Raw genomic sequence first — 54,555 nt, 5'->3', positions numbered from 1 at the left:
GCAGTGGGGCTGGGCGTCGCCGCCCCGGCCCAGGCGGCGCCCGCCGCCGAGGCGCAGCACGCGGGCCCGCAGGAGCGGGAGTTCCGGGCCGAGCGGGGACGCCGCTCCCGCCGCCCGAACATCCTGTTCATCCTCGGCGACGACCTCGGCTGGGCCGACCTGTCCTCCTACGGCTCCCCGCACATCAAGACCCCGAACCTGGACCGGCTCGCCCGCCAGGGCGTCCGCTTCACCGACGCCTACTCGGGTTCCGCGACCTGCTCCCCGACCCGCTTCAGCCTGTACACCGGCCGCTACCCGGGCCGGGCCAAGGGCGGGCTCGCCGAGCCCATCGCCGACACGTCGGTGGGCCTGGAGCCGACGCACCCGACGCTGGCCTCGCTGCTGCGCGGCTCCGGATACGCGACCGCGCTCATAGGCAAGTGGCACTGCGGCTTCCTGCCGGACTACAGCCCGACCAGGTCGGGCTGGGACGAGTTCTTCGGCAACTTCAGCGGGGCCCTGGAGTACTACTCCAAGCTGTCCGGCGACGGCAGGTACGACCTCTACGAGGGCGACGCCGAGTACAAGGACCTGCGCTACTACACGCGGATCCTGACCGAGCGCGCCGGCGAGTACGTCTCCCGCGACCACGGCGGCAAGCCGTGGCTGCTGAACCTCAACTTCACCACCCCGCACTGGCCGTGGATCGCCGACGGGGACACCGAGGCGAGCGCCGAGGTCACCCGCCGGATCAAGGCCGGCGACCGGCGGGCCCTGTGGCACGAGGACGGCGGATCCATCGAGAAGTACCAGCAGATGGTGGAGGACCTCGACCGCTCGATCGGCGAGGTGCTGCAGGCGCTGAAGCGCTCCGGCCAGGAGGAGGACACCCTGGTGTTCTTCTCCAGCGACAACGGGGGCGAGCGCTTCTCCCACAACTGGCCGCTCACGGGCAACAAGTCCTCCCTCCAGGAGGGCGGCATCCGCGTCCCGAACATCGTGCGCTGGCCCGCCCGGCTCGACGGCGGCCAGGTCAGCCACGTGCCGGTCTTCACCCCGGACTGGACGGCCACCCTGCTGGAACTGGCGGGCGCCCGCGCGCACCCGGCGTACCCGCTGGACGGGGTCAGCCTGGCGGGCTACCTGCTGCGCGGCGAGAAGGTCGCCGAGCGGAACCTGTTCTGGCGGGTGCGCGGGGAGCGGGCGCTGCGCCGCGGCGAGTGGAAGTACTACCGCGGCAAGACGGGCCGCGACCAGCTCTTCAACCTGGCCGGAGACATCCGCGAGCAGGCCGACAAGGCGGCGCTGGAGCCGGCCCGGCTGGCCGAACTGCGGGCGGCCTGGGAGAACACGAACGCGGGACTGCTGCCGTACCCGGGCTGATCACGCCCGCGGTGACCCCCGGGCGCGATCCACAGCCTGTGGAAAACCGCGGCCCGGGGAAAGCCGTGGACCGCTGCCCGCAGCAGGCCGTGGACCGCTCACTCGGCGGCGGAGGCCGCCGTCGCGGTGACGGCCCTGCCGTCGCTCCCGGTGAGGGTGAGGGTGTCGCCCTGGATCCTCCAGTCGAGGGGGCCGCCGCCGAACAGCTCGGTGAGGGCCCGCTCGACCTCTCCGGGGCCGCCCTCGCAGGCCATCCGGGTGCTGGTGAGGGGGCCGACGGTGAGCTTGTCGCCCTCGACCGAGGCCGTCGCGTTGAAGCGGTTGCAGCCGAGGTTGCCGCTCACCGTCCCGTCCGCGGCCACCGTGAAGCGGGCCCGGCCCTCGGCGCCGGCGGGGACCGAGGAGGCGGTCTCCCCCTTGATCAGGGAGTCGACGGTCCACTGCGTGGCGACGAGCGGGGCGGCGGGGGCCGGGGGCTTGGAGTTCAGGGCGATCGCGTTCCCGTCCGAGGTCTTCAACGTGATCTTCTCCTGGGCCTGTTCCACGGTGAGCGTGCCCCGGAACACCTTGGCGAAGGCCGTCTCGAACGGCAGGTCGGGGCAGGCCATGTCGGTGTGGGAGCCGGGTGTCACGGTCATGGTGGCCGCCGAGTCGAAGACCACCGCGGCGGTGAAGCCGTTGCAGCCGTAGTTGCCGGTGGCTTCGGCCTCGTAGCCCTTGCCGCGCTCCACGGACAGCCGGGCGGCGGCGGGAGCGCGCAGCACCTTGCCGTCGACGGTCAGGCTCTCGACCGACCAGGGTCCGGAGAACCCGCGGGCGGGGTGCGTCCCCGGCGTGCCGCCGTCGTCACCGCAGGCGGTGGCGGTGGCGGACAGCGCGAGTACGGCGACCAGGGCGGCGGGGAGGAGCGGCAGCGTACGCATGCCGGTGGGACGCGGCCGGCTGCGAAGCGGTTCCCGGATCAGCTCATCAGGGGGAGCAGCGCCGACAGGTCGGCGCGCTCGCCGCTGGCTCGCACCTGGGCCCCGTCCAGGGCTTCGGCCCAGCTCGTACGGCCGGTGGCGAGCCGGATCCAGGTCAGCGGGTCGGTTTCCACCACGTTCGGCGGGGTGCCGCGGGTGTGCCGGGGCCCCTCGACGCACTGCACCACCGCGAACGGCGGGACCCGGAACTCCACCGCCCCGCCAGGAGCCTTGAGCGCGAGGGCGTCGGCGAGCAGCCGGGTGCAGGCCGCGAGGGCCTGGCGGTCCACGGGGATGTCCACTCCGGTCGCGCGGCGCAGGTCGTCGGTGTGGACGACGAGCTCGACGGTGCGGGTGACCAGGAAGTCGGCCAGGGTCATGGCCCCGATCCACAGGTCCAGCACGCGGCTGCCGGGGTTCGCTTCGAGCGCCTCGGCCAGGGCGGCGCCCGCCCGGTCGAAGAGCTCACCGAGCGGGGCGCCCTCCAGGGTCTCCTTGGCCGCCTCGGCGATCTTCCCGGCGAGGGAGGCCGTCGCGAAGGGCCACTCCGGGGCGGTCAGCTCGGCGACGATGGCGGGCGGCCGGCCCAGGCCGGCGGCCAGCGAGTCGGCGATCCACGCGATGTGCGCGGCCAGCTCGGCGATCGACCAGTCCCCGACCCCGCTCGGCCGCGCGAGCTGCTCGGCGTCCAACTCGCTTACGGCGTCCCGTACATGCCCGAACTGCGCGAGGACGGCCGCGCGGGTCTTGGCCTGGTCGTAGGTACGCGGCTTCTTCTTGGCAGGCGGCATGGGCCGACCTTACGCCGTCCGATGCCCCGGGGTCCGGACACCGTCAGGTCGTCGGGGCGTCGGGGAGGGAGGTCGTGCACCCGGCCTTCGCCGCCGCCCGCAGGGCCGCCTCGCGGGCCAGCGCCGCCAGGGCCCCGGGCTCCCCGCGGGACGCGAGGTCCCCCTCGCGCACGGCGGTCACCCGCAGGGAGGTCACCCCGGCGGACTCGGCCGGGTCCGCGCACTTCGCGGTCACCGCGACGCTGCGGGACCCGAGGTCGAACCGGCTCTCGCCCGGCGCGGCGTCCCGGGAGGAGGCCACCTTGAGCGAGAAGTACTCCTCCATCACCTCCTGGCCCTCGAAGGTCACCGCCCGGCGCAGCACGCACACGTGGCCCCCCGTGCCGGTGGAGTCCACCCGGTCCGCGAACCCGCCGAACCGCATCACCGCATCCGGGTCCACCAGCCCCTGGCAGGCCCGGGTGATCTCCGCCCGGCTGTCCTGCCGGATTCCCTGCCGCTCGTGGACGAACCAGCCGCCCACGGCAAGAGCGGCCGTGCACACGACCAGGACGACCACCCCGCCCGTACCGAGCCTTCGGCCCCTGCTCCCGGACATCCGGTCCCCCCTGCCCCTGTGGCCGCCACCCGTGCGGACGTCCTGCCGGAACGGACGAGCCCCCGCCCGGAAAGGTTCCGGACGGGGGCTCGGGGAAAACGGCGGATCAGGCGAGCAGCGCCGGGATCGTGCCCTCGTGGGCGGTACGGAGCTCGGCCAGGGGGAGCGTGAACTCGCCCTGGATCTCGATCTCCTCGCCGTCCACCACACCGATCCGGGTCGCCGGCAGGCCCCGCGCACCGCACATGTCGGTGAAGCGGAGCTCCTCGCTGCGCGGGACGGCCACGATGGCGCGGCCCGCGGACTCGGAGAACAGGAACGTGAAGGCGTCCAGCGCCTCCGGCACGACGATCCGCGCACCGTTGCCGCCGCGCAGGCAGGACTCGGTGAGCGCCTGGATCACGCCGCCGTCGGACAGGTCGTGCGCGGCGTCGATCATGCCGTCGCGCGAGGCCGAGATCAGGATGTCCGCGAGGAGCTTCTCGCGGCCCAGGTCCACCTTGGGCGGCATGCCGCCGAGGTGCTGGTGGACCACCTCGGACCAGGCCGAGCCGCCGAACTCCTCGGCGGTGTCGCCGAGCAGGTACAGCAGCTGGCCGGCTTCCGCGAACGCCATCGGCGTACGGCGGTTGACGTCGTCGATCACACCGAGGACCGCCACGACCGGGGTCGGGTGGATCGCGATGTCGCCCGTCTGGTTGTAGAGGGAGACGTTGCCGCCGGTCACCGGGGTGCCCAGCTCCAGGCAGCCGTCCGCGAGACCGCGGCAGGCCTCGGCGAACTGCCACATGACGTCCGGGTCCTCGGGGGAGCCGAAGTTCAGGCAGTCGGAGATCGCGAGGGGCTTGGCGCCGGTCGCGGCCACGTTGCGGTAGGACTCGGCCAGTGCGAGCTGCGCGCCCGTGTAGGGGTCGAGCTTCGCGTAGCGGCCGTTGCCGTCGGTGGACATCGCGACGCCGAGGTTGGTCTCCTCGTCGATGCGGACCATGCCGGCGTCCTCGGGCTGCGAGAGCACCGTGTTGCCCTGGACGAAGCGGTCGTACTGGTCGGTGATCCAGGACTTCGAGGCCTGGTTCGGCGACGAGACCAGGGCCAGGACCTGCGCGCGGAGCTCCTCGGAGGTCTGCGGGCGGGGCAGCTTGCCGGCGTCGTCGGCCTGCAGCGCGTCCTGCCAGGAGGGGCGCGCGTACGGGCGGTGGTAGGTCGGGCCCTCGTGGGCGACGGTGCCCGGGGGCACGTCAACGATGAGCTCGCCGTGCCAGAAGATCTCGAGGTGGTCGCCCTCGGTCACCTCACCGATGACGGTGGCGATGACGTCCCACTTCTCGCAGATCTCCATGAAGCGGTCCACGTGCTGCGGTTCGACGATCGCGCACATGCGCTCCTGCGACTCGCTCATGAGGATTTCCTCGGGCGAGAGCGTCGCGTCGCGCAGCGGGACGGTGTCGAGGTCGACGCGCATGCCGCCGGTACCGGCGGAGGCCAGCTCGCTCGTGGCGCAGGAGAGCCCGGCGCCGCCGAGGTCCTGGATGCCCGCGACCAGCTTCTCCTTGAAGATCTCCAGGGTGCACTCGATGAGGAGCTTCTCCTGGAAGGGGTCGCCGACCTGGACCGCCGGACGCTTGGTCGGCTTCGTGTCGTCGAAGGTCTCCGAGGCGAGGACGGAGACGCCGCCGATGCCGTCGCCGCCCGTGCGGGCGCCGTAGAGGATGACCTTGTTGCCCGGGCCGGAGGCCTTGGCGAGGTGGATGTCCTCGTGCTTCATGACGCCGATGCATCCGGCGTTCACGAGGGGGTTGCCCTGGTAGCAGGCGTCGAAGACGACCTCGCCGCCGATGTTCGGCAGGCCGAGGCAGTTGCCGTAGCCGCCGATGCCCGCGACGACGCCCGGCAGGACGCGCTTGGTGTCGGGGTGGTCGGCCGCGCCGAAGCGCAGCGGGTCGACGACGGCGACCGGGCGGGCGCCCATGGCGAGGATGTCGCGGACGATGCCGCCGATGCCGGTGGCCGCGCCCTGGTAGGGCTCGATGTACGACGGGTGGTTGTGCGACTCGACCTTGAAGGTGACCGCGTACCCCTGGCCGACGTCGACGACTCCGGCGTTCTCGCCGATGCCGACGAGCATGGCGTCGTTCTGCGGGACCTTCTCACCGAACTGCTTCAGGTGGACCTTGCTGCTCTTGTACGAGCAGTGCTCGGACCACATGACGGAGTACATGGCGAGCTCGGCGCCGGTGGGACGGCGTCCGAGGATCTCGCGGATCCGGGCGTACTCGTCCTCCTTGAGGCCGAGTTCCTTCCAGGGCTGGGAGGCGTCCGGGGTCCCGGTGGCGTTCTTGACGGTGTCGAGGCTCATGCGCTGACCAGCTTCTTCAGGACCGAGGTGAAGAACGGGAGGCCGTCGGTGCGGCCGGTCCCGATCAGCGGCTCGACCGCGTGCTCGGGGTGCGGCATGAGGCCGACGACGTTGCCCGCGGCGTTGGTGATGCCGGCGATGTCGCGCAGCGAGCCGTTGGGGTTGACGTCCACGTACCGGAAGGCCACGCGGCCTTCGGCCTCCAGTTCGTCCAGCACGCGCTCGGCGGCCACGTAGCGGCCGTCCATGTTCTTGAGCGGTACGGAGATCTCCTCGCCGGCGGCGTAGTCGCCGGTCCAGGCCGTCTCCGTGTTCTCCACCCGCAGCTTCTGGTCGCGGCAGATGAAGTGCAGGTGGTTGTTGCGGAGCATCGCCCCCGGCAGCAGGTGGGCCTCGGTGAGGATCTGGAAGCCGTTGCAGATGCCGAGGACGGGCATGCCGCCCTTGGCCTGCTCGATGATGCTCTCCATCACCGGCGAGAAGCGGGAGATGGCTCCGGCGCGCAGGTAGTCCCCGTAGGAGAAGCCGCCCGCGAGGACGACCGCGTCGACCTGGTGGAGGTCCTTGTCGCGGTGCCAGAGCGATACGGGCTCGGCTCCCGCGAGGCGCACGGCGCGCAGCGAGTCACGGTCGTCGAGCGTTCCGGGGAACGTGACGACTCCGATGCGAGTGGTCACCGTCAGGCCTCGACCTTCACGGTGAAGTCTTCGATGACGGTGTTGGCGAGGAAGGTTTCGGCCATCTTGTGGATGCGGTCGAGGGCGGCCTGGTCGACCGGTCCCTCCACCTCCAGTTCGAAGCGCTTCCCCTGGCGGACGTCGGCGATCCCTTCGAAGCCCAGGCGCGGCAGTGCACGCTGCACCGCCTGGCCCTGGGGGTCGAGGATCTCCGGCTTGAGCATGACGTCGACTACGACGCGTGCCACTGGCACTCCCGATGAGGTGGTTGGTGCGAAGGCGGTTCCCTCAGCGTACCCGGCCGAAATTTCTACGCGGGTAGATATCGCCCTTGTACGATCCTCCGGACGATTCTGCTTCACCAACGCTTCGCAAAATCCGCCGGAAAACCACGCGCCCGGCATTGCGGCGGGACACGCGGAGACAATTAACTGGGCTTCGCAATGCAATGAGAATCGGGGTACAAAGGATTCCTCCGCTGCACCGGCATTTTTCGGTGCACGGCGACGCCAGAAAGATGCATTCCTCCGAAACATCCACACAGGCGACATCACCGCTCCGTCCGCGCACGTCAGCGGGGAGCGGCGTCGCGCGAAGGGACCGATATCCGTGGCGCAGCGCGTAGTAGTCACGATCTCCGACGACATCGATGGCGGAGATGCATCGGAAACGGTCGTCTTCGGGCTGGACGGTAAGTCGTACGAGATCGACCTCAATGTGGCCAACGCAAAGAAACTGAGGAAGAGCCTCGCCCCGTTCGTGGCCGCCGGCCGCCGGCAGGCCCGCTCCGGGAAGACCTTCAAGCACACCGCCATCGCCCCCGACCCGGCGGTCGTCCGGGCCTGGGCCCGCTCCAACCAGCTCGACGTCCCGCCCCGCGGACGCATCCCGAAGAAGGTCTACGAGGAGTACAACGCCGCTCACTGAGTGCCGATTTGCCATCCACCCCCACCGGTCCGCTAGTGTGTGGATCACGCCAAGGGGCGAGGCCACAGGTCGGACCCCGAAGTCGTGCGGGTGTAGTTCAGTAGCAGAACATCCCCCTTCCAGGGGGAAGGCGCAGTGTGCGATCCCTGTCACCCGCTCTGCTCGCTTTACCGACCACGGTTGTGGATCAGGTAGAGTGATGCACGCATCGCGCGGCAGTTTTGCCGCGAGAGGCATGCGGACGTAGCTCAGTTGGTAGAGCACCACCTTGCCAAGGTGGATGTCGCGCGTTCGAGTCGCGTCGTCCGCTCAGCGTACGAAGGCCCCGGTCATTGACCGGGGCCTTTGTCGTATGTCCTGTTCCGTCCCGGGTTATCGGGAGATCCATGACAGGTGTCATGGCCTCCCCGGCCCGGCGGCCGCGAGACTGGGGCCATGAAACTCAGCGGCTGGTGGAAGAACCGCAGCAGCGCGGGGAAGGTCGAGCTGTACACGCGCTGGTCGTTCCACTTCTTCGTGGTCATCGAGATCGTGTCGATCGGACTGGCCGTGGGGGGCTCGTCGGCCGGAAAGGGCTCGGCGATCGTCCCGGTCGCGCTCTTCGTGACGGTGGTCGCGCAGTCCCTGCTCGTCGGTCTCCTCTCCTCCCGGTCGCTCGACTGGATCCTGGGCCGGCGCGAGCGGCCGGTGCGGCTCGCGGTCGCCGTCACCGCCCTGACCGCCGCCGCCACCCTGGGAGTGCTCGGCCTGCGCGCGGCCGGCCTCACCGGTGACCCGGCGGTGGCCCCGACCCTCGTCGCCGGCATGACCTGCTTCGCCGGCGGCACGCTCGTCCTGTGCCTGCGCAAGGTCCGGCAGATGCGCTACGTGGCTCCGGCCACGGCCGCCTTCGTCGGCCTGGCGTCCCTCGCCTTCGGCATCTCGGCGGGCGAATCCGCCGGTCTGGCCGTCGGGGTGCTGCTGACCAGCGCCTTCCTCTGCTTCGCCTGCGGGTTCTCCGGCTGGCTGCTCGACACCGTGTGCGAGCTGGACCGGGCCCGCGAGGTGCAGGCGCAGCTGGCGGTGGCCGAGGAGCGGCTGCGGTTCGGCCGTGACCTGCACGACGTGATGGGCCGCAACCTGGCGGTGATCGCCCTCAAGAGCGAGCTGGCCGTCCAGCTCGCGCGGCGCGAACGCCCCGAAGCCGTCGACCAGATGATCGAGGTCCAGCGGATCGCCCGGGAGTCCCAGAAGGAGGTCCGCGACGTGGTCCGCGGCTACCGGGAGGCGAACCTCGCGGTGGAGCTGGAGGGTGCGCGCGGAGTGCTGCACGCGGCCGGGATGGACTGCCTGGTCGAGTACGAACAGGGCCGCGAACTGCCCGCCGAGACCCAGTCGGCGCTCGGCTGGGTGGTGCGCGAGGCGACGACGAACGTGCTGCGGCACGGCGACGCCCGCAGCTGCGTGATCCGGCTGACGGCGGGCCCCTCGGGCGCGCTCACGCTGGTGGTGGAGAACGACGGGGCCCCCAAGGCCCCGGCCGGGCCGCCGGGCTCGGGGCTCGCGGGTCTGCGGGAACGGCTCGCGGTGCTGGACGGCACGCTGGAGGCCGGCCCGGTGGACGGCGGCCGGTTCCGGCTGCGGGCGCAGATTCCCGGCCCGGCGGCCGGGCCGATCCGAGAACTGGAGGCGCGGGCATGAGCCCCGTACGCGTACTGCTGGCCGACGACGAGCACCTGATCCGGGGCGCGCTCGCCGCGCTGCTGGGGCTGGAGGACGATCTGCTGGTCGTCGCCGAGGCCGCCTCGGGGCCGGAGGCGCTCGCGATGGCGCGGGCCCACCGGCCGGACGTGGCGGTGCTGGACCTGCAGATGCCGGGGGCCGACGGTGTGAGCGTGGCCACATCCCTGCGGGCCGAACTCCCCGACTGCAAGACCATGATCGTGACCAGCCACGGCCGGCCCGGCCACCTGAAGCGGGCCCTCGCCGCGGGCGTACGGGCCTTCGCGCCGAAGACGGTCTCGGCGCAGCGGCTGGCCGAGCTGATCCGGACCGTGCACGCCGGAGGGCGCTATGTGGACCCGGAGTTGGCGGCCGACGCGATCAGCGCGGGCGACTCCCCGCTGACCGCCCGCGAGGCCGAGGTGCTGGAACTGGCGGGGGACGGGGCGCCGATCGCGGAGATCGCGGAGCGGGCCTCGCTCTCCCCGGGGACGGTACGGAACTACCTGTCCTCGGCGGCGACCAAGCTGGGCGCCGAGAACCGGCACACGGCCGTGCGTCTCGCACGGTCCCGGGGTTGGGTATAGTAGTTCTCGCGCTACGGCGCACCTGCGGACATAGCTCAGTTGGTAGAGCACCACCTTGCCAAGGTGGATGTCGCGCGTTCGAGTCGCGTTGTCCGCTCAGCAGTGAAGAAGCCCCGGTCCTCGGACCGGGGCTTCTTTCGTTCCCGGGGACCCGGGCGCGGGAGAGGGGCCCCGTTTCCGGGGCCCCTTCACCGTTTCGCCTCAGGCCCAGGTAAGGCCGGTGAGGCGCTCGTAGGCCTCCACGTACCGGGAGCGGGTCTGCTCCACGACCTCCTGCGGGAGGGCGGGCGGCGGGAGTTCGCCCTTGGAGTCCCAGCCGGAGGCCGGGGAGGACAGCCAGTCGCGGACGTACTGCTTGTCGAAGGACGGCTGGCTGTGGCCCGGCTCCCACAGGTCGGCCGGCCAGAAGCGGGAGGAGTCCGGGGTCAGCACCTCGTCGGCGGCGACCAGGTTGCCGTCCTTGTCGAAGCCGAACTCGAACTTGGTGTCCGCCAGGATGATCCCGCGGTCACGGGCGATGTCCCGGGCGCGGCCGTAGACGGCGAGGGTGGTCTGGCGCAGCAGGGCGGCCGTTTCGGCGCCCTGGGTGCGCGCGACCTCCTCGTAGGAGACGTTCTCGTCGTGCTCGCCGACCTCGGCCTTGGCGGCCGGGGTGAAGATCGCCCCGGGCAGTTCGGAGCCGTCGACCAGTCCCTCGGGCAGGCCGAGTCCGCAGACCGTACGGGTCTTCTCGTACTCGGCGAGGCCCGAGCCGGTCAGGTAGCCGCGGGCCACGCACTCGACGGGGACCATGTCGAGGTTCCGGCAGACCAGGGCGCGGCCGGCCCAGTCGGCGGGGGCGCCGGCGGGCAGCTCGGTGCTGATCACGTGATTCGGGACGAGGTCCGCGAGCTGGTCGAACCACCACAGGGAGAGCTGCGTCAGGATCCGGCCCTTGTCCGGGATCTCGGTGGGCAGCACCCAGTCGGCGGCGGAGATGCGGTCGCTGGCGACCATGACGAGGTGGCCGTCCTCGTCGCGGTAGAGGTCGCGGACCTTGCCGGTGTGGAGGTGGACGAGGCCGGGCACCTGGACCGGCTCGGGCTTTTCGACGAATCCGGGCACGGAGTCTCCCTGTGGTTCTGTACGAGCGCGCGGCCCATTCTCCCGCACCTGACCACGACCGCGGACAACGGGTCCGCAGGTCCCGCGGTCAGTCCCTCTTGCAGATGCGGTCGAGGAGGTTGGCGGTGGCCCGCTGGACCCGCTCGTCCACGTGCCCGGGGCGGTCGAGGGCCGGGGACCAGGCGAAGGTTCCCGACGCGAAGACGAGCGCGCCGCTGGGGGCCCGGTAGAGGGAGGTCTCCTGGTGGCGGCGGTGGCCGTCGCCGTCCTCGTACGGGGAGTGCGCGAGCAGGATCCGGCTCTGGTGCTCGGGGAGCTGCGTGCGAGGGAAGTACCGGTCGGCCTCGCCCGCGACCAGGCCGGGCAGTTCGTCGTTCTCGGCGGCCCCGGTGGAGTCCCAGAGCCAGTGCGTGGCATTGCGCACGATGAGGGGCGCCGGCTCGGGAACCCGTCCCGCGTACTGGATGCCGAGCAGTTGCTGCTCCGGACGGTCCACCTCGCGCCAGAGGCTCGGGCGGCCGGGGCCGCGGCGTTTTCGGCAGGTGAGGAGCCGGTCGTCCACCCCTGAGGGCGAGGGGGAGAGCTCGACCTGCCAATACATCGTGTTGGCGGAGAGGAAGACGAGCGAGGTGCCGTGGTCGCGGGCGCGCTCGACCGTGCGGCGCATCGGGCCGGACCAGTACTCGTCGTGGCCGGGGAAGACCAGGCCGCGGTAGCGGGTGGGGTCGACACGGCCGGCGTGCAGGTCGCGGGCGTCGGCGTAGGCGAGGTCGTAGCCGTAGCGCTCGGCCCAGCGGATGAAGTCATAGGCGTGGCCCACATGCAGGGGCAGGCCCGCGCCGGCGTAGGGGCGGTCGAAGGAGACGGTGATGGCGGCGTCGCGCTCGCCGAGCAGCCGGCCCTCCTCGTCCCAGGCGTGGTAGAGGCTCGCGCCCGTTCTGCCGTCCTCCGGGTAGAGGTTGTAGGCCTGCCAGGTGATGTCGGGCAGCAGGAGCAGCAGGTCCGCCGGGTGGTCGTCGCGCACCGTGAAGGGGATGTGCGAGCGGTATCCGTCGGCGGTCGTCAGCACCGCCACGTAGGCGCCGATGCTCCAGTACGAGGGGACCTGCAGCCGCCAGGACAGCCACCAGTGGTGGCAGGAGACGGTGCGGTCTGCGGTCAGGGGCGCTGGCTGGACGATCCCGGAGAGCCGGGGGCTCGTGGTGATCTTGGAGGCGCCGTCGCCGCCGTAGTGCCCGATGCGGTAGACGTCCACGGAGAACTGCTGGGGCGGATCCACGGTGATGTGGAAGTCGATGGCCTCACCGGGAGCGACGGCACCGGTGGAGGTGAAGCCCTTGATCTGCCGGTGCACGTCGTCGGCGGTGCGGGGGCCTCCCGCGCCACGGGCGCGGGGGATCTGCTGCCCCGGCCCGGCGGCGACGGCCGGGTCCACGTACCAGGGCACGACCTGCCCGCTGTCGTCGTAGTAGAGCTCGCTCCCCCGGAACCACGGCAGGGGACCCTGACCGAAGGGATCGGTCACCGCGTGCGCGAGCGCACCTGACTCCCAACGCCGGATCTGCTCCGCACCCATACCGCTGCTCCCCTCCCTCGCTCCCCCGAATGCCGCGACCGATCCCCAGCACATCACATAACGCACGCACTCCGTCACCGTTCGTCGCGAAAAGTTCAACGGGGATCCCGCGTACGGTCGGTCCTGGGGCTCGGGAGGCCTGAGAGGCCGCAGAGCACGGGCCCGGCGCTAGACCAGGCGGACCGGCTTCTCGGGGCGTACGCCGACCTCCGCGAGCCAGTCCCGGAGCGGGCCGGGGTCCCGGTCCTCCACGAGCGACAGCACCGGTCCGGCGAGATCGGCCCGCCGCACCCCGGCGACCAGCAGGACGGGCCCGTCCAGCCAGTCCAGCCCGGGCTCACCCCCGGCGGAGTCGACGGCGGCGCAGCACACCAGCGCCACGACGTGGTCCGCCAGCAGGTCCCGCCCGCTGCGCGGGGCCTCCAGCGGGAACAGCGGCAGGGCGTCGGCCCCGCGGCCCGCGGCGGCTGCCAGGGCGGGAACGGCCTCCCGCGCCAGGTCACCGCTCAGCCGGCCCGCCAGGGCGTCGGCGTCGGCGTCGGCGAGGTAGGTCAGGACCCGCTCCACGGTGGACGCGGTGGGCACCGTCGAAGCCGACAGGGCGTCCAGTGCGGCCAGCAGGCGGGCCGCCTCGGTGCGCCACTTGCGGTCGACGACCTCCTCCGGATAGGCCGCCCAGTCCACCGGCGACCAGTCCGGACCGGCATGGGCCGGTCCGCCGTGGAAGAGCCGCGCCGCCAGCAGCGAGGCGGCCTCGTCCACCGCACCCGGCCGGTCCAGCAGATCGCACGCCGGGCGTTCGCCCAGCCGCGAGGTGAACCCGTCGGCCAGCCGGTCCCGGCGGGAGAGCTCGGTCAGTGCGGAGACGACGCCCGCGTCCAGGTGCGCGGGCCAGCGGCCCATCCGCCACGCGGGCAGCGCGACGCGGGTCAGCAGCCGGTCCCAGCCGGCGTACGCCAGCCCGACCTGCTCCTGGGCGACGATGCGCAGCGCGTAGTCCACACCCTGTGCACGGTCCGAGGCGGCTGCCGCGACCCCGCGCTCCATCTCGGCGGCGTCCACCCTGCACAGCCGCAGCAGCAGCCGGGCGGGGGCGGCGATCCAGCCGAGGAAGCGACGGCCGCCCACGTCCACGGCGGCGTCGAGGCCCCGTACGAATCCGCGCGCGTCGGCTATGTCCGGGTGCGCGGAGGGACCCGTACCGGCGATGACGGGCGCGAGAACGGCACGGAGCTCCGCGACCCTCATCCACCACAGGAACGGCGAGCCGATCACCAGCACCGGGGCGGCGCCGGGCTCGGACTCCGGGCCACCGGATCCGGCGGCCCCACCTGATATGAGCGCGCGGGCACGGCGGTGCGCCGCGTGCGTGCGGTCCTCCAGCCAGCTGTCGCAGTCGGGCGTCAGGGCTATCGCGGAGGGTGCCGGCACGTCCATCCGGTCCGCCAGGTCCCGCACGAGCCGGTAGAGATCGGGGGCGTCGGACTCCGACAGCGGCACGGTCGGGGTCATGGCGGGGCTCGCCCGCAGCACGACGGCGGCGAAGATCCCGCCGACGAGCAGGACGAACGCGGCGACGGCGCATACGGCGAGGGTCACGGCCGGCCAGGGGTCACCGGCGAGCCGGCCCGTCGTACGGGCGCTCACCAGCACCACGGCCAGCGCGGCGGGCAGCAGCCCGACGGCCAGTGCCCTGCTGCGCACACGCAGCACGGCCAAGGCACGGGAACGCGCGGACGGCGTACCCACTTCAGCGATCGAACCGGTTCCGGACACGGCCGGACCTCACCCCCTCTGCCATGCGGCGGCGTTGCTCACTCCCCCACTGTGACACCAGCCACTGACATCGCAATGCCGGTGGGCCATGTGCCGGAATGAGAGCCGGAATGCTTGCGCCGCACCATAGTTGGGCCGGAGGCGGCCGTCAGGCAGACCGGGTGACGATCACCCGATGGAATGGCTTTGGGTAAAGCTGGGTGCGTTCGAACGAGGCTGGATGCACTCGCACGCGAGCATGCGCGCGGGCCCGGCCGCACCGAGTGCGCACCGGGCCCGCTTCCGTGCAATCCGCTGAACGCCGCCGGTCAGCGGGATTCGGCGGCCTTCGCCGCGATGTCCGTGCGGTACTGCGAGCCGTCCAGCCCGATCCGCCCGACCGCCTTATACGCCCTGTCCCGGGCCTCCGCCAGATCGGAACCGGTCGCCGTCACCGACAGCACGCGTCCGCCCGCGCTGACGACCGCGTCGCCCTCGCTGCGGGTCCCGGCGTGCAGGACGTACGCGTGCGGGGCGTCCAGCTCGGCCACCTCGGCCAGGCCCGTGATGGGGTCCCCGGTGCGCGGGGTCTCCGGGTAGTTGTGGGAGGCGATGACCACGGTGACGGCCGCGTCCTCGCGCCAGCTGAGCGGCGGCAGGGTGTCCAGGGTGCCGTTGGCGGCGTTCAGCAGCACGCTCGCGAGCGGGGTGCGCAGCCGGGCCAGGACCACCTGGGTCTCGGGGTCGCCGAAGCGGGCGTTGAACTCGATGACCCGCGTGCCGCGCGAGGTGATCGCGAGGCCCGCGTAGAGCAGCCCGGAGAAGGGGGTGCCGCGGCGGCGCAGCTCGTCCACGGTGGGCTGCAGGACGGAGGCCATGACCTCCTCCACGAGCTTCGGGTCGGCCCAGGGGAGGGGGGAGTACGCGCCCATGCCGCCGGTGTTGGGGCCCGCGTCGCCGTCGAGCGCGCGCTTGAAGTCCTGCGCGGGCTGGAGCGGCAGCACGGTGACGCCGTCGGTGATGGCGAAGAGGGAGACCTCGGGGCCGTCGAGGAACTCCTCGATGACCACCCGGTCGCAGCCCAGCGCGTGGGCGCGGGCGGCGGCCCGGTCGTCGGTGACCACGACGCCCTTGCCGGCGGCGAGGCCGTCGTCCTTGACCACGTACGGGGCGCCGAAGGCGTCGAGGGCCTCGTCCACCTCTTCCGGGGTGGTGCACACGTAGCTGCGGGCCGTCGGGACGCCGGCGGCGGCCATCACGTCCTTGGCGAAGGCCTTGGAGCCTTCCAGCTGCGCGGCCTCGGCGGACGGGCCGAAGACGGGGATGCCGACCGCGCGCACGGAGTCGGCGACCCCGGCGACGAGCGGGGCCTCCGGACCGACGACGACCAGGTCGGCGCGGAGCTCGGTGGCGAGGCGGGCGACGGCATCGCCGTCGAGCGGGTCGACGGGGCGGAGCTCGGCCACCTCGGCGATGCCGGCGTTGCCGGGAGCGCAGTACAGCGCGTTGACGTCGGAATCGAGGGACAGAGAGCGGCACAGGGCATGTTCGCGGGCGCCGCCGCCGATGACGAGGACCTTCACGCCATGAAGACTAGCCCGCGTTCCCGCGAGTCCTTCGTGCGGGCACCCAAGTCGGACCCCCTACTCGTTCGTATATTCCTCTACAACGGTGGCCCCGAGCTCGCGCACGATCAGGTCGTGTCCGCTCAGTGCGGTGTCGACGAGGTCAGGGTCGTCGGCCTCCGCGACATCGTCCTCGGGGGCGACCGGCGGGGGCGCCTGGTGGGTGGGCGGCTGGTGCTGCTGGGACTGCGACGGCTGGTACGACTGCTGCGGCTGCTGGGACTGCGGCGGCTGCTGAGGCTGCTGCTGGTACGACTGCTGGGGCTGCTGGGGCTGCTGCGGGGCCTGCTGGGCCGGTGGCTGGTTGTAGGCGGGTGCGGGCGGAGCCCCGTAGGACGACGCGGAAACGGGGGCCACGGGCTGGGCGCCCCCGCCGACCACGGCCTCGATCTTCCAGGTGACCTGGAACTGCTCGGCGAGCACCGCCTTGAGGACGTCCTCGCTGCCGCTGCTCGCGAAGTTGTCGCGGGCTCCGGCGTTGGGGAAGCCGAGCTGGAGGGTGGTGCCGTCGAAGCCGGCGACCTGGGCGTTCTGGCTGAGCAGGATCCAGGTGAAGCGGCGGCGGTTCTTCACGGCCTCCAGAACGGCCGGCCACATGGCCTGGATCTGCCCGGCGCCGGCGGCCATGCCGGGTGCCGGGGTCGCGGGTGCCGCCGGAGCGGAGGCCTGGGCGGCCGCCGGGGGAGCTGCGGGTGCTGCCGGGGCGCGGGGGGTGGCCGCGCCCGGCCAGGCACCCGCGGCGGGGGCCGCCGGTGCGGGAGCCGGAGTCGCGGGAGCCGGAGTCGCGGGGGCCATGGCGTGGGCCTCCGGCCCGGGTACGTAGCCCATGGCGGGGGCCGGGGCGAAGGCAGCGGCGGCGGAGGCCGCACCGCCGCGCTCCAGCCGGTCGAGCCGCGCCTGCACGGAACGCTCGTCGTCGAAGGCGGCGGGGAGCAGCACGCGGGCGCAGATCAGCTCCAGCTGCAGCCGGGGCGAGGTGGCTCCGCGCATCTCGGTGAGCCCCGTGTTGACCAGATCGGCGGCCCGGGACAGCTCGGCGGCGCCGAAGACGGAGGCCTGGGCCTGCATGCGCTCGACCACGTCGGCGGGGGCGTCGATGAGCCCCTTCTCCCGGGCGTCGGGCACGGCGGCCAGGATCACCAGGTCGCGCAGCCGCTCCAGCAGGTCGGCGACGAAGCGGCGCGGGTCGTTGCCGCCCTCCACCACCCGGTCGACGATCTCGAAGGCGGCGGCCCCGTCCCCGGCGGCGAACGCGTCCACGACGGCGTCGAGGAGGGTCCCGTCGGTGTACCCGAGGAGCGAGGTGGCCATGGCGTACGTCACACCCTGCTCGGCGGCGCCGGCCAGGAGCTGGTCCATGACGGACATGGAGTCACGGACGGAGCCTGCGCCTGCGCGCACGACGAGCGGCAGCACGCCCTCCTCGACGTGGGCGCCCTCGCGGCCGCAGACCTCGCCGAGGTAGTCCCGCAGGGTGCCGGGGGGCACGAGCCGGAAGGGGTAGTGGTGCGTGCGGGACCGGATGGTGCCGATGACCTTCTCGGGCTCGGTCGTGGCGAAGATGAACTTGAGGTGCTCCGGCGGCTCCTCGACCACCTTCAGCAGGGCGTTGAAGCCCGCCGGGGTGACCATGTGCGCCTCGTCGATGATGTAGATCTTGTACCGGCTGGAGGCGGGCCCGAAGAAGGCCTTCTCGCGCAGGTCACGGGCGTCGTCCACGCCACCGTGCGAGGCGGCGTCGATCTCGATGACGTCGATGGACCCCGGCCCGTTGCGCGCGAGGTCCTTGCAGGACTGGCACTCCCCGCACGGGGTGGGCGTGGGGCCCTGCTCACAGTTCAGGCAGCGGGCGAGGATGCGCGCGCTGGTGGTCTTGCCACAGCCTCGCGGCCCGCTGAACAGGTACGCGTGATTGACCCGGTTGTTGCGCAGCGCCTGCATCAGCGGGTCAGTGACATGCTCCTGACCGATGACCTCGGCGAACGACTCGGGGCGGTAGCGGCGGTACAGCGCAAGGGACGACACGTCTACGAGGTTATCCGGGCCCACCGACAACGGCGGCCCGCGGACCCGCCCGGTCCGCCGTGGCCCGCGCGTGGTCCTGCTGAGCACAGTGCGCGCGTGCATTCCGCGCGTGGTCCCGCTCAGCACAGTGCGCGCGTGCATTCCGCGCGTGGTCCCGCTCAGCGGCCCGGCCGGCCCGACCCGTCCCGGAACGCAAAGCGCCCCCCACGCACCCGCCAGAGCCCACTTACCCTTGCTGCCTTCCGGCCCTGGGGGAGTTGGGTGAGATAGCGCCACGTGAGGGGCTGGCCCCACCCTAGCGGATGGAGGGCCCAGGAATCGAGCCGGACCCCGGCCGGAGCTCCACGCACCCCCGACCCGGACCCCGGCCCGGACCCCGGCCCGGGCCCTCCCGACGATCACGTTCGCGAGCACCCCTCAACGTCTTGTATTGTTTGCCGCGGAGGATTCGCCTAGTGGCCTAGGGCGCACGCTTGGAAAGCGTGTTGGGGGCAACCCCTCACGAGTTCGAATCTCGTATCCTCCGCCATTGCTCTCACCGGGCAATACGTTGAAGAGCCCCACCGCTTGCGGTGGGGCTCTTCGCGTTCCCCCGTCCCGGTCGGGTCTGGTTGATCGCCGACCGCGGGTGGGAGGGGAACGGCATGGTCGTCCACACCGCGGTACCGCTGGGTGTCGAGGCTCCCCGGGGCCGCGGGCGGGTTTGGTACGCCTCGTACGGCTCCAACATGCACACGGACCGGCTCGCCGCGTACATCGCCGGCGGAACGCCGCCCGGCGCGACGCGCTCGTATCCCGGCTGCCGCGACCGCCGGGCACCGGAGCGGTCGATCGCCGTCCAGCTCGACGGATGCCTCTACTTCGCCACCGAGTCCCCCGTGTGGACGGGAGGGAGGGGCTTCTACGATCCGTCGGCGCCCGGCCGCCTGCTGGGGCGCGCCCACCTCGTGACCGTGAGCCAGGTGTCGGACATCGGCGCACAGGAGATGTACAGGGAGCCGGGAACGGATCTCGACCTCGCCACGGTGCTCCGCCACGGCCGCGACGAGTCGGGCAGCGGCCGGTACGAGACCTTGATCTGCCCGGGGACGGTCGAAGGCGTCCCCGTGCTGACGTTCACCGCCCCGTGGTCCCTCCAGGACGTCGAGCCGCGCATGCCGTCCGCCGCGTACCTGCGCTACCTGGCGGGCGGACTGCTGGAGTCGGGCCCCTGGGGACCGCGGGAGATCGCCGACTACCTGTGCGCCTGCCCCGGCGCGACCGGTCACTGGACACCGCGACAGGTGCTCGAACTGCTCACGGGGAGGAGCGGGGCGGAGCGAGCCGCCGGCGCACGCCCGCCGGAGCCCGACGGGCGTCCGACCGGGGACCGCGGGGAGGCTGACGGGGGTGCCGGGGGACCTGGCGGGGGTCCGCGGGGGCCTGACGGGAGGCCGCACTAGCGTGGGGCCATGGACGCGGCACAGGAGTTCGAGACCCATCGATCACGGCTGTTCTCGCTGGCGTACCGGATGCTCGGCTCGGCGGCCGAGGCCGAGGACGCCGTCCAGGACGCGTACCTGCGCTGGCACGGGGTCGGCCCCGGCCAGGTGGCCGCGCCGGGCGCGTGGCTGGCCAAGGTGGTCACCAACCTGTGCCTGAACCGGCTCACCTCCGCCCGGGTGCAGCGCGAGGAGTACTTCGGGCCCTGGATCCCGGAGCCCGTGGAGACCGCTGCCGGGGCGCTGGGGCCGATGGAGACGGCGGAGCAGCGGGACTCGGTGTCGTTCGCCGTGCTGACGATGATGGAGCAGCTGTCGCCGCCCGAGCGGGCCGCCGTGGTCCTGCGCGACGCCTTCGACTACAGCCACCGGGACATCGCGGGCGTACTGGGCTGCTCGGAGGCGAACGCGCGCCAGCTCTACCGCCGGGCCAAGCAGCACCTGGCCGACGGCCGGCCGCGGTTCACCACCTCGCGGGAGCAGGACGACGAGCTGCTGGCCCGGTTCCTGGCCGCCGCGTCCCAGGGCGCGATGGCCCAGTTGGAGCAGCTCCTCTCCGACCAGGTGGTCGTCTGGTCCGACGGCGGCGGCAAGGCGAGCGCGTCGAGCCGACCGGTGGCCGGCCGGGACAAGGCGGCCCGCTTCCTGGTCGGTCTCTTCTCCCGGTGGGTCAACGGCGCGCGGATCGGGTTCACCGAGGCGAACGGCGTTCCCGCGGTGGTCAGCTGGGCGGACGGCGAACTGACCGCGTTCGGGGCGCTGGAGCTCGGCGAGGGCGGGATCACCGGCATCCGGCTCGTCCTGAACCCGGACAAACTCGCCTTCCTCGCGACTCAGCTCCGAGACCTGTCGCAGAACGCCTGACCTGTCGGCGCGGTCCGCGCTGCCCGACGACGCCGGCGTGGAGCGGCGCGAACCGGTGCGCCCTGGGCATGCGGCCGGACATACCGGCACATACCGTTTCCCGAGACGGCAGAGACGGCACAGACTGCTGAGACGGCTGAGAAGGTCGGGCGGTCGGGCGGGAAGCGGGTGCGTGCGGGTGGCGTGGGTGGACTGGCTCAGGACGGAGATCTTCCAGCCCCATCCCGAGCTGCTGATCTTCCTGACCATCGCCGTCGGCTTCCTGCTCGGCCGCATCCGGTACAGGTCCATCGCGCTGGGCGCCGTCACCGGATGCCTCGTCGCCGGCCTGGTCATCGGCTCCCAGGTCAAGGTCGAGATCGACGGTCCGATCAAGTCCGTCTTCTTCCTCATGTTCCTCTTCGCCCTCGGCTACGACGTCGGCCCGCAGTTCTTCCGCGCCCTGCGCAAGGACGGCCTCCCCCAGGTCGTCCTCGCCCTCGTCGTCTGCGTCACCGGACTCGCCGCAGCCTGGGCCTGCGCCACCCTCGCCGGTTACGGGCCCGGCCTCTCGGCCGGTCTGCTCGGCGGCGGCCTCACCCAGTCCGCCGTCATCGGCGTCGGCTCCGACGCCATCTCCCACCTGCCCGGCGTCGACGCGGCCGAGGCACGGGACCAGTCGCATCTGATCGCCGTCGCCTACGCGGTCACGTACCCCCTCGGCACGGTCCTGCCCGCGCTGCTCCTCGCCGGGTTCCTGCCCCGCCTCCTGCGCCGGGACCTCGCGGCCGAGAGCGCCGTGCTCGCCGCCGACCTGGAGGCCGCCGAGGACGACCCCGACGCCGGGGAGGGCTACTACAAGCACGTGCTGCGCGCCTACGCCGTCGACGTGGCGGCCTTCGCCGGGCGCACGATCGGGGACTTCGAGGCGGAGCAGAAGGCCGCCGGGCGGCGGCTCTACATCACCCGGCTGCGGCGCGCCGGGGAGATCCTGGAGCACACCGCGGACACCCGCGTCGAGATCGGGGACGTCCTGGCGGTCAGCGCGGTCCGCGGCGACCTCGTCGCGTACGACGCGCGCACGCACATCGGGATGGAGACGGACGACTTCGAGCTGCTCGCCTACCGCACCGAGTCCCTGCACGTGGTCATCACCGGCCGGAACCACAGCGGCCGCACCATCCGCACCCTGCGCCACGAGGAGTTCATGCCGGGCGTCTTCGTCGACGAGCACCGGCGGGCCGGCGCCGACCTGCGGGTACGCCTCGACAACACCGTGGAGCGGGGCGACACCCTGGTCCTCACCGGGCCGCGCAGCCGGGTGGAGGCGGCCGCTGCGGAGCTGGGCAGGCCGGTGCCGACCAGCTTCGCGACGGACATGGTGTGGATCGCGCTCGGGCTCTTCCTCGGCGGCTGCCTCGGCATCCCGGCGCTGCACGCGGCCGGTGCGCCACTGTCGCTGTCCACCTCCACCGGGGCGCTGCTGATGGGGCTGGTCTTCGGCTGGATCCGGAGCAAGTACCCCACCTACGGGAACCTGCCGTCGGCCGCGCAGTGGCTGATGGGCACGCTCGGCCTGTGCGTGTTCGTCACGGTCGTCGGCCTCAACGCCGGCCCGAGCTTCGTCCCGGGGCTGCGCGAGGCCGGCTGGCCGCTGCTGCTCTGGGGCGCCGCCGTGACGAGCGTGCCGCTGCTGGCCGGATTCGCCTACGGGCACTTCGTGCAGCGGCTCCCCCTCCCGATCCTGCTCGGCGCCCTGGCCGGAGCCCAGACCACGACGGCCGCCCTCGGCGCCCTGACGGAGCGCGCCCGCAGCCAGATCCCGGCCCTGGGGACGACGGTCCCGTACGCCCTGGGCAACGTACTGCTGACGATGTGGGGGTCGGCGATCGTGCTGCTGCGGCGGTGAGGGTCTGCGGGGCCGGGGCGAGGCCGCTCTCGGACGGGTGCGCGGCCTAGCCGTGGGGGACCAGGGCCACCGGGCTGTGGGCGTGGTGGGCCACCGCGTGGTCCGTCGGGCCCATGCCGTGGAGGGGACGGTGGTGGCGGCGGCCCACGACCAGGAGGTCGGCTTCGGCGGACTCGTCGAGCAGGAGCTGCGCCGGGTCGCCGGGGCGGGTCACGCACTCGGTCGGCACCTGCGGGTAGCGCGCGCCGGCCGCGGCCACCGCCGCTTCGAGCGGCCCGGGGTCCGCCTGGCCCCCGTGCACCGCGTGCACGGCGCGCAGCGGGAGCGCGTGCCGCGCCGCCCAGGCGTACGCGAAGTCGAGTACCGCGGCGTGGTCGCCCGCCGGGTCCACCCCTACGACGACCCCGTGTCCGTGCGGCGCGCGCTCGGCCGGCTCCCGCACCAGGACGACGGGGACCTCGGCGCGCCCCGCGACGTGCAGTGCGGTGGAGCCGAGCCCCGGGGCCACATGGTGGCGGGCCTCGCCGCTCGCTCCGAGCACGATCAGCCCGGCGTGGACCCGGGCGGCCTCCCGCGGGATCTCGTTGCCCGGCCCTCCCTCGGCGGTGGCCGCCTCGACGGTCAGGTCCTGGTGGGTGGTGCGGAGTTCCTCGGCGAGGGACGCCAGTACGGTCCTGGCCGCCGACTCGCTCGCGCCGAGCACGGGCTGGAACTCCACCGAGATCGGCTGGATGGTCGGCCAGGCCTGGCCCACGTGGAGCAGCCGGAGCGGCGCCCCGGCCGCCAGGGCCTCAGGGGCGGCCCACCGGGCGGCGGCGAGGCTCCGGGCGGACCCGTCGAACCCGACGAGGAGGGGCGCGGGCGGGACGGGCGGGGTGGGCTCGGTGGGCTCGATGGGCTCGGTGGACGGGGTGGGCTGGGCGGACGGGACGGACATCGGCGGCACCCTTCGTTCATATGCCGCGGCCAATTCCTGGTCGCTCCTACGACGCTACGCCAACCTTCCGTTTTGACGGGTTAATGGCCTTTACGGCCTGTGCCGCGAGGCGGACAGGAGTCCGGCGACAGGCCCTGGGCCGCGGGCGTGCCCTCGTACTCGATCGGGCAGGCCGCCGGCCTGCTGTGCGTGAGCCCCGAGACCGTCCGCCGCTGGGCCGACGGGGGGGCGGCTGCTCGCGGTCCGGTCGCCCGACGGGGCACGGATCGTCGACGGGGTCACCCTCGCCGCCTTCGCCAACGCGCTCCGGGACGCGACGGGGATCCGCTTCACGGAGCTGCCGGTGACGCGGGACGTTGTCCGGCAGCGGATCCAGGACGCCCGGACGGCCGGAGGTGCGCGGAGCCTGCCAGGTGGAATCGACCAATGAGTGCGTAGGTGCGGCTCACATCAAGCTCTCAACCTTGCAGATGAGGTTCCGCACGGCGTGTCGCCGGGCATGACGCACCCATGGCCGAACTCATGCTGCACGGAGACCTGGACCACCCGGCGACGCTCAGCGTCGCGGACCTGCGGGGCTGGGCACAGCACCGGGCCGCGGTCGCGTTCGACTGCGCGGCGAACGGGCCGCAACACCACGTGTTCGAGGGCCCTTTGCTCCGGGAGGTCATCTCGGCCGCCGGCCCGGCCTTCGACGCCCGCCGCCGCAAGGACCGTTCGCGGTTCCTGCTCGCCGTGACCGGCGGCGACGGGCACCATTCGATGCTGTCCTGGGCCGAGTTGGACACCGACTTCGGCGCGAGCCCGGTGCTGCTGGCGACCCGCCTGGACGGTGAGGACCTCGACGAGGCGGGTGCGCAGCTGGTGGTTCCCTCGGACCGGTGCGGGGCGCGATACGTCAGCGCCGTCACGCACGTGTGGTTCGGCGCCCTGTCTCCGCCGAGCCTGGGGCTGTAGGGCAGGCCGTCCGGCCCTCAGGCCGTCGCGAGGGAGATCTCGGTCGACTTGATCAGCGCGACGACGGAGGACCCGGCGGCCAGGCCGAGCGCCTCCACGGCGTCCTTGGTGATGGCGGCGGTCAGGCCGCCGCCGTTCACGTCCACCTTGACGGAGGCCATGGCGCCGCCGGTGGCGATGTCCGCGACGGTGCCGGCGATCTGGTTGCGGATGGAGATGCCCTCGACGGCGCCGGTGGCCAAAGCGACCTCGGTGGCCTTGACCAGCGCCTTGACGGAGGAGCCCGCGGCGAGGCCGAGGTCCTTGACGGCGTCGGTGGTGATCGCGGCGGTGATGTCCTGGCCACCTTCCAGGCGGACCTTGACCGTCGTCATGGCCTCGCCCGAGGTGACGGAGGTGACGGTGCCGGCGATCTGGTTGCGGATGCTCAGGCTCATCAGTGGTTCGACCTCTTCCGTAGGCGGTTCGGTTCGTACGGCCCGGGGGGAGACAACCGCACGAGACCGACGCTAGGCGGCCTCGGGCGGGCCTGCCTTCAACCCGTCTCGTCCGCCGGCCGGAACCACCCGGGCGGCTGTCCGATGCGCCGGCAAAAGAATCTTCGGAGTTCCTGTCACATCCGTGCGGCGGCGCGGGTCAGTGCGGTGAGGAAGAAAGAACCGCCCGACCGCCGTCCGGACCGCCGGACGCGCCGCCTACCGAGGAGCCCCTCATGGACATCGCCGCCACCGTCGTCGCCGTACTCGCCGCCGCCATGTCGGGCTTCTCGGGGTACTCGCTCCTGCGCCGCGCCCCGTGGGTCGTGGAGGCCATGGAGCAGTACGGGGTCCCCGAGACCTGGTGGACCCCGCTCGGCGCGGCCAAGGCCGCCGGAGCGCTGGGCCTGCTGGCCGGCCTCGTCGTCCCGGCCGTCGGCATCGCCGCCGGCATCGGCCTGGTCCTCTACTACACCGGCGCCGTGATCACCGTCCTCCGGGCCCGGGCCTACGCCCACGCCCCCTTCCCGGTGATCTACATGGCCCCGGTCGTGGCCGCCTTCGCCCTCGGCTTCGCCGCGTAGGGCGCGGGCGGGCACAGGCGGGCGCGGGCAGGTGTTCCGGGCCGGAAAGCGGGCCGGGCCCCGGGACGGCGCGTCCCGAGGCCCGGCCCGGAGGAGCGGTCCGGCTGCGCTCCGCCCGTCAGCCGAACTTCGGCATCTCGCCGACCGTCGTCGACATGTCGATCACGGCGAAGGCCGCGCCCTGCGGGTCCGTCACCGCCGCGAAGCGGCCGAAGGGGCTGTCCATGGGGCCGAAGTGCAGCTTGCCGCCGTGGGCCTGGGTCTTCGCGACCGCCTCGTCGCAGTCCGGGACCCCGAAGTAGATCTGGATGTAGGGCGGCATGTGCGGCGGGAAGTCCTTGCCCATCTCCATCCGGCCGAGCACCGCGTTCTCCTTGCCGCCCAGGCTGAACACCTTGAAGTCCATGCCGGCCGTCTCGGGGTCGTCCCCGGTCTCCATCTGCTGGGACTCGTACGGGAAGACCTTCGGCAGGAACTCGTCCGCCGTGGCCGGGTCCCGCGTGAAGACCTCCGCCCACGCGTACGCACCGGATTCGCCGATCTTCTCGAAGCCCTTGTGCTCGCCGGGCTGCCAGACGCCGAAGACCGCGCCGCTCGGCTCCTTCGCGATCGCCATCGTCCCGAAGGTGCCGACCCGCATCGGCTCCATCAGCAGTTCGCCGCCGGCCGCCTTGATCTTCTCGGCCGTGGCCGCCGCGTCGGACGAGGCGAGGTACAGACACCACTGCGAGTGCGTGTCCCCGCCCGGCATCGGCGGGACGACGGCCGCTACGGCCTTGCCGTCGGAGTAGGCCTGCGTGTAGTTGCCGTATTCGGTGCTGGCCTCGCCGAAGGTCCATCCCAGTACATCGGCGTAGAACGTCTTGGCGCCCTCCACATCGGTGAACATCGCGTCCACCCAGCAGGGCGCGCCTTCGGGGAACTCAGCCATGATCGATCGACTCCTGTGTCGTGTACGACGTGACCCGTCTGGGTTCTCACGCTAGGCGCGGGCTCTGACAATCGCGCGGGGAGCACCGCCGCGCGGGACCCTGGGTGCATGGACACAGACAAGGACACCGGCGCCGCCACCGGCGGGGTCACCATCCGGCTCGCCCAGCAGCCGGATGCCGACGAGCTGCTGGGCCGCAGCCCGCTCGCCGCGCTGGTCGGGATGCTGCTGGACCAGCAGGTACCCATGGAATGGGCGTTCTCGGGGCCCTACACGATCGCCCGGCGCCTCGGCTCCGACGACCTGGACGCGCACGTGATCGCCGCCTACGACCCGGAGGCCTTCGCCGCGCTGCTCTCCGAGAAGCCGGCCGTGCACCGCTACCCGGGCTCGATGGCGAAGCGGGTGCAGCAGCTGTGCGCGTACCTGGTGGAGCACTACGAAGGGGACGCGGCGGCGGTGTGGGCCGATGTGGGGACCGGCGCCGAGCTGCTGGCGCGTCTACGGGCGCTGCCGGGCTTCGGGGAGCAGAAGGCCCAGATCTTCCTGGCGCTGCTCGGCAAGCGGTTCGGGGTACGGCCGCGCGGCTGGCGCGAGGCGGCCGGCGGGTACGGGCCGGCGAACGTCTACCGGTCGGCGGCCGACATCACCGGCCCGGAGTCGCTGGCCAAGGTAAGGGCGCACAAGCAGGAGGCGAAGGCCGCCGCGAAGGCGGAGAAAGCGGCCACCAGCGCTTCCAGTAAACGGAATTGACGGTTCGGGCGGGTGTCGCGCGCGTTGTCGGACCCTGCCCCTAAGCTCGTGATCATGACTGAGAACCTGACCCGCGCCGCCAGTGCCGAGATCATCTCCGACGGTCCCGGCAGCCTGATCACGCTGCTCACGGACACGGCCGAGCTCACCTGCAACACGGCCACCTTCGAGGTCGGCGCGGCGGGTGCCCCGGTGCACTTCCACACCAAGGCGACCGAGTTCTTCCACGTCACGGACGGCAGGCTCGACGTCCTCCTCGGCGACGAGATACACACCCTGACCAAGGGCGACTTCCTCGCCGTGCCGCCCGGCGTGAAGCACGCCTTCGCCCCGGCCGCGGACAGCACCGCCGAGGTCTTCGTGGGCTTCACCCCGGGCATGGGCCGCTTCGACTACTACCGGCTGCTCGGCCGGGTCCGGGCCGGCGAGGCCACGGTGCAGGACATCATCGACAGCCAGCCGGTCTACGACAACCACTACGCGGAGAGCGACACCTGGGCCGGCCGCCTGAAGCGCAGCGCCGAAGCGTAGATCTCGTCGGCGTCGAGCCGTCGCAGCTCCTCCGCGATGAGTTCGGCGCTGCTGCGGATCTTGAGCGCCACCTTGCGGTCGGGGCTGCCCGGCAGGAGCAGGGTGGCCAGGACCCCGTCCGGACGGTCCACGCGGATCTCCCCGGCCGTGGTCGTCAGCCGGACCCGGGTGATGACCGGACCGTCGGTCGCCACCCGCTCCACGGGCACGCCGAGCCGGTCCTCCAGCCAGCGGGCCAGCAGCTCGGAGCTCGCGTTCCCGGGCTCGCTCTCCACGGCCGCGCCCGTCACCGGGATCGGCTTCTGGTCCAGGGCGGCGGCCAGCAGCGACCGCCACGGGGTGAGCCGGGTCCAGGCCAGATCGGTGTCCCCGGGCTCGTAGGTGCCGGCCCGGAGGTCGAGCGCGGCGACCGGGTCGGGTGCCGCCTCGGCGTCCGTGATCCGGCGCTGCGCGAGGGCGCCGAGCGGGTCCCGGCCCGGCGCGGCCGGGGCCTCCGCGGGCCACCAGGCCACCACGGGCGCGTCCGGCACCAGCAGCGGGAGCACCACGGAGCCCGCGTGCTCGCCCAGCGCCCCGTGCAGCCGGAGCAGCACGATCTCCCCGGACCCGGCGTCGGAGCCGACCCGCAGCTCGGCGTCGAGACGGTTCTGCCGCAGCCGCTGCGGTCCGCGTGCGGTGCGCTTGATCACCGCGATGATCCGGCAGGGGTGCTCGCGCGCGGCCTCGGAGGCCGCGCGGACGGCGTCGTAGGCGTTCTCCTCGTCCGTGGCGACGAGGAGGTTGAGCACGAGCCCCATCGTGGGGCTCCCGACGGCCCGTCGCGCGTCGAGCAGGGCCCGGTTGACCTTGCTGGAAGTCGTATCGGTGAGTTCGGTCCGCATACTCCGAGTCTCGCAGGCCGGACGCAGTCACCGGTACGAAAATCCCTCTCCCGCCCCGGGAGGCTCAGCGGCGCCGCCTGGCCGTGCCGAAGATGGACCGGGAGATCTCGCGGCCCAGCTGCGTACCGATCGACCTGGCCAGGGAGCGGAAGAGCCCGCTGCCCACCACCTGCTCCGCCAGCGAGGGATCCGGCTTCGGCGCTGCCTTCGCGGCTGCCTTCGCCTGCTTCTCCGCCTCCGCCGCGGCCGCCGCCGCCTCGGCTTCCGCCTCCGCCGCCGCCTGCTCGGCGCTGATCTTCTCGTACGCCGATTCCCGGTCGACCGGCTCCGCGTACCGCGAGTGGAGCAGCGAGGACTTCACCGCCCGGTCCAGCGCGGCCGCGTCGATCGGCCCCATCAGCGCCTGCGGGGCCCGCAGCCGGGTCGCCGCCACCGGCGTCGGCGCGCCGTTCTCGCCGAGCACCGTGATCACCGCCTCGCCCGTCCCCAGCCCGGTCAGCAGTTCCTCCAGGTCGTAGGCGGAGTTCGGGAAGGTCCTCACCGTCGCCTTCAGCGCCTTCGCATCGTCCGGGGTGAAGGCGCGCAGCGCGTGCTGCACCCGGTTGCCGAGCTGCGCCAGCACGTCGCCCGGCACGTCCTTCGGGGTCTGGGTCACGAAGAAGACGCCGACGCCCTTGGAGCGGATCAGCCGCACCGTCTGCGTGATGGCTTCGAGGAAGGCTTTGGAGGCCCCGTTGAACAGCAGGTGCGCCTCGTCGAAGAAGAAGACCAGCTTGGGCTTGTCCAGATCGCCGACTTCCGGAAGGTCGGTGTACAGGTCCGCCAGCAGCCACATCAGGAAAGTGGAGAAGAGCTGCGGTTTGTCCTGCACGGCCGGGAGCTCCAGTACGGAGACCAGTCCGCGCCCGTCCGCCGCCGTCCGGAGGAATTCACCGGTATCGAATTCGGGCTCGCCGAAGAATTCCGCGGCCCCCTGCTGTTCGAAGGCGGTGAGCGCCCGCAGAATCACTCCGGCGGTCACCGTGGACAGTCCGCCGATGCCCTTGAGCTCGGGCTTCCCCTTGTCCGAGACGAGGAACGCGACGACCGCCCTCAGGTCCTTGAGGTCGATCAGTTCCAGGCCCTTGGCATCGGCGTAGTGGAAGATCAGCCCCAGCGACTGCTCCTGCGTCTGGTTGAGCTGGAGCACCTTGGACATCAGGACGGGCCCGAAGCTCGTCACGGTGGACCGGAGCGGGATTCCGGGGCCGATCCCGCCCAGCGAGTAGAACTCGCTCGGGCATCCGGTGGCCTCCCAGTCCTGGGCCACGTCCTTGGCCCGTTCCTCGATCTTCTCGTTGCTCGTGCCGGGCGCGGAGATCCCCGAGACATCGCCCTTGATGTCCGCGAGGAAGACCGGAACGCCGTGGGCCGACAGCTGCTCGGCGATGAGCTGCAGCGTCTTGGTCTTGCCGGTTCCGGTGGCGCCCGCCACCAGTCCGTGCCGGTTGAGCATCGACAGCGGGATGCGGATCTGGTGCTCCGGCAGACAGGCCCCGTCCCAGAGCAGGGCACCCAGATCGAGCGCGGGTCCGGTGAAGGCGTACCCCTCGGCGATCTGGCCGGCAGGGGACGCGTGGTCGGTGCTCTGGCTCATATATCACTCCCGAAATAGCACTATCTGCCACCTTTGCACCGTCATCACAAGGCTGCGCCCGCAGGCCCCTGCCCGGTAGGCTTTCCGTGTGATCTTCAAGCGCATCGGAAATAGGCGGCCGTACCCCGACCACGGCAGGGAAACCACCCGGCAGTGGGCGGATGTCGCCCCGCGCCCGGTCCGGCTCGACCAGCTTGTGACCACCAAGGGCCAGCTCGACCTCGAAACGCTGCTCGCCGAGGATTCGACCTTCTACGGGGACCTCTTCGCCCACGTCGTGAAGTGGCAGGGCGACCTGTACCTGGAGGACGGTCTGCACCGCGCCGTCCGCGCGGCGCTCCAGCAGCGCCAGGTCCTGCACGCGCGCGTCCTCGAACTGGGCTGACCCGCCCTTCGCGGGTGTCGAACCGGTCCTGCCCGGGCGCCGAACCGGCCTTGCCCGGGTGTCGGCCAGGTACCGCCGGGTGTCGATCAGGTCCCGTCCGGGGTGCCGGACAGGTATCGCCCGGGGTGCCGGATAGATCCCGGTTGCGCCTTTCGGGTCAGTATTGCCCTATCAACAGATGATTCAGTGGGCATCGGCAGCGGTCGGCATTACGCTGCGCACATGAGCATGCTCACTCCCCCTGGCATGGGCGGAAAGTACAAGGTCACGGGAGCGGCTTACCCCCGCATGACCCGCCCTCGACGCCGCCGCCGGATTGTCCTCGTGGTGCTCGGATCGATCATCGGGCTCGCCCTGATCGCTTACGGGGCCGTGCAGCTCATCGACGTGTTCGGCGGCGGCGCGGACAAACGCAAGACCGCCGCCGCGGCCAAGGACTGCGCCACCCCCGCCCCCAAGGCCGGCTCCACCGCCGCCGCCGCGCCGAAGGTCGTGCTCCCGCCGCCCGGCGGGATCACGGTCAACGTGTACAACGCGACCCCGCGCGCGGGCCTCGCCAAGGCCGTGGGCGATGAGCTCAAGAGCCGCGGCTTCGTCATCGGCAAGGTCGGCAACGCCCCCGCCGACTTCGACAAGAAGGTCCCGGGCGCCGGGATACTGGTCGGCTCGCCGCAGACGGACAAGGCCGCCTTCTCCGTCCTCGGCACCAACCTCGCCGGCGCCACCCAGCAGACCGACGCCCGCGAGACCGGGGACATCGACCTGATCCTGGGCGACGCCTTCAAGGAGCTCACGCCGAAGGCCGACGCGGACAAGGCCCTGGCCGCCCTGGCCAACCCCCAGCCCGCGCCCGCCAAGAAGTGCTGACCTCATGAGAAGGCCCGGCCTCCCGAAGGGGAGGCCGGGCACTCCTGCGGAGCCCGTGGCTACTCGGCCGAGCCGTACATGCGGTCGCCCGCGTCGCCCAGCCCCGGCACGATGTAGCCCTGCTCGTTGAGGCGCTCGTCCACCGCCGCCGTCACCACCGTCACCGGCGTGCCCGCCAGCTCGCGCTCCATGATCTCGACGCCCTCGGGCGCGGCCAGCAGCACCACCGCGGTCACATCGTCCGCACCGCGCTTGATGAGTTCCTTGATCGCCGCGACGAGCGTGCCGCCGGTGGCGAGCATCGGGTCCACCACGTAGACCTGGCGGCCCGAGAGGTCCTCCGGCATGCGCGTCGCGTACGTGGAGGCCTCCAGGGTCTCCTCGTTGCGGACCATGCCGAGGAAGCCGACCTCGGCGGTCGGCAGCAGCCGCACCATGCCGTCGAGCATGCCGAGACCGGCGCGCAGGATCGGTACGACCAGCGGCCGCGGGTAGGAGAGCTTCACGCCGGTGGTCGGACCGACCGGGGTGACGATGTCGGCCTGCTCGGTGCGCACGTCCCGGGTGGCCTCGTACGCGAGCAGGGTCACCAGCTCGTCGGCGAGGCGCCGGAAGGTGGGGGAGTCGGTGCGCTTGTCGCGCAGAGTGGTGAGTTTGTGCGCCACCAACGGGTGATCCACGACCTGCAAACGCACAACATCCTCCAAGACTCGGCTGCCGGGCTTCCACCCGCGACCTGCGACGCCGCTACCAGCGAAAACGGCCGCAAACACGCGACCCACACCCAAAAGGCTACGCGCTGCGCCCACCCGTTCGTGCCCGAAGCCGTGGCCACGCCCGGAAACCCCCGGAGATGCGACCCCACCGGACCCCCAGCACGCTGGACTGATGAGCCACGCAATGGTTGTCGCCGCAGTCGACGGATCCGAACACAGCCTCAAGGCCCTGGAGTGGGCAAGGGCTGCGGCACTGCGCCACGGCACCGGGCTCGTCGTCGCCCACGTGCTGTCCGACAGCGCCCAGCTGTACGCGGCACGCCGTTCCTCCCTGGCCGACCGCACCGAGCCCGAAGGGACCGAGGACCCCGTCAGCGTGTGGATACGGGCCCACCTGACCGCGGGGGGCCGGCTCCCCTCCGAAGTCCGCTACGAGTCCCTGGAGGGCTCCGTCCCGGAGGCCCTGCGCGACATCGGGGAAGGCGCCCGGATGCTGGTGATGGGCTCGCGGGGCCGCGGCGGCTTCGCCGCGCTGCTGCTCGGCTCGAACAGCCGCGCCGTGGCCTCCAGCGCCGCCTGCCCGGTGGTCGTGGTCGCGCACGAGGCACGCGGCGTGGACGTGGCCGCCCAGGCCTCGGCGGGGCGCGTGGTGGTTGGGCTGCACGCCGCGGAGACGCCCGACAACGTACTGGACTTCGCGTTCGCGGAGGCCGCCGCGCGGGCCACCACCCTGCAGGTGGTGTCGGCGTACAGCATCCCGCCGTCGCCGACGATGGTGATCGACAGCCCGTTCGCGGTCATCCCGCCGGAGTCGCTGGCGGGGGAGGACGAGAACGCGGTGCCGGCGGAGCGGGAGATGCTCCGTTCCCAGACGGAGCGGCTCGCACCGTTCCGGGCGAGGTACCCGACCGTGCCCGTCGAGCAGGCAGCGGTGCCCGGGGACGCGGCCGGGCGCCTCGTCTCCACCTCGAAGTCGGCGGCGCTGGTCGTCGTGGGCCGCCACCACCCGCGCCGGCACATCCGGTCCCTGATGATCGGCTCGGTCGCGAACGCCGTGCTGCAGCACGCGCACGGACCGGTGGCGGTCGTCCCGACCTTGTCGGAGTCGCACGAGGAGTCCGCGTAGCCGGAGCCGAGGAGCAGCCACCGGGGTCGCCGGATTTGTCGGAATGCGACTGAATTCCTGCCGAGTGGTGGCAGAAGGTGGCATCAAACGGCAGGTCCGAGGGAAGGTGGGGGTTCGGGGGACGGACCGGACCGGACCAGCCAGGGGCGGTGACCCATGCCCGACGAGAATCACGAGCCACTGGAGACGACGGCGCAGCGCAGAGCCCGGCGCGCGCAGTTCCTCCGCGACCTGAACGAGGCCCGGGAACTGCGCGACCGGGTCCAGCCCAGACGCGCCCGCGCCGCCCGCATGCGCCAGCAGATGCGCATGCGCACCTTCCGTTGGTGAGCCCCGCGAGGGCCCCCGGCAAGGTCCCGCCCGGCCACCGTCACGCCCCCGGCACGAGGCCCCGTACAACACGCGCGGCCAGCGCCACGGCGCGGAAGACCTCACGCAATGGCTCCGTTTCTGCCACGATGCCGACTGGGCGGGGTACGAAACGGCGAGCACGGCGGCCGTTCCACCCCCACCCACCTCCGGCCGGGGGGAACTCCAACCGGCACGCCTATGACCAGTGGGAGAGTCACGGTGTATTTCGCCGCACTGCTCGCGCGCACCGAAGACGGGTGGGAAGCGAGCGACATGGAACTCGACGACGTCGAGTCTCTGAGTGATCTGATCGATCTCGCCCGCTCCGCCTCTGTCGACGACGACACGGTGGTAGCCCTCATCGAACAGGAGGACACCTGGTTCGGGGTCGTCCGGGTGGATGGCGAGGAGGACCCGCGCTACTACGTGTCCAACGCCGCCGCCGCCTCCCGCAGCTCCTACGGCTCGATGCTGACCGACGAGCTGCTCGGCAAGGACGACGAGGACGACGAACTCGACGAGCTGGACCTCGACGGCACCGAGGACGGCGAGGACTCCGAGGACGGGGTCATCGCCTCCTATCCGGACGGCGTACTCGCCGGCGGGGACGGGGAGGACGACGACGCGGACGAGGATGTCCGGGCCGGCGCCGAACCGGCACCCGCCGGCCCGCTCGGCGACCCCCGGCTGCTCGACGACCTCGGGGTCAGCCACAAACAACTGATGACCCTGGACGGGGACGCCCTCTCGGAGATCGCCGACTCGCTCGGCGCCACCGAGGTCCTGGAGGCCGTCCGCTAGTGATCCCCGCGCACCACCCCACCCCGCGGCCCACCCCGTACACGCCCGATCCCGTACGGGACCCGTGGCAGGACTCCATGCGCCTGGCGCTCCGGGAGGCCGCCCGGGCGGTGCCGGCCGGCGACGTGCCGGTCGGCGCCGTGGTGCTCGGCCCGGACGGGAAGCTCCTCGCCACCGGGCACAACGAAAGGGAGGCGACCGGAGACCCGACGGCACACGCCGAGGTACTGGCGCTGCGCCGGGCGGCCGCCGCCCTCGGGGAATGGCGGCTCCCCGGGTGCACCCTCGTGGTGACCCTGGAGCCGTGCGTGATGTGCGCGGGCGCGCTCGTGCAGGCACGGGTGGCACGGGTCGTCTACGGGGCGCCCGACGAGAAGGCGGGCGCCGCCGGGTCGCTGTGGGACCTCGTCCGGGACCGCCGGCTCAACCACCGGCCCGAGGTCGTCGCGGGCGTGCTCGCGGGGGAGTGCGCGCGGCAGCTGACGGACTTCTTCCGCGAGCTCTGAGGGTTCCGGGCGAATGGATTTCAGAGCACGGCTCTCCTTGGGCTAAGCTCTCTCTCGGTAGCGTGTCCGAGCGGCCGAAGGAGCACGCCTCGAAAGCGTGTGATGGTGCAAGCTATCCGTGGGTTCAAATCCCACCGCTACCGCTCTGATCGAGAGCCCCGCCCCGCAAGGGTCGGGGCTCTCGGCGTTTCCCGGGTCCTCCCCAGGTCCGGCGACCCCCGTACGGCGCTCCCCGCACGGTGCCCGCGCCCCTTCCACGGCGCCCCGCGTCTGGCGTCCGAGGGACATCCGCGTGACCGCCCGCCCCTTCTGCCGTTGTCACGGCATGACCAAGACCCAGCGCATCCTCGCCGCCATCGCCCTCGCGGGGGCCGCCGCGGGCCTCGCGGCGCCCGCCGCCTCCGCCGCCCCGATCTCCCCGCTCACCCTCCCGGACCTCCCGGCGCCGCAGGGCATGCCGGACGGGGCGAGCCCGGCCTCCGTGCAGGAGATCGGCGGGCAGGTCAGCGGCGGCCTGAACCAGCTCAACCAGCTGATGGAGCTGCCGAACCACCTCGCGCCCGTGATCGCCCCGGTCCAGCCGATCGCCGACCTGGCCGGCGGGCTGGAGTAGGCGGGAGGCCCGGAGCCCACCCCCCTTCCACCATTCGGCCTCCACCATTTGGCGGGCACCATTTGGCGGGCACCATTTGGCGGGCACCGTTCGGCGGGCACCGTTCGGCGGGCACCGTTCGGCGGACAACGCGAAGAAGGCCCCGACCTGAGTCGGGACCTTCAACGGTGGGGACGGGGGAAGTGGCATCGGGGGGACAAGCCACTTCCCCCGATGAGGACGGAACCTGCCAGTCCAAGCCGCAGTCAGGGGGGAAGCTTGCGGCTCGGACCCCGCAGTGAGGTCCTGTCCCTCGCTCACCGATTTCCTGCCAGAACCGGTGGGCTCGTGTTCAATCCTGCGCCTTTCGAGGCCGTCGACACACCGGCAAAGGGCCTGCGTCGCCAGGTCATTGGTCCTTAAAGGCCAGGTGAGTGTTCGAACACGACCGGCTAGACTCTCCCGACCTTGCAGGACCGGTTGGGGAGGCCGACAGCGCACGTGGAAACCAAGAAGCTGATCTCGGGCGCCCTCGTCGTCTTCGTCCTCTTCGTCATCATCACTCAGCCCATAAAAGCCGCCGATATGGTGCAAATAGGCTTCCAAGGGATCTCGGATGCCGCAACGGCGATCGGCGAGTTCATGACCGAACTGGTGCGCTGAACCCGTACGCTGAAGCGGTTTCCGGACTTTCCGGCCCCCCACTCCGACGGGTGGGGGGCTTTTTGCGTTCCCACGCGCGGGGCAAGATGCCCTATTACGCCCAACTTGCCCTCAACACGGCTATATACGGTGCTTGCACACAGTGCACATGTCTTGTGATGCTATGACCGCTTTTGACGGATGAGTTGATGACGTGAAGTGAAGGGGTGGCGTGACCGTGCCGGCCAGTACTGCGCCCGAGGTGCCGCCCCAGCAGGACCCGCAGCAGGAGCACCCACAGGAGCCGCACCGGGCTTCCGCCCAGGCTCCGCACCAGGCCTCCCCGCAGGCCCCGCACCTTCACGCCCCACAGGCCCCGCAGCCCCCGCACCAGGCCTCCCCACCGGCCCCGAACCAGCCCGCCCCGCAGGAGTCCCACGTACCGCCCCAGCAGGAGGCCCCCGAGGAGCCCCCGGTCGCCCCCAGGCCGCAGAGCCGGGGCGCCGACACCCGGGCCCTCACCCAGGTCCTGTTCGGGCAGCTGAAGGACCTGCAGCCCGGCACGAGCGAGCACTCCCGGGTCCGCGGCGCCCTCATCGAGGCCAACATCCCCCTCGTCCGGTACGCGGCCGCCCGCTTCCGCAGCCGCAACGAGCCGATGGAGGACGTGATCCAGGTCGGCACGATCGGTCTGATCAACGCGATCGACCGGTTCGACCCCGAGCGGGGGGTGCAGTTCCCGACCTTCGCCATGCCGACCGTCGTGGGCGAGATCAAGCGCTACTTCCGCGACAACGTCCGCACCGTCCACGTCCCGCGCCGCCTCCACGAGCTCTGGGTCCAGGTCAACGCCGCCACCGAGGACCTCACCACCCTGCACGGCCGCACCCCGACCACCTCCGAGATCGCCGAGCGGCTGCGCATCAGCGAGGACGAGGTGCTCTCCTGCATCGAGGCCGGCCGCAGCTACCACGCGACCTCCCTGGAGGCCGCCCAGGAGGGCGACGGGCTCCCCGGCCTGCTCGACCGCCTCGGCTACGAGGACCCCGAGCTGGCCGGCGTGGAACACCGCGACCTGGTCCGCCACCTCCTCGTACAACTGCCCGAGCGCGAGCAGCGGATCCTCCTTCTGCGGTACTACAACAATCTGACCCAGTCGCAGATCAGCGCCGAGCTCGGCGTCTCCCAGATGCACGTCTCCCGACTCCTCGCCCGGAGCTTCGCTCGACTGCGATCCGCAAACAGGATCGAGGCCTAGCCGGATCGAGTGGAGATCATTCTCCGCGATTCCTGACAGAGCGGCAGATTCCCGCCCTAGAGCAGGCCTAACGCGTTCTGTCGCTGGAGATACTTGTCGACATGGCGCTACAGCGTGTTGCCGACATGTGACATTCTGCTGGAACCGCGTTTGCCGCAGCCCCGCCTCCGGTATTCAGGTGGAGGCTGCGTTCCTCCGACGGGCGCGCAGATGAAGCGCGACCGTCCGCGACCTCAAGGGGGTGGCATGTCCGTAGACCAGGGCAGCTCACAGGTGCTCACGCTCGTCAAGCAGCGTGAAGTGCCGGCAGTGTCCCACCGCTCGGAAGCCATCGACACCCGGATCGACACCCGCACCCTCTCCCGCTCCCTCTTCCACCGGCTCGCCGGCCTCGACGCGGACAGTCCCGAGCGGACGTACGTACGCGACACCCTGATCGAGCTGAACCTCCCCCTCGTGCGCTACGCCGCGGCCCGCTTCCGCAGCCGCAACGAGCCGATGGAGGACATCGTCCAGGTCGGCACGATCGGGCTGATCAAGGCGATCGACCGGTTCGACTGCGAGCGCGGGGTGGAGTTCCCGACCTTCGCCATGCCGACGGTCGTCGGTGAGATCAAACGGTTCTTCCGGGACACATCCTGGTCCGTGCGCGTCCCGCGCCGGCTCCAGGAGCTGCGCCTCGCCCTCACCAAGGCCAGCGACGAGCTCGCTCAGAAGCTCGACCGCTCGCCGACCGTGCCGGAGCTGGCGGCCGTGCTCGGGGTCTCGGAGGAGGACGTCGTCGACGGCCTCGCCGTGGGCAACGCGTACACCGCCTCCTCCCTCGACTCGCCCTCCCCCGAGGACGAGGGCGGCGAGGGCTCGCTCGCGGACCGGCTCGGGTACGAGGACACCGCGCTGGAGGGCGTCGAATACCGCGAGTCGCTGAAGCCGCTGCTGGCCAAGCTTCCGCCCCGGGAACGTCAGATCATCATGCTGCGGTTCTTCGCGAACATGACCCAGTCGCAGATCGGCGAGGAGGTCGGCATCTCCCAGATGCACGTCTCCCGGCTGCTCACGCGCACGCTCGCGCAGCTCCGCGTCGGCCTGATCGGCGAGTAGCCCCCGCGGTCGCCGGGTGCGGGTGCGTGCGGGCAATCCACCGCATCCGCTTCCCAATTGACGGCACGTCAGGAAAACTGCCGGGATGCGAAAGGTATCCCGGCCAGCCGCCGTCCTCGTCCTGTGCGCCACGGCCGCCGCCACCCTGGCAGGCTGCGGAGGCCCGGCGCGCGAGGGCTACGTGGCCGTGGGCGCGGCCGCTCCGGGCCCGGAGCGGGGCGTCGGGGAGAACGTCGCCCCCAAGGCCCGGGTCGAGTTCCAGTCGCTCCCGCAGGCGGCACCCGGAACCTCAGCCGCCGGCGGCCCCTCGGGCAGCGCCTCGGCGGACATCCCGCCGGCCGGCGCCGCGGGCGCCACTCCGGGTGGGGTCCCCGGCGAGGTCCCGGGCGGTACGCAGCCCGGCGCTCCGGGGTCCCGGCCCCCCGGCGACTCCACCCCGGGCGGAGGCACGCCCAGCACTCCTGGCGGCACCGGGAACCCGCCCGGCACCGCACCCGGCACCAGGCCTCCCACCGCCCCGGGCGGTACGCCCGGCACTCCGTCGAGCCCGCCGCCGAAGCCCCGCCCGAGCGGGCCGGCACAGCCTCCGGCCACGCCGGCGAAGCTGAGCATCGGCGCGCCCACCCGTACCGCCACGGCGGAACGCTGGTGCGAGCAGGTCACGGTGTCCTTCACCAACACCGGCGGCACCGCGGCCCGTTCGGGCACGGTCAGCTTCGCGACGCACATCATCGGCGCACTGGGCGTCGACTGGGCCACCATCAACTCGACCCAGCCGCTGCCCGCCCCGATCGCGGGCGGCACGACGAAGACGCAGACCTACCGGATCTGCGTCGAAGCCTGGCGCGTCCCCCTGGGCATGCGGGTGGAGACCCAGAAGGTCACGGCCACCTGGAACTGAGCCCGGCGGCCGGCTCTCAGAGCGCGAGCCAGGCCACCACGGCGATCAGGACCACCGCGGCGATGCCTACGCCGATCCACAGGCCGGCGCCCGGTCCCGACTTGCGCGCGGAACGGTTCTGCATGCGCGATCCGGGCACGGCGGGGGCCGGTACCGGCTCCTCGACGAAGGCCCGGAACATCTGGGTGCTGCCCGCGGGGTCGTAGTCACCCTCGGGAGCCGGTGAGTTGTGGTTCGAGTCGTGATTCGCAGCCATGCGCAGGACCCTAGCCGGTTTTCCGATTCCTTTACCGCCCAGCCCCCGTATTCGTTTGCCTGTAACAACCATCTGCTCTTATGGTTGCCTGAAGCAACGACATTCGGAGGGGGGTCCCGGTGACCGAATCGCCCGTGGCTGCGCACGGCGCCGCCGCACAGTCCGAAGCCACCACGCCGGCCGCGCGGTACGCCGAACTGGCCCGCCAGCTCACCGGCATCGGCGCCGTCAAGCGCGACCTCGCCCGGCTCCTGCCCCCCGACTGCCCTCCCGGTTCGGCGGCCGTGCTCACGGTGCTCGACCGGCACGGCGAGATGCGGCTCAGCCGCCTCGCCGAGTACCTGGCCATCGACATCTCCGTGACCAGCCGGCACGTCGCGCACACCGCCGACCGCGGCTGGATCACCCGCGACACCGACCCCGGCGACGCCCGCTGCCGGATCCTGCGCCCGACCCCGGCCGGCCGCGCGCTCCTCACCGAGCTCGGCACCCGCCACACCCACGCGCTGGAGAAGGCCCTGGCCGACTGGTCCGACGCGGACATCGACCACCTCAACACCCTGCTGGCCCGACTCCGGTCGAGCTTCACGCATCCAGACAGCTAGACCGAAGGAACCACATGGCTACGACCACACCCACCGGTGTGCGGGGAGGCGGCCTGCCGGAGACCACGTCCGACAGCTCGCCCATGACCCACCCGCAGATCATGAAGGCGCTCTCCGGGCTGATGCTCGGCATGTTCGTGGCGATCCTGTCCTCCACGATCGTCTCCAACGCCCTGCCCCAGATCATCGGCGACCTCGGCGGCACCCAGTCCTCGTACACCTGGGTGGTCACGGCCGCCCTGCTCTCCATGACGGCGGCGACCCCGCTGTGGGGCAAGCTCTCCGACCTCTTCAGCAAGAAGCTGCTGGTCCAGATATCCCTGGTGATCTACGTCGTCGGCTCGATGGTCGCGGGCATGTCCCAGAACACCGGCATGCTCATCGCCTGCCGCGTGGTCCAGGGCATCGGCGTCGGCGGGCTCTCCGCCCTCGCCCAGATCGTGATGGCCGCGATGATCTCCCCGCGCGAGCGCGGCCGGTACAGCGGCTACCTCGGCGCGGTCTTCGCCGTCGCCACCGTCGGCGGCCCGCTGCTCGGCGGGGTCATCACCGACACGAGCTGGCTCGGCTGGCGCTGGTGCTTCTACGTCGGCGTCCCGTTCGCCGTCATCGCCCTGATCGTGCTCCAGCGCACCCTGCACCTGCCCGTCGTCCGCCGCGACGTCAAGGTCGACTGGCTCGGTGCCTTCCTGATCAGCGGCGCCGTCTCCCTCCTGTTGATCTGGGTGACCCAGGCCGGCAGCTCGTACGACTGGATCTCCTGGGAGACCTGGACGATGACGGGCGGCGCGCTCGCCCTCGGCCTGCTCTTCGTCCTCGTAGAGTCCCGGGCCAGCGACCCGATCATTCCGCTGCGTCTCTTCCGCAACAAGACCATCAGCCTCGCCTCGGCGGCCTCGCTCTTCGTCGGCATCGCGATGTTCTCGGGCACCGTGTTTTTCAGCCAGTTCTTCCAGTTGGCCCGCGGCGAGTCCCCCACGATGTCCGGAATCCTCACGATTCCGATGATCGGCGGACTCTTCGTCTCCTCCACCCTTTCCGGTCAGGTGATCACCAAGACCGGCAAGTGGAAGGCCTGGCTGGTCTCCGGCGGTGTGCTCCTGACGGCCGGACTCGGCCTGCTCGGCACCCTGCGGTACGACACCCCGTACTGGCACATCGCGATCTTCATGGCGCTGACCGGCCTCGGCCTCGGCATGACGATGCAGAACCTGGTCCTCGCCTCCCAGAACCAGGTGGCCCCCGAGGACCTCGGCGCCGCCAGCTCGGTCGTCACCTTCTTCCGCTCGCTCGGCGGCGCGATGGGCGTCTCCGCCCTCGGCGCGGTCATGGCCCACCGGGTCACCCACTACGTCCAGGACGGCCTCGCCGCGCTCGGCCCGAAGCCGGCGGCCATGGGCCACGGCGGCACCGGCGGGGGCGGGATCCCCGACCTCGACAAGCTGCCCGGGCCCTTCCGCACGGTCGTCGAGTCCGCGTACGGGCACGGCGTCGGCGACGTCTTCCTCTACGCCGCTCCCACCGCGCTGCTCGCGCTGGTGCTGATGGTGTTCATCAAGGAGGTCGCCCTGAAGTCGAAGCCGGCGGCCGACCAGCCGACCGCAGCCTCGGCGGAGTAGCCGGGCGGTCTACGGAGCTGCGGGGGCGGCGGACACGGCGGAGGCGGCGGAGGCGGCCGGTGCGGTGCCCCCGCCGAGCGACCGGGGTGCGCACGGATGCCGGCGATCAGGACGTCGAGCGCGAGGCGGAACTCCCCGTCGGGCAGCCGCCGGACCGTGCCTCCGCCAGCCGTGGAGGAACCCGAGCCCGGCGGCGAGCCGCCTCGTGGAGAACCGGGCCAGTCCCTCGGTGTCCAGCAGCCGCACGGCCGCAGCCGTGATCCGCTCCCGGTCGGGTCCGGCGGGGGCCTCGCTGCGCCGCCGGGCGGGAGCGGCCGCCCGAACGGCCGGCCGGACGCAGGTCCGGGCCGTACCGGGGTCCGCCGGCGTGACCACGGAGGCACCCTCCTCACGCGCACGGGACCCGTCCGCAAGGCCCGGTCCGCCCCCGTGGTGCCAGGGGGGCGGACTCGGGGATGCGGCGGGTTTCAGGACGTCGTGGACGCCTGTGACGTGGGCGCGGTGAGGTCGTAGAAGGTGGCTCCGCCGATGGTGGAGGCCTTGAAGTTGGCCTTGACCCAGGTCTCGACGGAACTGCTCACGCCCCCGCCGGGGCCGCCCCCGCCCCGGGCAGCGGTGCCCGTCCCGGCGGCGCCGCCCGCTTCGCCGGCGGCTGCGGCACCACCGGCTCCCGCGCTGCTCTGGCCGATGAAGTAGTGGATCCTCCCGGCGCTCACGTACTCCTTGAACTGCTCCAGGGTCGGCGAGGGGTCGCTGCCGTTGAAGCCGCCGAGGGCCATCACCGGCTGCTGCGAAGCCAGCTGGTAACTCGCGGCGTTCTGCGAGCCGATGGCGGCCGCGGCCCACGTGTACCGGTCGGCGTCGGCGCGCAGTGCGGCCGTGGCCTCGGCGCTGGTCCTCGTCCCGCCGAGCAGGCCTCCCATGCCGCCTCCGCCCATGCCGCCTCCACCCATGCCGCCGCCGCCCGGGCCGCCGCCGGTGGTTCCGCCCGGGCCGCCGCCCGGGCGGGTGCTCCGGCCGCCATCGGCGGACTGGTTGCCGCCGGGGGCCTGGCTACCGGGGAGCTGGCCGCCGGGAGCCTGGCCGCCTTGCGCGGTTCCGCCCGGGGGCATGCCCTGCGGTGCGGCTCCGCCGTCGGGCATCCCGCCGCCGCCCGGCATCTCGAAGCCGCGCATCCCGCCGCCGGGGCCGCCGCGGCCGCCCGCGACCGCGGGGCCCGCGGTGACGATCGAGCCCGTGTGCGGGGTGGTCACGGTGGTCAGGCAGTAGGCGAGGGGTCCGGCCAGGGCCACGCCCAAGCCGACTGCCGCCACGCCGAGTGCGGTCCGGCGGCCCAGCCGCGCGGCGAACGGCAGCAGCAGGGCCGTGCCGAGTCCGACAGTGAGGACCGACCAGCGCAACCACGGCACGTACTCCGCGGAGCGACCGAGCAACACGAAGGCCCAGTACGACGAGAGAGCGAGGGTCCCCGAGAGCGTGAGGGAGGCGGCCCGGCTGCCCCGCTCCTCCCACAGGACGGCGAGACCCATGCCGACCAGGGCGGCGATGTAGGGGGCCAGGGCGACGGTGTAGTACTCGTGGAAGATGCCCTGCATGAAGCTGAAGACCACCGCGGTGATCAGCAGCGCCCCGCCCCAGGCGAGGAAGGCCGCGCGGGCCATGCCCTCCAGCGAGTCGGTGGCCCGGCGGGCCCGCCAGGTGACCACGAGCCCCGCGACGAGCAGGACCAGCGCGGCGGGCAGCAGCCAGCCGATCTGACCGCCGATGTTGGAGGAGAACAGCCGGTCGATGCCGGTCTCCCCCCAGCTCATCCCGCCGCCACCACCGCCACCGGGGCCGCCGGCCATGCCCTCGGCGGCCGCGCGGCCCCCGCCGCCGACGCTGCCGGTCTCCTCGCCGTTGATCCGGCCGAGGCCGTTGTAGCCGAGGGTCAGTTCCAGGAAGGAGTTGGTCTGCGAGCCCCCGATGTACGGGCGGGAGGAGGCGGGCCACAGTTCGACGACCGCCACCCACCAGCCGCCGGCCAGCACCATCGCGAGCCCCGAGAGCAGCAGTTGTCCCAGGCGCCGGCGCAGCCGTGTCGGCGCGCAGACCGCGTACAGCAGGGCGAGGGGCGGCAGGATGACGAAGGCCTGGAGAGTCTTGGTCAGGAAGGCGAAGCCCACCGCGATCCCGGCCCAGACGAGCCACGTGGTGTGCGCCCCGTCGAGGGCCCGGAGCACGCAGTACACGGTGACGGTCATCAGCAGGGTCAGCAGTGCGTCGGGGTTGTTGAAGCGGAACATCAGCGCGGCCACGGGCGTGAGCGCGAAGACGGATCCGCTGATCAGGGCTGCCACCGGGCCGAACTGCCGGCGCACCGAGGCGTAGAGCACGGCGGTCGTCCCCACGCCCATGAGGGCCTGCGGGACCAGGACCTGCCAGGCACCGAGCCCGAAGAGCCGGACGGACAGCATCATCGGCCACAGCGCGGCCGGGGGCTTGTCGACGGTGATGGAGTTCCCGGCATCGGAGGAGCCGAAGAAGAAGGCCTTCCAGCTCTCGCTGCCCGCCTGGACCGCGGCGGAGTAGAAGGAGTTGGCGTAGCCCGAGGCCCCGAGGTCCCACAGCAGCAGGACGGCGGTGGCGAGGAGCAGCCCGAGGAGGGCCGGGCGTTCCCAGCCGGGCCGCGCGGCGTGTGCCTGGGCCGCCCTGTGGGACGGGGCGGCCGGGGAGGGCGGGTGGAGCGGTAGCGCTGCCGTGGTCATCAGGAGTGGTCCTTCGCGGGAGTGGTGCGCCGTTCGGGGAAGACCCAGGCGCGGAAGAGCAGGAACCGCAGCACGGTGGCGGCGAGGTTGGCGGTGACCAGGACGGCCAGCTCGGTGCTGTGCCCCGGCTTGGCGTTGGCAGCCCCGAGGGCGGCGAGCGATCCGCTGGTCAGGGCCAGTCCGATGGCGAACACCACGAGCCCCTGGGCCTGGTGGCGCACGGCGCGGGCCCGGCCGCGGACGCCGAAGGTGAGCCGGCGGTTCGCGGCGGTGTTGGCGACGGCGGAGAGCAGCAGCGCGGTGGCGTTGGCGAGCTGGGGGCCGGCGGCGGTCCGGACCGCGGTGTAGAGGAGCAGGTAGAGGAGGGTGGACAGGGCTCCGACCACGCAGAAGCCCAGCAGCTGGCGGGCCAGCCCGCGGGGTACCCCGGGCAGGGCGGTGCGGTCGCGCGGGTCGTCTCCGAAGGGGCGCGCGAGCCGGTCCAGCGGGAGCGCGCCGACGGCCAGCGCCCTGCCCACCCGCCAGACGCCCTTGAGGTCCTCCGCGGCGGTGCGGGCGATGTGAACGGTGGAATCGGGGTCGTCGACCCAGTCCACCGGGACCTCGTGGATCCGTAGCCCGGCCCGCTCGGCGAGGACCAGCAGCTCGGTGTCGAAGAACCAGCCGGAGTCCTCCACGAGCGGCAGCAGCCGCGTCGCGACCTCGCGGCGGATCGCCTTGAAGCCGCACTGGGCGTCGCTGAAGCGGGCGGAGAGCGAGGAGCGCAGGAGCAGGTTGTAGGCGCGGGAGATGAACTCCCGCTTCGCTCCCCGGACCACCCGCGAGGAGCGGGCCAGGCGGGTGCCGATGGCGAGGTCGGAGTGGCCGGAGATCAGTGGGGCGACCAGTGGCAGCAGGGCGTTGAGGTCGGTGGAGAGGTCCACGTCCATGTACGCCAGGACGGGCGCGTCCGACTCCCCCCACACCGTGCGCAGGGCCCGGCCGCGGCCCTTCTGCTCCAGCCGGGTGCTGCGTACCCCGGCCACGGAGGCGGCGAGGGCGGCCGCGACCTCGGGGGTGCGGTCGGTGCTCGCGTTGTCGGCGATGGTGATGCGGAAGGGGTACGGGAAGGTCCGGGTGAGGTGCTCGTGCAGCCTGCGCACGCAGGGGCCGAGGTCCGTCTCCTCGTTGAAGACCGGGATCACCACGTCGAGGACGGGCTCTCCCGGTACGGGCGCGAGGGGCGCCCGTACCGGGAGCGCTCCGGGAGAGGTGTCGGTAGGCATGCCCCGAGCCTCCGGGGCCGGGCTGTCACCGCTGTGTGCTGACCCTGTGGCCCGTCTGTGAGTTCGGCTGCGCGGCGGGGGCCTTGGCGGTGCGGGCCGCGGGGGCCTTGGCGGTGCGGGCCGGGAGGGCCTTGGGGGTGCGGGCCGGGAGGGCCTTGGGGGTGCGGGCCGGGAGGGTGGCGGGGACGGCGGGGATCTCCGGGTCGGACAGGGGGAGCAGGACCTCGAAGGAGGTGTGGCCGGGGGCACTGCGGACGCCGACGCTGCCGCCGTGGGCCGAGACCACGGCCGCGACGATGGCCAGGCCGAGGCCGGTGGAGCCCGCCGAGCGCGAGCGGGAGGCGTCGCCGCGGGCGAAGCGCTCGAAGACGTGGGGCAGCAGTTCGGGCGGGATGCCGGGGCCGTCGTCCTCGATCCGGAGCCGGACGGCGGATGTTTCACGTGAAACACGCGCGGTGACGGTGGTGCCGGGCGGGGTGTGGGTCCGGGCGTTGGCCAGCAGGTTCACCAGCACCTGCTGGATCCGGGCCGGGTCGGCGTGGACGGGCGCCGGCTCCTCGGGGAGTTCCAGGCGCCAGTGGTGGCCCTGGCCGGCGGCCCGGGCGTCGCTGACGGCGTCCACGACCAGCGGGGCCAGATCGGTGTCGCAGGTGGACAACGGGCGGCCGGCATCGAGCCGGGCCAGCAGCAGCAGGTCCTCCACCAGCCCGGTCATCCGGGTGGCCTCGGACTCGATGCGGCCCAGGGCGTGCCGGGTGTCGGGGCCCGGCTCCTCGCGGCCCCGGCGGGTCAGTTCGGCGTAGCCGCGGATCGAGGCGAGCGGGGTGCGCAGCTCGTGGCTGGCGTCGGCGACGAACTGGCGGACCCGGGTCTCGCTCTGCTGGCGTGCGGTCAGGGCCGAGGAGACGTGGCCCAGCATCCGGTTGAGGGCGGCGCCGACCTGCCCGACCTCGGTACGGGGGTCGGCCTCTGCGTCGGGGACCCGCTCGTGGAGGGCGGGCTCGCCGCTGTGCAGGGTGAGTTCGGAGACCCGGGTGGCGGTGGCCGCGACCCTGCGCAGCGGGCGCAGGGCGACACCGACCAGGGCCTGTCCGGCGAGGGAGGCCGCGATCAGCCCGGCGAGGGTGACGAAGACCTCCACCGCGATCAGGGTGTGCACGGTGGAGTCGACCTCGGTGAGCGGGAATCCGAGCACGATGCTGCCGTCGGGCGAAGTGAGCACCCGGTAACCGCCGAGGCCGGGCAGGTGCAGCTCGACGGGGCTGCCGGGACGGCCGCCGGCCTGCTTGCGGGCGGCCCCGGCAAGGGCGGCTGCCTGCTCCGTGGTGAGGGGCGGGTGCCCACCGGACGCGGAGCCGCCGACGGCGGCGGCGCCGCGCTCGCTGCGGACGCTGTCGACGACCTTCCCCGCGGCGTCGAGCCGGATCCCGGTGGCGCCCAACGGGGATCCGGGTCCCAGGACGACGCCGAGGTTGTTCTCCCGGACGGGTTTGCCCGGTGCGTTGGGGCGGCTCACCATCTCGACGGAGAAACTCAGCTGTTCGTCGACCTTGTCGACCAGGTACGAGCGCAGCGCGACGGTGGTGACGGTGCCGATGGCCGCGCCGACGACGGCGATGAGGGCCACCGCCGAGACGACGAGCCGGGTCCGCAGCGACCAGGGCCGCCGGCTCCGGCGGGGACGCCGGGGGCCGGCGGGACGCCCGGGGCGGCCCGGTTTGCGGGGACGGCGGGAGCGCGCGGGTGCGGTGACGTCCCCGGCTCGCGGTTCGGCCGCCTTGCGCACACGGCCGGCCGGCCGGGGCTCACCGGCCGCCACTAGTCGGCCGGCTTGATCAGGTAGCCGGCGCCGCGGCGGGTGTGGATCATCGGCGGGAGGCCGGTTCCGCTCTCCAGCTTGCGCCGCAGGTAGGAGATGTACAGCTCGACGACGTTGGCCTGACCGCCGAAGTCGTACGACCACACGCGGTCCAGGATCTGCGCCTTGCTCAGCACCCGGCGCGGGTTGCGCATCAGGTAGCGCAGCAGCTCGAACTCGGTCGCGGTCAGGTGGACGTCCTGACCGCTCCGGGTCACCTCGTGGCTGTCCTCGTCGAGCCGCAGGTCGCCGACCTCCAGCACCGAGCCGCCGCGCGCGGCCTGCGCCGCGCCGGAGCGCCGGACCAGGCCGCGCAGCCGGGCGACGACCTCCTCCAGGCTGAAGGGCTTGGTGACGTAGTCGTCGCCGCCCGCCGTCAGACCCGCGATGCGGTCCTCGACCGAGTCCTTCGCGGTCAGGAACAGCACCGGGACGTGCGGGAGCTCGCGCCGCAGGCGGCCCAGGACGGCCAGCCCGTCCATGTCGGGGAGCATGATGTCGAGCAGGACGACGTCGGGCCGGAACTCCCGCGCCGCGCGCACCGCGCCCGCACCGTCGCCCGCGCTGCGGACCTCGCAGCCCTCGTAGCGCAGGGCCATCGAGAGCAGCTCGGAGAGGGCGGCCTCGTCGTCCACGACGAGGACCCGGCACGGGCTGCCGTCGGGCCTGACGAGGGCCGTGTGGTTGCCGGTGGACGTGGACGCGTGGGAAGTGGTCGTCGCAGTCATGCGTACACGCTGGCCGCCGCCCGTGAGAGCGCTCTTGCCTGAACCTGTGAATTCCCTGAGAAACCCCACCCGCCCCTCAGGCCAGGTGGAAGAGCCGGGCTCCGTTGTCGTGGCAGACGGCGCGCAGCCAGGCGTCGCCGAGGCCGAGCCGTTCGAGGGCCTCGAGCTGGTGCTCGTAGGGGTAGGGGATGTTCGGGAAGTCGGTGCCCAGCAGGATCCGGTCGCCGAGGTCGGCGAGCCGGCCCCGGTCCTGCGGCGGGAAGCCGCTGAACTGCTCCGAGAAGTCGGTGAAGGCCATGGTGGTGTCGAGGCGGACCTCGGAGTACCGGTCGGCGAGGTCGAGGAAGTCCGCGTACTCCGGCATCCCCATGTGCGCGACGATCAGCGGCAGCCGGGGGTGGCGGGCCAGCAGTCGGGCGATCGGCTCGGGGCCGGTGTGCTTCCCCGGGACGGGCCCCGAACCGCAGTGCACGACCGTCGGGATCCCGGCCTCTGCGAGGAGCCCCCAGACCGGGTCGAGCCGGTCGTCGGTGGGGTCGTACCCGCCCACCTGGAGATGGGCCTTGAACACCCGGGCCCCCGCCGCGACGGCCTGGCCGACGTACTCCCGCACCCCGTCCTCCGGGAAGAAGGTCGCGGTGTGCAGGCAGTCGGGGGTGCGGGCGGCGAAATCGGCGGACCAGGAGTTGAGCCAGGCGGCCATGGCCGGCTTGTGCGGGTAGAGCATGGCGGTGAAGGCCCGGACTCCGAACTCCCGGAGCAGCGCGACCCGCTGCTCTTCCTCGTGCCGGTAGGTGATGGGCCATTCGACGCCCGTCAGCGGGCCGACCGCGTCGAAGTAGTCCCACACCTTGTCCAGGACCCGCTCGGGCATGAAGTGCGTGTGTACGTCGACCAGCCCGGGCACCCCGAGCCGTTCCCGGAACGCCCGGACGGCCTCAGCCGTCTTCACGGACAAAGCCGTGGCTCCGCTCGACCGTCGCGATGTGCAGCGTGTAGCTCTCGTACCAGTCGGCGCGGCCCTGCTTCATCGCCGCCTGGTGCTCCATCTCCTGGCGCCAGAGGGCGAGGGACTCGTGGTCGCGGAAGTAGGCCACGGTGATGCCGAGCCCACCGGGCGTCCGTGCGGACTCGTAGCCGAGGAAACCCGGGTTGCCGCTGACGAGCTCGGTCATCCGGGCGAGCGTCTCGGGGTATCCACTGTCCTCGGGGGTCCGGACGCTGGTGAACACACTGATCACATAGGGCGGTTCGAAGGCCTGTACGGGCTGGATGGTCATGTCCACCACCCTCTGCGGCCGGTGCCTGGCATGTCCACCGGAAAACGGCCCGGACGGCCAAAGGGATCCAAGTTTTGACCTTGCCCCCCTCACCGGGTCGGGTCAGAACAGCCCGTCCTGCGCGGCGGCGATGTCCCGCCCGCTGCCCGGGATCCCTGCGACGGGCACCTCGGCGGCATCGCCCTCCCCGGGCGCCACCAGCTCCCACCCCGCGAGCAGCCGGGTGTCCACCACCAGCCCGTCGGCGAAGTGCAGATCGGGCCCGGCCGCCCCGACGAGCCGCCCGGCGACGACCCCGCCGGGCACCATCTCGGTGATCACCCGGGCAGGGGCGGGCAGGGCGTCGAGCCCGAACGCCCCTGCGTGGTCGGTCACCTCGCACTCCAGCCTCTCCAGCGACTCCGGCCACCCCTCCAGCGCGGTTGCCCGGGCGTGCAGGGCCGCGACCTCCGCCGCCCGCTCGGGTCCCGGCGCTGCCTCTCCCCGCACGGACCGCTTGCGGGCATAGGCGATCCGGTCCGGCACTCCGAGCGCGGCCCGCAGCAGCTCCTCGGTCCGGCGGGTCGCCATCAGCGGTCCGCGCCCCAGCCAGGCCCAGGCCACCGCCCCTTGCTCCAGCAGCCGGACGGACCCGCGCTCCTCGGCGGTGATCCCCACCTTGACCAGCCCGGCCCCGAACCAGGCGAGGTACACCCGGTAGGTACGCGGATCACCGGCGTTGGTGTCGGCCGCGACCGAGAAGGAACGGTCCAGGCCGGCGCACTCGGGGCACTGGGCGTTCCCCGCCCGGCCGGGCACGGTCCGCTCCGTCGGGCACGGCGTCCGCCGTCCGGCCCGCCGGATGCCGAGGCAGTGGCGCTCTCCCCGGGCGGCGAAGGCGAGCGGCTGCCCGTACGCGAGGAGGCTCGTGCGCTCTCCTTGTCCCGGTCCCCGCCCGTACCAGCCCATGGCGGGCCGGCCGTCGTTCCACCGGAGGCCGGTGCACCACCAGGTCACAGGGGGAGCGGTCGCTCGAAGAAGGTCTCCAGGACGACGGTGGCCTGCGTCCCGCTGACACCGTCGATGGCGTAGAGGCGGCGCAGGACGTCCTGCAGCTGCTCGGTGGTGGCCGTGCGGACCTTGACCATGACCGAGGCGCTCCCGGCGATGATGTGCGCCTCCTGGATCTCCGCGATGGCCTCGAAGGCGGCCCGCGAGTCGCCCATCCAGGCCGTGGAGTCGACCATCACGTAGGCCAGCACCCCGCTGCCGACGGCCGCCGGATCCACCTCGACCGTGGTCCGCCGGATGACCCCCCGCTCGCGCAGCTTGCGTACGCGCTCGTGAGTGGCGCCCGCGGAGAGCCCGACCGCCGCGGCCAGCGCCGCGTACGGCTGGCCCGCGTCCTCCTGGAGGCGCTGGATCAGCGCCCGGTCGATGTCGTCCACCGAACTACCTCCTACGTCCCTGCACACCCTCGCGGAGACGCTACCGGACCCTGCCGTCACCCCCCGCGACCGAACAGCGTTCGGCCGTCCCCGCCCTCCCCCGGCTCGCCTACCGAGCGACGAACTGAGTCAGGATCGCCTGGACCTCATAGATGTCGACGCCCTTCGTGAAGGTCTTCGCTATCGGCGCCGAGGTACCGGAGAGCCATATCTTCAGCTCCGCGTCCAGGTCGAAATGGCCCGCGGTCTCCACGGAGAAGTGCGTGATGCTCCGGTACGGGATCGAGTGGTACTCGACCTTCTTCCCCGTGAGCCCCTGCTTGTCGATGAGCACGAGCCGCCGGTCGGTGAACAGGATCGTGTCGCGGATCAGCAGATACGCGGCGTGCACCTGCTCCCCCTGCCCCAGCAGCCGCGCGTACTCGCGGTGCGCCGACGCCGGATCCACGGCGTGCGCGTTCCCGAACAGTCCCATGTGAGCTCCCCCTGCTTTCCCGGTGACGTTTCCCAGTGAGTCGATCTCCAAGAAACCGTATCCGGGCCGTGCGTCACCCCGCGTCCCCCGGCAGAGCCATCCCACCCCGTGACTCCCCGGAGCCAGGGCTCATCACTGAGGAGGAGAAGGAGAGGACGACGAGGAAGGCAAGGAGGAGGACAACGCAAGAGGCCCCCCGGTGAACCGGGGGGCCTCTTGGGCTGTGCACTCGGCAGGATTCGAACCTGCAACCTTCTGATCCGTAGTCAGATGCTCTATCCGTTAAGCTACGAGTGCTTGGCGGGCCGGGGTTTTGCGCCCCGTTGGCCTTGCGAGAACAACAATACATGGACCTCGCCGGGACGCGAAATCCATTAGCCCCACCTGCTCTGACCTGCGGAAATGACTCGGAAGAAGATCATCCGGTTGGGTGCCGGGGCGTCCCCGGCGCGCGTCCGTGCGGGCAGATCCCGCCATCTCCCGCACCCCGAACGCACCGAAGCCCCGGTCCGCAAGGACCGGGGCTTCGTGAAGTGCGGAGGCGGAGGGATTTGAACCCTCGATGGGGGGTAAGCCCCAAACCGCATTAGCAGTGCGGCGCCATAGACCGGACTAGGCGACGCCTCCAGCACACCCCCGCGTACGAAGGTGCGTGCAGATGATGACACAGGCCAGGGGCCCGTCACCAATCCGCTCCCACGGTACAAGGAGGGCGGCCCGCAGAGCAAAGCCTTAAGCACCCCCGCGTGCGGAACGTCGGAGCCGGCTCGTCGTTGGTCTGTCGTACGACGTACGGACGACCTGGAGTTCCCCATGCTGCGTCTCGCCGCTTTCGCCGTCGCCTCCGCTCTGGCCACAGGGGCGGCGGGCCCCCTGCCCCCGCTGCCGCCCCTGAGCCGGCTGCTGGCCGCCCCCGACCGGCTCACCATCGTCGTCGACGACACGGGCAACCCGCTCGCCGATGGCGAGTACCGACTGGAGTGCGATCCGCCCGGCGGCAACCACCCCCGGGCCGAGGACGCCTGCGCCCGCCTCGAAGCCCTCGCGCGCGAGGGGAAGGACCCCTTCGCCCCCGAGCCCAAGAACCAGCTGTGCACCATGCAGGACGGCGGCCGCGCCACCGCCCGGATCACCGGAACGTGGCATGGCAACAGGGTGGACTCCCGGTTCCGCCGGACGAACGGGTGCGAGATCCGCCGGTGGAACGACTTGGAACCTGTGCTTCCGCGTGGGCGTTCCTGACCTGGGAGGATGCGCCGGTCGGGCGTTATGCGCCGGGCATCCGCCCCCTCATCGGGAGCCCGTGCGCTTAGACTCCTCCCGTGACATGCCGGTAGTTGTGGTCAGGGAGGAAGCTCGTCGTGAGCAGCAGGCCATCCCGAGGCGCTGCTCGCCTCGCAGCAATACTCGACGCTCTTCCGGACGCGCTGTTGCTCGTCAACGCCAACGGCACGGTCGTCAACGCGAATTCGATCGCCCTGGAGGTCATGGAGAGCCCAGGTACCGGTCTCGTCGGCCGGGGCGTGCTCGACCTCCTGCCCGAGTTCGACTCCAAGCTGATCCCCGGCTCCATGCGCCGGCCCGGCGAGGACGAGGGCGGCCGCGCCCGCCCGAAACGGATGGTGGCGCGCCGCACCGACGGCAGCGAGTTCCCCGTCGAGGTCACCGCGGCCCATCTCGACGGCCGTGACGCCTACCGCGAGCCGCAGCCCTCGTACACCGGCGACGAGCTGCTGATGCTCGTCGTGCGGGACCTCTCACAGACGGTGGACACCGAGGCCGAGCTGGCCCGCTCGCAGCGCCAGACCGAGATGATCCTGCGCGCCGCCGCCGAGGGCGTCGTCGGCACGGACACCGACGGCAGGGTGGTGCTGGTCAATCCGGCCGCCGCCCAGATCCTCGGCTACCGCGCCACCGACCTCGGCAACCGCGAACTGCACGGGCTGGTCCAGCACTCGCGCGCCGACGGTTCGCCGTTCCCCTTCGAGGAGTCCCCGCTCGCCGACACGCTGCGCAGCGGACGCAAGCACCGGGTCCGCGGCCAGGTGCTGTGGAACAAGGCCGGGCAGCCCGTCGCCGTGGACCTGACCACCTCTCCCGTACGGGACGGGGAGCAGCTCGTCGGCGCCGTCATGACCTTCACCGACCGGCGCTCCTACGACGCGCTGGCCGCGCGCCACGCCCAGCTGCTGTCCGTCCTCGGCGACTCCCTGCGCGGACCGCTGGAGGAGCTGCGCGGGGAGCTGGCCACGCTGGCCGCCGACGACGCGGGACAGCTGTGGCCCGAGGCCAACCAGCTCCTGCACCACCTGGCCGCCGGGTACTCCCGGATGACCACGCTGGTCGACAACGTGCTCGCCTTCCAGCGTCTGGACGCGGGCGGCGAGAAGCTCGACAAGAAGAAGGTGCTGATCGACGGGGTCGTCGCGGCCGGTGTCGACGGCGCGGTCGAGCTCATCGGCCCCGGGCGGGCGCAGTTCGCCGTGCACGCCCCGACCATCGAGGCCGAGGTGGACGCGGAGCGGATCGCGACCGCCCTCGCGCACCTGGTCGCGGACGTCGCCGGGGTGGATGCCACGGGCAAGACCCCCCAGGGCAGCGGGTACATGGACTCGACGATCGTGGTGGCCGCCGCGCAGCGCGGCGACGTCGTACGCATCGAGGTGCGCGGCCCGTACGAGGGCGGCAACCCGGTGCACGAGCCGATCGTGCGGGGCATCGTGGAGGCGCACGGCGGTGTGCTGCAGACGGTGGAGGTGCCGGGCGCTCCCGGCGGGGCGTACGTACTGGAGCTGCCGCTGGGCGCGGGAGCCGGGACGGTCACGCTGCCCGAGCCGGTGGAGGCTCCCCCGGCCGAGCCCGGGACGGGGTCCGAGCCCGGGACCGAGGGCGGCCCGGGGCAGGTCTCGGGCGGCCCGGGGCAGGTCTCCGGCGGCCGGCGGGCCCGGCGCGGTGTGGACGCGTTCCTCGACGACGACGCCGCTGTCGGCGCGGGAGCCGTCAGCGGCTCCGGCACCGGCGTGGCGACAGCGGGCCAGGACCCCGACGGCGGGAGCGCGCTCGCGCTGCCGTCCGGCCGGC

General features: G+C 72.3%; 53 protein-coding genes, 7 tRNA genes, 1 other RNA gene and 2 pseudogenes. 32 read left to right on the top strand and 31 right to left on the bottom strand.

Annotated features, from left to right (window positions below; all coding sequences use genetic code 11):
• The first annotated feature begins 9 nt into the window (after nucleotides 1-9).
• Nucleotides 10-1,365, top strand: a complete 1,356-nt coding sequence (locus ABZY57_RS14140) for a sulfatase-like hydrolase/transferase (protein ID WP_356511570.1) — start codon at nucleotides 10-12, stop codon at nucleotides 1,363-1,365.
• 98 nt (nucleotides 1,366-1,463) lie between these two features.
• Here ABZY57_RS14140 and ABZY57_RS14135 read toward each other — a convergent pair whose 3' ends face one another.
• The 6 genes from ABZY57_RS14135 to purS form a co-directional block, all read right to left on the bottom strand.
• A complete protein-coding gene (locus ABZY57_RS14135; RefSeq protein WP_356511560.1) occupies nucleotides 1,464-2,288 on the bottom strand; it encodes an META domain-containing protein in 825 nt (274 codons plus the stop codon).
• Between the two features lie 38 nt (nucleotides 2,289-2,326).
• On the bottom strand, nucleotides 2,327-3,118 hold the full coding sequence (locus tag ABZY57_RS14130) for a sterol carrier family protein (protein WP_356511558.1): 792 nt from the start codon (nucleotides 3,116-3,118) through the stop codon (nucleotides 2,327-2,329).
• A gap of 43 nt (nucleotides 3,119-3,161) precedes the next feature.
• Nucleotides 3,162-3,716, bottom strand: coding sequence for a hypothetical protein (locus ABZY57_RS14125; protein ID WP_356511556.1), 555 nt, complete (start codon nucleotides 3,714-3,716; stop codon nucleotides 3,162-3,164).
• 106 nt (nucleotides 3,717-3,822) lie between these two features.
• Complete coding sequence (purL, locus tag ABZY57_RS14120; protein ID WP_356511554.1) at nucleotides 3,823-6,072, bottom strand: phosphoribosylformylglycinamidine synthase subunit PurL; 2,250 nt, start codon at nucleotides 6,070-6,072, stop codon at nucleotides 3,823-3,825.
• Nucleotides 6,069-6,749: a phosphoribosylformylglycinamidine synthase subunit PurQ gene (gene purQ / locus ABZY57_RS14115; protein WP_356511552.1), complete on the bottom strand. Its 681-nt coding sequence runs from the start codon at nucleotides 6,747-6,749 to the stop codon at nucleotides 6,069-6,071. The genes purL and purQ overlap by 4 nt, the downstream gene beginning before the upstream one ends.
• 2 nt (nucleotides 6,750-6,751) lie before the next feature.
• Nucleotides 6,752-7,003, bottom strand: coding sequence for a phosphoribosylformylglycinamidine synthase subunit PurS (gene purS / locus ABZY57_RS14110; RefSeq protein WP_008740952.1), 252 nt, complete (start codon nucleotides 7,001-7,003; stop codon nucleotides 6,752-6,754).
• Nucleotides 7,004-7,358: 355 nt separating this feature from the next.
• On the opposite strand from purS, the gene ABZY57_RS14105 reads away from it, so the two are divergent.
• The 6 genes from ABZY57_RS14105 to ABZY57_RS14080 all read left to right on the top strand — a co-directional run bounded on the left by ABZY57_RS14105 (nucleotide 7,359) and on the right by ABZY57_RS14080 (nucleotide 10,061).
• Nucleotides 7,359-7,676 carry an Lsr2 family protein gene (locus ABZY57_RS14105; RefSeq protein WP_356511550.1) on the top strand — a complete coding sequence of 106 codons (318 nt, stop codon included), beginning with the start codon at nucleotides 7,359-7,361 and terminating at the stop codon, nucleotides 7,674-7,676.
• A gap of 86 nt (nucleotides 7,677-7,762) precedes the next feature.
• A tRNA-Gly gene (locus tag ABZY57_RS14100) sits at nucleotides 7,763-7,834 on the top strand.
• Nucleotides 7,835-7,913: 79 nt separating this feature from the next.
• Nucleotides 7,914-7,986 (top strand) — tRNA-Gly (locus ABZY57_RS14095).
• A 125-nt stretch (nucleotides 7,987-8,111) separates the two neighbouring features.
• On the top strand, nucleotides 8,112-9,356 hold the full coding sequence (locus ABZY57_RS14090) for a histidine kinase (RefSeq protein WP_356511548.1): 1,245 nt from the start codon (nucleotides 8,112-8,114) through the stop codon (nucleotides 9,354-9,356).
• The gene (locus ABZY57_RS14085; protein ID WP_243341173.1) at nucleotides 9,353-9,964 is read left to right on the top strand and encodes a response regulator transcription factor; all 612 of its coding nucleotides are present in this window, start codon (nucleotides 9,353-9,355) and stop codon (nucleotides 9,962-9,964) included. Before ABZY57_RS14090 ends, ABZY57_RS14085 begins: the two co-directional genes overlap by 4 nt.
• Before the next feature lie 24 nt (nucleotides 9,965-9,988).
• Nucleotides 9,989-10,061, top strand: a tRNA-Gly gene (locus ABZY57_RS14080).
• Between the two features lie 104 nt (nucleotides 10,062-10,165).
• Here ABZY57_RS14080 and ABZY57_RS14075 read toward each other — a convergent pair.
• From ABZY57_RS14075 to ffs, 6 genes are all read right to left on the bottom strand, one after another.
• Complete coding sequence (locus ABZY57_RS14075; protein WP_356511545.1) at nucleotides 10,166-11,068, bottom strand: phosphoribosylaminoimidazolesuccinocarboxamide synthase; 903 nt, start codon at nucleotides 11,066-11,068, stop codon at nucleotides 10,166-10,168.
• 88 nt (nucleotides 11,069-11,156) lie between these two features.
• Nucleotides 11,157-12,644 carry a N,N-dimethylformamidase beta subunit family domain-containing protein gene (locus tag ABZY57_RS14070; RefSeq protein WP_356511543.1) on the bottom strand — a complete coding sequence of 496 codons (1,488 nt, stop codon included), beginning with the start codon at nucleotides 12,642-12,644 and terminating at the stop codon, nucleotides 11,157-11,159.
• Between the two features lie 168 nt (nucleotides 12,645-12,812).
• Entirely contained in the window at nucleotides 12,813-14,420 is a 1,608-nt protein-coding gene (locus ABZY57_RS14065) for a hypothetical protein (RefSeq protein ID WP_356511541.1), read from the bottom strand.
• Nucleotides 14,421-14,728: 308 nt separating this feature from the next.
• Nucleotides 14,729-15,982, bottom strand: coding sequence for a phosphoribosylamine--glycine ligase (purD, locus tag ABZY57_RS14060; protein ID WP_356511540.1), 1,254 nt, complete (start codon nucleotides 15,980-15,982; stop codon nucleotides 14,729-14,731).
• 60 nt (nucleotides 15,983-16,042) lie between these two features.
• Complete coding sequence (locus tag ABZY57_RS14055; protein WP_356511538.1) at nucleotides 16,043-18,049, bottom strand: DNA polymerase III subunit gamma and tau; 2,007 nt, start codon at nucleotides 18,047-18,049, stop codon at nucleotides 16,043-16,045.
• Nucleotides 18,050-18,239: 190 nt separating this feature from the next.
• Nucleotides 18,240-18,338: signal recognition particle sRNA small type (gene ffs / locus ABZY57_RS14050), an RNA gene on the bottom strand.
• A 152-nt stretch (nucleotides 18,339-18,490) separates the two neighbouring features.
• On the opposite strand from ffs, the gene ABZY57_RS14045 reads away from it, so the two are divergent.
• The 4 genes from ABZY57_RS14045 to ABZY57_RS14030 all read left to right on the top strand — a co-directional run bounded on the left by ABZY57_RS14045 (nucleotide 18,491) and on the right by ABZY57_RS14030 (nucleotide 22,282).
• A tRNA-Ser gene (locus ABZY57_RS14045) sits at nucleotides 18,491-18,578 on the top strand.
• A gap of 115 nt (nucleotides 18,579-18,693) precedes the next feature.
• Complete coding sequence (locus ABZY57_RS14040; RefSeq protein WP_356511536.1) at nucleotides 18,694-19,491, top strand: histone deacetylase; 798 nt, start codon at nucleotides 18,694-18,696, stop codon at nucleotides 19,489-19,491.
• Nucleotides 19,492-19,500: 9 nt separating this feature from the next.
• Nucleotides 19,501-20,394, top strand: coding sequence for an RNA polymerase sigma-70 factor (locus ABZY57_RS14035; protein ID WP_356511534.1), 894 nt, complete (start codon nucleotides 19,501-19,503; stop codon nucleotides 20,392-20,394).
• Nucleotides 20,395-20,581: 187 nt separating this feature from the next.
• Nucleotides 20,582-22,282: an aspartate-alanine antiporter gene (locus tag ABZY57_RS14030; protein ID WP_356511532.1), complete on the top strand. Its 1,701-nt coding sequence runs from the start codon at nucleotides 20,582-20,584 to the stop codon at nucleotides 22,280-22,282.
• Between the two features lie 46 nt (nucleotides 22,283-22,328).
• Here the strand turns inward: ABZY57_RS14030 and ABZY57_RS14025 are convergent, their stop codons facing one another.
• Nucleotides 22,329-23,219 carry a universal stress protein gene (locus ABZY57_RS14025; protein ID WP_356511530.1) on the bottom strand — a complete coding sequence of 297 codons (891 nt, stop codon included), beginning with the start codon at nucleotides 23,217-23,219 and terminating at the stop codon, nucleotides 22,329-22,331.
• A gap of 147 nt (nucleotides 23,220-23,366) precedes the next feature.
• On the opposite strand from ABZY57_RS14025, the pseudogene ABZY57_RS14020 reads away from it, so the two are divergent.
• Both ABZY57_RS14020 and ABZY57_RS14015 read left to right on the top strand, forming a co-directional pair.
• Nucleotides 23,367-23,517, top strand: a pseudogene (locus tag ABZY57_RS14020) (MerR family transcriptional regulator); the annotation flags it as partial.
• A gap of 212 nt (nucleotides 23,518-23,729) precedes the next feature.
• On the top strand, nucleotides 23,730-24,176 hold the full coding sequence (locus ABZY57_RS14015) for a molybdopterin-dependent oxidoreductase (protein WP_356511528.1): 447 nt from the start codon (nucleotides 23,730-23,732) through the stop codon (nucleotides 24,174-24,176).
• A 17-nt stretch (nucleotides 24,177-24,193) separates the two neighbouring features.
• On the opposite strand, the gene ABZY57_RS14010 is transcribed toward ABZY57_RS14015, so the two are convergent.
• Nucleotides 24,194-24,613: a TOBE domain-containing protein gene (locus ABZY57_RS14010; RefSeq protein ID WP_356511526.1), complete on the bottom strand. Its 420-nt coding sequence runs from the start codon at nucleotides 24,611-24,613 to the stop codon at nucleotides 24,194-24,196.
• Between the two features lie 275 nt (nucleotides 24,614-24,888).
• Here ABZY57_RS14010 and ABZY57_RS14005 point away from each other — a divergent pair, with 275 nt between their 5' ends.
• Nucleotides 24,889-25,236: a DoxX family protein gene (locus ABZY57_RS14005; RefSeq protein WP_356511524.1), complete on the top strand. Its 348-nt coding sequence runs from the start codon at nucleotides 24,889-24,891 to the stop codon at nucleotides 25,234-25,236.
• Nucleotides 25,237-25,354: 118 nt separating this feature from the next.
• Here ABZY57_RS14005 and ABZY57_RS14000 read toward each other — a convergent pair whose 3' ends face one another.
• Nucleotides 25,355-26,167, bottom strand: coding sequence for a VOC family protein (locus ABZY57_RS14000; protein WP_356511522.1), 813 nt, complete (start codon nucleotides 26,165-26,167; stop codon nucleotides 25,355-25,357).
• 108 nt (nucleotides 26,168-26,275) lie between these two features.
• Between ABZY57_RS14000 and ABZY57_RS13995 the strand changes: the two genes are divergently transcribed.
• Nucleotides 26,276-26,920 (top strand): HhH-GPD-type base excision DNA repair protein, encoded by a 645-nt coding sequence (locus ABZY57_RS13995; RefSeq protein WP_356511520.1) that lies wholly within the window; start codon nucleotides 26,276-26,278, stop codon nucleotides 26,918-26,920.
• 54 nt (nucleotides 26,921-26,974) lie between these two features.
• Nucleotides 26,975-27,451: a cupin domain-containing protein gene (locus ABZY57_RS13990; RefSeq protein WP_356511518.1), complete on the top strand. Its 477-nt coding sequence runs from the start codon at nucleotides 26,975-26,977 to the stop codon at nucleotides 27,449-27,451.
• Here the strand turns inward: ABZY57_RS13990 and opcA are convergent.
• Both opcA and ABZY57_RS13980 read right to left on the bottom strand, forming a co-directional pair.
• Complete coding sequence (gene opcA / locus ABZY57_RS13985) at nucleotides 27,397-28,332, bottom strand: glucose-6-phosphate dehydrogenase assembly protein OpcA (protein ID WP_356511516.1); 936 nt, start codon at nucleotides 28,330-28,332, stop codon at nucleotides 27,397-27,399. The genes ABZY57_RS13990 and opcA overlap by 55 nt on opposite strands.
• 64 nt (nucleotides 28,333-28,396) lie before the next feature.
• Entirely contained in the window at nucleotides 28,397-29,968 is a 1,572-nt protein-coding gene (locus ABZY57_RS13980; RefSeq protein WP_356511514.1) for a helicase HerA-like domain-containing protein, read from the bottom strand.
• Nucleotides 29,969-30,056: 88 nt separating this feature from the next.
• Here ABZY57_RS13980 and ABZY57_RS13975 point away from each other — a divergent pair, with 88 nt between their 5' ends.
• Together ABZY57_RS13975 and ABZY57_RS13970 are read left to right on the top strand one after the other, a co-directional pair.
• Complete coding sequence (locus ABZY57_RS13975) at nucleotides 30,057-30,353, top strand: type II toxin-antitoxin system VapB family antitoxin (RefSeq protein ID WP_112446725.1); 297 nt, start codon at nucleotides 30,057-30,059, stop codon at nucleotides 30,351-30,353.
• 222 nt (nucleotides 30,354-30,575) lie between these two features.
• Nucleotides 30,576-31,220, top strand: a complete 645-nt coding sequence (locus ABZY57_RS13970) for a LytR C-terminal domain-containing protein (protein ID WP_356511512.1) — start codon at nucleotides 30,576-30,578, stop codon at nucleotides 31,218-31,220.
• Between the two features lie 59 nt (nucleotides 31,221-31,279).
• Here ABZY57_RS13970 and upp read toward each other — a convergent pair whose 3' ends face one another.
• Entirely contained in the window at nucleotides 31,280-31,915 is a 636-nt protein-coding gene (upp, locus tag ABZY57_RS13965; RefSeq protein WP_254381950.1) for a uracil phosphoribosyltransferase, read from the bottom strand.
• Nucleotides 31,916-32,108: 193 nt separating this feature from the next.
• On the opposite strand from upp, the gene ABZY57_RS13960 reads away from it, so the two are divergent.
• From ABZY57_RS13960 to ABZY57_RS13915, 10 genes are all read left to right on the top strand, one after another.
• Nucleotides 32,109-33,062, top strand: a complete 954-nt coding sequence (locus ABZY57_RS13960; RefSeq protein WP_356511510.1) for a universal stress protein — start codon at nucleotides 32,109-32,111, stop codon at nucleotides 33,060-33,062.
• Between the two features lie 156 nt (nucleotides 33,063-33,218).
• The gene (locus tag ABZY57_RS13955) at nucleotides 33,219-33,392 is read left to right on the top strand and encodes a hypothetical protein (protein ID WP_356511508.1); all 174 of its coding nucleotides are present in this window, start codon (nucleotides 33,219-33,221) and stop codon (nucleotides 33,390-33,392) included.
• A gap of 240 nt (nucleotides 33,393-33,632) precedes the next feature.
• Nucleotides 33,633-34,214 carry a hypothetical protein gene (locus tag ABZY57_RS13950; protein ID WP_356511506.1) on the top strand — a complete coding sequence of 194 codons (582 nt, stop codon included), beginning with the start codon at nucleotides 33,633-33,635 and terminating at the stop codon, nucleotides 34,212-34,214.
• Nucleotides 34,215-34,291: 77 nt separating this feature from the next.
• Entirely contained in the window at nucleotides 34,292-34,720 is a 429-nt protein-coding gene (tadA, locus tag ABZY57_RS13945; protein ID WP_356511568.1) for a tRNA adenosine(34) deaminase TadA, read from the top strand.
• A gap of 56 nt (nucleotides 34,721-34,776) precedes the next feature.
• Nucleotides 34,777-34,863: transfer RNA gene (locus ABZY57_RS13940), tRNA-Ser, on the top strand.
• 182 nt (nucleotides 34,864-35,045) lie between these two features.
• Nucleotides 35,046-35,333 carry a hypothetical protein gene (locus ABZY57_RS13935; RefSeq protein WP_356511504.1) on the top strand — a complete coding sequence of 96 codons (288 nt, stop codon included), beginning with the start codon at nucleotides 35,046-35,048 and terminating at the stop codon, nucleotides 35,331-35,333.
• A gap of 480 nt (nucleotides 35,334-35,813) precedes the next feature.
• Nucleotides 35,814-35,975 carry a hypothetical protein gene (locus ABZY57_RS13930; protein ID WP_356511502.1) on the top strand — a complete coding sequence of 54 codons (162 nt, stop codon included), beginning with the start codon at nucleotides 35,814-35,816 and terminating at the stop codon, nucleotides 35,973-35,975.
• A 217-nt stretch (nucleotides 35,976-36,192) separates the two neighbouring features.
• The gene (locus ABZY57_RS13925) at nucleotides 36,193-37,212 is read left to right on the top strand and encodes a SigB/SigF/SigG family RNA polymerase sigma factor (protein ID WP_356511500.1); all 1,020 of its coding nucleotides are present in this window, start codon (nucleotides 36,193-36,195) and stop codon (nucleotides 37,210-37,212) included.
• 246 nt (nucleotides 37,213-37,458) lie between these two features.
• The gene (locus ABZY57_RS13920; RefSeq protein WP_328299637.1) at nucleotides 37,459-38,313 is read left to right on the top strand and encodes an RNA polymerase sigma factor SigF; all 855 of its coding nucleotides are present in this window, start codon (nucleotides 37,459-37,461) and stop codon (nucleotides 38,311-38,313) included.
• Nucleotides 38,314-38,398: 85 nt separating this feature from the next.
• On the top strand, nucleotides 38,399-39,214 hold the full coding sequence (locus ABZY57_RS13915) for a hypothetical protein (RefSeq protein WP_356511498.1): 816 nt from the start codon (nucleotides 38,399-38,401) through the stop codon (nucleotides 39,212-39,214).
• 16 nt (nucleotides 39,215-39,230) lie between these two features.
• Here the strand turns inward: ABZY57_RS13915 and ABZY57_RS13910 are convergent, their stop codons facing one another.
• Entirely contained in the window at nucleotides 39,231-39,470 is a 240-nt protein-coding gene (locus ABZY57_RS13910; protein ID WP_356511496.1) for a hypothetical protein, read from the bottom strand.
• Nucleotides 39,471-39,604: 134 nt separating this feature from the next.
• On the opposite strand from ABZY57_RS13910, the gene ABZY57_RS13905 reads away from it, so the two are divergent.
• Together ABZY57_RS13905 and ABZY57_RS13900 are read left to right on the top strand one after the other, a co-directional pair.
• Nucleotides 39,605-40,075 (top strand): MarR family transcriptional regulator, encoded by a 471-nt coding sequence (locus ABZY57_RS13905; RefSeq protein WP_356511566.1) that lies wholly within the window; start codon nucleotides 39,605-39,607, stop codon nucleotides 40,073-40,075.
• A 14-nt stretch (nucleotides 40,076-40,089) separates the two neighbouring features.
• Nucleotides 40,090-41,694, top strand: a complete 1,605-nt coding sequence (locus tag ABZY57_RS13900) for an MDR family MFS transporter (protein ID WP_356511494.1) — start codon at nucleotides 40,090-40,092, stop codon at nucleotides 41,692-41,694.
• 192 nt (nucleotides 41,695-41,886) lie between these two features.
• On the opposite strand, the pseudogene ABZY57_RS13895 reads toward ABZY57_RS13900, so the two are convergent.
• The 12 genes and pseudogenes from ABZY57_RS13895 to ABZY57_RS13840 all read right to left on the bottom strand — a co-directional run.
• Nucleotides 41,887-42,069 (bottom strand): annotated as a pseudogene (locus tag ABZY57_RS13895) (TetR/AcrR family transcriptional regulator); the annotation flags it as partial.
• Between the two features lie 92 nt (nucleotides 42,070-42,161).
• Complete coding sequence (locus ABZY57_RS13890) at nucleotides 42,162-44,441, bottom strand: glycosyltransferase family 39 protein (RefSeq protein WP_356511492.1); 2,280 nt, start codon at nucleotides 44,439-44,441, stop codon at nucleotides 42,162-42,164.
• Complete coding sequence (locus ABZY57_RS13885; protein ID WP_356511490.1) at nucleotides 44,441-45,706, bottom strand: bifunctional glycosyltransferase family 2/GtrA family protein; 1,266 nt, start codon at nucleotides 45,704-45,706, stop codon at nucleotides 44,441-44,443. Before ABZY57_RS13885 ends, ABZY57_RS13890 begins: the two co-directional genes overlap by 1 nt.
• 25 nt (nucleotides 45,707-45,731) lie before the next feature.
• Entirely contained in the window at nucleotides 45,732-47,360 is a 1,629-nt protein-coding gene (locus tag ABZY57_RS13880) for a HAMP domain-containing sensor histidine kinase (RefSeq protein WP_356511564.1), read from the bottom strand.
• 164 nt (nucleotides 47,361-47,524) lie between these two features.
• Nucleotides 47,525-48,292, bottom strand: a complete 768-nt coding sequence (locus ABZY57_RS13875; RefSeq protein WP_356511488.1) for a response regulator transcription factor — start codon at nucleotides 48,290-48,292, stop codon at nucleotides 47,525-47,527.
• A 76-nt stretch (nucleotides 48,293-48,368) separates the two neighbouring features.
• A complete protein-coding gene (locus ABZY57_RS13870; RefSeq protein ID WP_356511486.1) occupies nucleotides 48,369-49,250 on the bottom strand; it encodes an amidohydrolase family protein in 882 nt (293 codons plus the stop codon).
• Nucleotides 49,231-49,572: an antibiotic biosynthesis monooxygenase gene (locus ABZY57_RS13865; RefSeq protein WP_356511484.1), complete on the bottom strand. Its 342-nt coding sequence runs from the start codon at nucleotides 49,570-49,572 to the stop codon at nucleotides 49,231-49,233. Before ABZY57_RS13865 ends, ABZY57_RS13870 begins: the two co-directional genes overlap by 20 nt.
• Nucleotides 49,573-49,674: 102 nt before the next feature.
• Nucleotides 49,675-50,520 (bottom strand): DUF2797 domain-containing protein, encoded by an 846-nt coding sequence (locus tag ABZY57_RS13860; protein ID WP_356511562.1) that lies wholly within the window; start codon nucleotides 50,518-50,520, stop codon nucleotides 49,675-49,677.
• 44 nt (nucleotides 50,521-50,564) lie between these two features.
• Nucleotides 50,565-50,999, bottom strand: a complete 435-nt coding sequence (locus tag ABZY57_RS13855; protein ID WP_356511482.1) for an Lrp/AsnC family transcriptional regulator — start codon at nucleotides 50,997-50,999, stop codon at nucleotides 50,565-50,567.
• Between the two features lie 109 nt (nucleotides 51,000-51,108).
• Nucleotides 51,109-51,474, bottom strand: a complete 366-nt coding sequence (locus ABZY57_RS13850; RefSeq protein ID WP_356511480.1) for a PH domain-containing protein — start codon at nucleotides 51,472-51,474, stop codon at nucleotides 51,109-51,111.
• Between the two features lie 224 nt (nucleotides 51,475-51,698).
• Nucleotides 51,699-51,771, bottom strand: a tRNA-Arg gene (locus ABZY57_RS13845).
• 239 nt (nucleotides 51,772-52,010) lie between these two features.
• Nucleotides 52,011-52,101: transfer RNA gene (locus tag ABZY57_RS13840), tRNA-Ser, on the bottom strand.
• 186 nt (nucleotides 52,102-52,287) lie between these two features.
• Here ABZY57_RS13840 and ABZY57_RS13835 point away from each other — a divergent pair.
• A complete protein-coding gene (locus ABZY57_RS13835; RefSeq protein ID WP_356511478.1) occupies nucleotides 52,288-52,716 on the top strand; it encodes an SSI family serine proteinase inhibitor in 429 nt (142 codons plus the stop codon).
• Nucleotides 52,717-52,835: 119 nt separating this feature from the next.
• Nucleotides 52,836-54,555: PAS domain-containing protein (locus tag ABZY57_RS13830; RefSeq protein WP_356511476.1), on the top strand; the 1,720-nt coding region annotated here is incomplete at its 3' end.

The organism is Streptomyces sp. NPDC006450, from assembly GCF_040612195.1.
GTDB lineage: Bacteria > Actinomycetota > Actinomycetes > Streptomycetales > Streptomycetaceae > Streptomyces.
This window is presented reverse-complemented; position numbering and strand designations above follow the sequence as displayed.

Excerpts from the sequence above, each read along its gene's own strand:
- ABZY57_RS13995 (WP_356511520.1), top strand. The coding sequence starts at position 26,276 with ATGGACACAGACAAGGACACCGGCGCCGCCACCGGCGGGGTCACCATC.
- ABZY57_RS13875 (WP_356511488.1), bottom strand. The coding sequence starts at position 48,292 with ATGACTGCGACGACCACTTCCCACGCGTCCACGTCCACCGGCAACCAC.
- ABZY57_RS13920 (WP_328299637.1), top strand. The coding sequence starts at position 37,459 with ATGTCCGTAGACCAGGGCAGCTCACAGGTGCTCACGCTCGTCAAGCAG.
- ABZY57_RS13960 (WP_356511510.1), top strand. The coding sequence starts at position 32,109 with ATGAGCCACGCAATGGTTGTCGCCGCAGTCGACGGATCCGAACACAGC.
- ABZY57_RS13900 (WP_356511494.1), top strand. The coding sequence starts at position 40,090 with ATGGCTACGACCACACCCACCGGTGTGCGGGGAGGCGGCCTGCCGGAG.
- ABZY57_RS13980 (WP_356511514.1), bottom strand. The coding sequence starts at position 29,968 with ATGAGCCAGAGCACCGACCACGCGTCCCCTGCCGGCCAGATCGCCGAG.
- ABZY57_RS14070 (WP_356511543.1), bottom strand. The coding sequence starts at position 12,644 with ATGGGTGCGGAGCAGATCCGGCGTTGGGAGTCAGGTGCGCTCGCGCAC.
- ABZY57_RS13835 (WP_356511478.1), top strand. The coding sequence starts at position 52,288 with ATGCTGCGTCTCGCCGCTTTCGCCGTCGCCTCCGCTCTGGCCACAGGG.
- ABZY57_RS14035 (WP_356511534.1), top strand. The coding sequence starts at position 19,501 with ATGGACGCGGCACAGGAGTTCGAGACCCATCGATCACGGCTGTTCTCG.
- ABZY57_RS14130 (WP_356511558.1), bottom strand. The coding sequence starts at position 3,118 with ATGCCGCCTGCCAAGAAGAAGCCGCGTACCTACGACCAGGCCAAGACC.
- ABZY57_RS14135 (WP_356511560.1), bottom strand. The coding sequence starts at position 2,288 with ATGCGTACGCTGCCGCTCCTCCCCGCCGCCCTGGTCGCCGTACTCGCG.
- ABZY57_RS14005 (WP_356511524.1), top strand. The coding sequence starts at position 24,889 with ATGGACATCGCCGCCACCGTCGTCGCCGTACTCGCCGCCGCCATGTCG.
- ABZY57_RS13910 (WP_356511496.1), bottom strand. The coding sequence starts at position 39,470 with ATGGCTGCGAATCACGACTCGAACCACAACTCACCGGCTCCCGAGGGT.
- ABZY57_RS14090 (WP_356511548.1), top strand. The coding sequence starts at position 8,112 with ATGAAACTCAGCGGCTGGTGGAAGAACCGCAGCAGCGCGGGGAAGGTC.
- ABZY57_RS13970 (WP_356511512.1), top strand. The coding sequence starts at position 30,576 with ATGAGCATGCTCACTCCCCCTGGCATGGGCGGAAAGTACAAGGTCACG.
- ABZY57_RS13990 (WP_356511518.1), top strand. The coding sequence starts at position 26,975 with ATGACTGAGAACCTGACCCGCGCCGCCAGTGCCGAGATCATCTCCGAC.
- ABZY57_RS13935 (WP_356511504.1), top strand. The coding sequence starts at position 35,046 with ATGACCAAGACCCAGCGCATCCTCGCCGCCATCGCCCTCGCGGGGGCC.
- ABZY57_RS14010 (WP_356511526.1), bottom strand. The coding sequence starts at position 24,613 with ATGAGCCTGAGCATCCGCAACCAGATCGCCGGCACCGTCACCTCCGTC.
- ABZY57_RS14040 (WP_356511536.1), top strand. The coding sequence starts at position 18,694 with ATGGTCGTCCACACCGCGGTACCGCTGGGTGTCGAGGCTCCCCGGGGC.
- ABZY57_RS13885 (WP_356511490.1), bottom strand. The coding sequence starts at position 45,706 with ATGCCTACCGACACCTCTCCCGGAGCGCTCCCGGTACGGGCGCCCCTC.
- ABZY57_RS13860 (WP_356511562.1), bottom strand. The coding sequence starts at position 50,520 with ATGGGCTGGTACGGGCGGGGACCGGGACAAGGAGAGCGCACGAGCCTC.
- ABZY57_RS13955 (WP_356511508.1), top strand. The coding sequence starts at position 33,219 with ATGCCCGACGAGAATCACGAGCCACTGGAGACGACGGCGCAGCGCAGA.
- ABZY57_RS13850 (WP_356511480.1), bottom strand. The coding sequence starts at position 51,474 with ATGGGACTGTTCGGGAACGCGCACGCCGTGGATCCGGCGTCGGCGCAC.
- ABZY57_RS13865 (WP_356511484.1), bottom strand. The coding sequence starts at position 49,572 with ATGACCATCCAGCCCGTACAGGCCTTCGAACCGCCCTATGTGATCAGT.
- tadA (WP_356511568.1), top strand. The coding sequence starts at position 34,292 with ATGCGCCTGGCGCTCCGGGAGGCCGCCCGGGCGGTGCCGGCCGGCGAC.
- ABZY57_RS13915 (WP_356511498.1), top strand. The coding sequence starts at position 38,399 with ATGCGAAAGGTATCCCGGCCAGCCGCCGTCCTCGTCCTGTGCGCCACG.
- ABZY57_RS13890 (WP_356511492.1), bottom strand. The coding sequence starts at position 44,441 with ATGACCACGGCAGCGCTACCGCTCCACCCGCCCTCCCCGGCCGCCCCG.
- ABZY57_RS14085 (WP_243341173.1), top strand. The coding sequence starts at position 9,353 with ATGAGCCCCGTACGCGTACTGCTGGCCGACGACGAGCACCTGATCCGG.
- ABZY57_RS14015 (WP_356511528.1), top strand. The coding sequence starts at position 23,730 with ATGGCCGAACTCATGCTGCACGGAGACCTGGACCACCCGGCGACGCTC.
- opcA (WP_356511516.1), bottom strand. The coding sequence starts at position 28,332 with ATGCGGACCGAACTCACCGATACGACTTCCAGCAAGGTCAACCGGGCC.
- ABZY57_RS14125 (WP_356511556.1), bottom strand. The coding sequence starts at position 3,716 with ATGTCCGGGAGCAGGGGCCGAAGGCTCGGTACGGGCGGGGTGGTCGTC.
- purL (WP_356511554.1), bottom strand. The coding sequence starts at position 6,072 with ATGAGCCTCGACACCGTCAAGAACGCCACCGGGACCCCGGACGCCTCC.
- ABZY57_RS14025 (WP_356511530.1), bottom strand. The coding sequence starts at position 23,219 with ATGTCCGTCCCGTCCGCCCAGCCCACCCCGTCCACCGAGCCCATCGAG.
- ABZY57_RS14000 (WP_356511522.1), bottom strand. The coding sequence starts at position 26,167 with ATGGCTGAGTTCCCCGAAGGCGCGCCCTGCTGGGTGGACGCGATGTTC.